This window comes from Corynebacterium sp. MSK012 (assembly GCF_030232435.1).
Lineage (GTDB): Bacteria > Actinomycetota > Actinomycetes > Mycobacteriales > Mycobacteriaceae > Corynebacterium > Corynebacterium jeikeium_D.
This window is the reverse complement of the sequence record NZ_JASPJU010000008.1, coordinates 56732-114402: the sequence shown is the minus strand read 5'-3', so window position 1 is coordinate 114402 and position 57671 is coordinate 56732. Positions and strand designations below refer to the sequence as shown.

The 57671-nt window shown below is 58.9% G+C and carries 51 protein-coding genes, 1 tRNA gene, 1 other RNA gene, 2 pseudogenes and 1 riboswitch (2 of these 56 running past the window's edge); of the genes and pseudogenes, 25 read left to right on the top strand and 30 right to left on the bottom strand.

Translation table 11 applies throughout. The features are described 5' to 3' along the window. Positions 1-146: the 3' portion of a MerR family transcriptional regulator gene (locus tag QP977_RS10995; RefSeq protein WP_502543266.1), read on the top strand. 79 nt of this gene lie to the left of the window's left edge; 146 of the gene's 225 nt are visible here — the last part of the coding sequence; the start codon falls outside the window, past its left edge; its stop codon occupies positions 144-146. Here QP977_RS10995 and QP977_RS06990 read toward each other — a convergent pair. Further along, positions 48-1353: pseudogene (locus tag QP977_RS06990) on the bottom strand (ISL3 family transposase). The gene QP977_RS10995 and the pseudogene QP977_RS06990 overlap by 99 nt on opposite strands. A gap of 11 nt (positions 1354-1364) precedes the next feature. On the opposite strand from QP977_RS06990, the gene QP977_RS06985 reads away from it, so the two are divergent. Further along, positions 1365-2075: an IS6 family transposase gene (locus QP977_RS06985; protein ID WP_147766728.1), complete on the top strand. Its 711-nt coding sequence runs from the start codon at positions 1365-1367 to the stop codon at positions 2073-2075. A gap of 79 nt (positions 2076-2154) precedes the next feature. After that, a pseudogene (locus QP977_RS06980) lies at positions 2155-2409 on the top strand (IS110 family transposase); the annotation flags it as partial. Between the two features lie 151 nt (positions 2410-2560). Here QP977_RS06980 and QP977_RS06975 read toward each other — a convergent pair. Both QP977_RS06975 and QP977_RS06970 read right to left on the bottom strand, forming a co-directional pair. Next, positions 2561-2800 (bottom strand): hypothetical protein, encoded by a 240-nt coding sequence (locus tag QP977_RS06975; RefSeq protein WP_147766726.1) that lies wholly within the window; start codon positions 2798-2800, stop codon positions 2561-2563. Between the two features lie 104 nt (positions 2801-2904). Beyond that, entirely contained in the window at positions 2905-4356 is a 1452-nt protein-coding gene (locus QP977_RS06970; RefSeq protein WP_147766724.1) for a glyceraldehyde-3-phosphate dehydrogenase, read from the bottom strand. Between the two features lie 183 nt (positions 4357-4539). On the opposite strand from QP977_RS06970, the gene QP977_RS06965 reads away from it, so the two are divergent. The 3 genes from QP977_RS06965 to QP977_RS06955 all read left to right on the top strand — a co-directional run bounded on the left by QP977_RS06965 (position 4540) and on the right by QP977_RS06955 (position 8903). After that, positions 4540-5433, top strand: a complete 894-nt coding sequence (locus QP977_RS06965) for a Cof-type HAD-IIB family hydrolase (protein ID WP_147766722.1) — start codon at positions 4540-4542, stop codon at positions 5431-5433. Positions 5434-5531: 98 nt separating this feature from the next. Next, positions 5532-7178, top strand: a complete 1647-nt coding sequence (locus QP977_RS06960; protein ID WP_284847220.1) for a peptide chain release factor 3 — start codon at positions 5532-5534, stop codon at positions 7176-7178. A gap of 24 nt (positions 7179-7202) precedes the next feature. Then, entirely contained in the window at positions 7203-8903 is a 1701-nt protein-coding gene (locus QP977_RS06955; RefSeq protein ID WP_070652791.1) for an FUSC family protein, read from the top strand. Here QP977_RS06955 and QP977_RS06950 read toward each other — a convergent pair. Together QP977_RS06950 and pnuC are read right to left on the bottom strand one after the other, a co-directional pair. Next, positions 8900-9559, bottom strand: coding sequence for a hypothetical protein (locus tag QP977_RS06950; protein ID WP_016423226.1), 660 nt, complete (start codon positions 9557-9559; stop codon positions 8900-8902). The genes QP977_RS06955 and QP977_RS06950 overlap by 4 nt on opposite strands. A 10-nt stretch (positions 9560-9569) precedes the next feature. Beyond that, positions 9570-10289 carry a nicotinamide riboside transporter PnuC gene (gene pnuC / locus QP977_RS06945; RefSeq protein ID WP_070652792.1) on the bottom strand — a complete coding sequence of 240 codons (720 nt, stop codon included), beginning with the start codon at positions 10287-10289 and terminating at the stop codon, positions 9570-9572. Positions 10290-10299: 10 nt separating this feature from the next. After that, positions 10300-10469: riboswitch (FMN riboswitch) on the bottom strand. A gap of 109 nt (positions 10470-10578) precedes the next feature. Here pnuC and QP977_RS06940 point away from each other — a divergent pair. Together QP977_RS06940 and QP977_RS06935 are read left to right on the top strand one after the other, a co-directional pair. Continuing rightward, on the top strand, positions 10579-11373 hold the full coding sequence (locus tag QP977_RS06940; protein ID WP_070652793.1) for a YwiC-like family protein: 795 nt from the start codon (positions 10579-10581) through the stop codon (positions 11371-11373). 51 nt (positions 11374-11424) lie between these two features. After that, positions 11425-12381, top strand: a complete 957-nt coding sequence (locus tag QP977_RS06935; RefSeq protein ID WP_016423229.1) for a MinD/ParA family ATP-binding protein — start codon at positions 11425-11427, stop codon at positions 12379-12381. 11 nt (positions 12382-12392) lie between these two features. Here the strand turns inward: QP977_RS06935 and QP977_RS06930 are convergent, their stop codons facing one another. The 4 genes from QP977_RS06930 to ftsE all read right to left on the bottom strand — a co-directional run bounded on the left by QP977_RS06930 (position 12393) and on the right by ftsE (position 16222). Continuing rightward, the gene (locus tag QP977_RS06930) at positions 12393-13520 is read right to left on the bottom strand and encodes a 3-hydroxyisobutyryl-CoA hydrolase (RefSeq protein ID WP_070652794.1); all 1128 of its coding nucleotides are present in this window, start codon (positions 13518-13520) and stop codon (positions 12393-12395) included. Positions 13521-13592: 72 nt separating this feature from the next. Beyond that, on the bottom strand, positions 13593-14498 hold the full coding sequence (ppk2, locus tag QP977_RS06925) for a polyphosphate kinase 2 (protein WP_070606543.1): 906 nt from the start codon (positions 14496-14498) through the stop codon (positions 13593-13595). Between the two features lie 83 nt (positions 14499-14581). Further along, positions 14582-15484 carry a permease-like cell division protein FtsX gene (gene ftsX / locus QP977_RS06920; RefSeq protein WP_016423232.1) on the bottom strand — a complete coding sequence of 301 codons (903 nt, stop codon included), beginning with the start codon at positions 15482-15484 and terminating at the stop codon, positions 14582-14584. A 48-nt stretch (positions 15485-15532) separates the two neighbouring features. Beyond that, positions 15533-16222 carry a cell division ATP-binding protein FtsE gene (gene ftsE, locus QP977_RS06915; RefSeq protein ID WP_016423233.1) on the bottom strand — a complete coding sequence of 230 codons (690 nt, stop codon included), beginning with the start codon at positions 16220-16222 and terminating at the stop codon, positions 15533-15535. 421 nt (positions 16223-16643) lie between these two features. On the opposite strand from ftsE, the gene QP977_RS06910 reads away from it, so the two are divergent. Next, complete coding sequence (locus QP977_RS06910) at positions 16644-18026, top strand: HNH endonuclease signature motif containing protein (protein ID WP_224783740.1); 1383 nt, start codon at positions 16644-16646, stop codon at positions 18024-18026. Here QP977_RS06910 and prfB read toward each other — a convergent pair. Then, a complete protein-coding gene (gene prfB / locus QP977_RS06905) occupies positions 18023-19141 on the bottom strand; it encodes a peptide chain release factor 2 (RefSeq protein WP_049189559.1) in 1119 nt (372 codons plus the stop codon). The two genes, QP977_RS06910 and prfB, sit on opposite strands and share 4 nt — an antisense overlap. Before the next feature lie 47 nt (positions 19142-19188). Here prfB and QP977_RS06900 point away from each other — a divergent pair, with 47 nt between their 5' ends. Together QP977_RS06900 and hisN are read left to right on the top strand one after the other, a co-directional pair. Beyond that, on the top strand, positions 19189-20049 hold the full coding sequence (locus tag QP977_RS06900) for an inositol monophosphatase family protein (protein WP_070549407.1): 861 nt from the start codon (positions 19189-19191) through the stop codon (positions 20047-20049). 10 nt (positions 20050-20059) lie between these two features. Further along, positions 20060-20860, top strand: a complete 801-nt coding sequence (hisN, locus tag QP977_RS06895) for a histidinol-phosphatase (protein WP_049172187.1) — start codon at positions 20060-20062, stop codon at positions 20858-20860. 42 nt (positions 20861-20902) lie between these two features. Here hisN and QP977_RS06890 read toward each other — a convergent pair whose 3' ends face one another. Beyond that, positions 20903-21241 carry an ArsR/SmtB family transcription factor gene (locus tag QP977_RS06890; protein WP_016423238.1) on the bottom strand — a complete coding sequence of 113 codons (339 nt, stop codon included), beginning with the start codon at positions 21239-21241 and terminating at the stop codon, positions 20903-20905. A 72-nt stretch (positions 21242-21313) separates the two neighbouring features. Between QP977_RS06890 and arsB the strand changes: the two genes are divergently transcribed. Then, positions 21314-22381, top strand: a complete 1068-nt coding sequence (gene arsB / locus QP977_RS06885) for an ACR3 family arsenite efflux transporter (RefSeq protein ID WP_049172185.1) — start codon at positions 21314-21316, stop codon at positions 22379-22381. A gap of 15 nt (positions 22382-22396) precedes the next feature. Next, entirely contained in the window at positions 22397-22825 is a 429-nt protein-coding gene (locus tag QP977_RS06880; RefSeq protein ID WP_048733886.1) for an arsenate-mycothiol transferase ArsC, read from the top strand. Here the strand turns inward: QP977_RS06880 and QP977_RS06875 are convergent. Continuing rightward, positions 22822-23328, bottom strand: coding sequence for a hypothetical protein (locus QP977_RS06875; RefSeq protein ID WP_070652795.1), 507 nt, complete (start codon positions 23326-23328; stop codon positions 22822-22824). The genes QP977_RS06880 and QP977_RS06875 overlap by 4 nt on opposite strands. Positions 23329-23539: 211 nt before the next feature. Between QP977_RS06875 and QP977_RS06870 the strand changes: the two genes are divergently transcribed. The 3 genes from QP977_RS06870 to QP977_RS06860 all read left to right on the top strand — a co-directional run bounded on the left by QP977_RS06870 (position 23540) and on the right by QP977_RS06860 (position 27165). Beyond that, a complete protein-coding gene (locus QP977_RS06870) occupies positions 23540-24496 on the top strand; it encodes a DUF418 domain-containing protein (RefSeq protein ID WP_070652796.1) in 957 nt (318 codons plus the stop codon). 2 nt (positions 24497-24498) lie between these two features. Continuing rightward, positions 24499-25602 (top strand): trypsin-like serine protease, encoded by a 1104-nt coding sequence (locus QP977_RS06865; RefSeq protein WP_284847219.1) that lies wholly within the window; start codon positions 24499-24501, stop codon positions 25600-25602. Between the two features lie 225 nt (positions 25603-25827). After that, positions 25828-27165 carry a sodium/glutamate symporter gene (locus QP977_RS06860; RefSeq protein WP_053087322.1) on the top strand — a complete coding sequence of 446 codons (1338 nt, stop codon included), beginning with the start codon at positions 25828-25830 and terminating at the stop codon, positions 27163-27165. A gap of 467 nt (positions 27166-27632) precedes the next feature. Here the strand turns inward: QP977_RS06860 and QP977_RS06855 are convergent. Both QP977_RS06855 and QP977_RS06850 read right to left on the bottom strand, forming a co-directional pair. Continuing rightward, positions 27633-27706, bottom strand: a tRNA-Met gene (locus QP977_RS06855). Positions 27707-27890: 184 nt separating this feature from the next. After that, a complete protein-coding gene (locus tag QP977_RS06850; protein ID WP_049189694.1) occupies positions 27891-30878 on the bottom strand; it encodes a UPF0182 family protein in 2988 nt (995 codons plus the stop codon). A 151-nt stretch (positions 30879-31029) separates the two neighbouring features. Here QP977_RS06850 and QP977_RS06845 point away from each other — a divergent pair, with 151 nt between their 5' ends. Together QP977_RS06845 and QP977_RS06840 are read left to right on the top strand one after the other, a co-directional pair. After that, entirely contained in the window at positions 31030-31611 is a 582-nt protein-coding gene (locus tag QP977_RS06845) for a PPA1309 family protein (RefSeq protein WP_016423245.1), read from the top strand. A 262-nt stretch (positions 31612-31873) separates the two neighbouring features. Next, complete coding sequence (locus tag QP977_RS06840; RefSeq protein WP_048733544.1) at positions 31874-32713, top strand: GDSL-type esterase/lipase family protein; 840 nt, start codon at positions 31874-31876, stop codon at positions 32711-32713. Positions 32714-32786: 73 nt separating this feature from the next. Here QP977_RS06840 and ssrA read toward each other — a convergent pair. Further along, positions 32787-33171, bottom strand: a transfer-messenger RNA (tmRNA) gene (ssrA, locus tag QP977_RS06835). 357 nt (positions 33172-33528) lie between these two features. On the opposite strand from ssrA, the gene QP977_RS06830 reads away from it, so the two are divergent. Further along, positions 33529-33924: a DUF3887 domain-containing protein gene (locus tag QP977_RS06830; RefSeq protein ID WP_016423247.1), complete on the top strand. Its 396-nt coding sequence runs from the start codon at positions 33529-33531 to the stop codon at positions 33922-33924. 28 nt (positions 33925-33952) lie between these two features. Here the strand turns inward: QP977_RS06830 and smpB are convergent, their stop codons facing one another. After that, the gene (gene smpB / locus QP977_RS06825; RefSeq protein ID WP_038626299.1) at positions 33953-34456 is read right to left on the bottom strand and encodes an SsrA-binding protein SmpB; all 504 of its coding nucleotides are present in this window, start codon (positions 34454-34456) and stop codon (positions 33953-33955) included. 178 nt (positions 34457-34634) lie between these two features. Between smpB and QP977_RS06820 the strand changes: the two genes are divergently transcribed. The 3 genes from QP977_RS06820 (at position 34635) to QP977_RS06810 (ending at position 38204) form a co-directional block, all read left to right on the top strand. Beyond that, a complete protein-coding gene (locus QP977_RS06820; RefSeq protein ID WP_083295722.1) occupies positions 34635-36278 on the top strand; it encodes an AbgT family transporter in 1644 nt (547 codons plus the stop codon). A 163-nt stretch (positions 36279-36441) separates the two neighbouring features. Next, positions 36442-37209: an alpha/beta hydrolase family protein gene (locus tag QP977_RS06815; RefSeq protein WP_049193066.1), complete on the top strand. Its 768-nt coding sequence runs from the start codon at positions 36442-36444 to the stop codon at positions 37207-37209. A gap of 20 nt (positions 37210-37229) precedes the next feature. Next, entirely contained in the window at positions 37230-38204 is a 975-nt protein-coding gene (locus QP977_RS06810) for a cation diffusion facilitator family transporter (RefSeq protein ID WP_070652977.1), read from the top strand. Between the two features lie 29 nt (positions 38205-38233). Here the strand turns inward: QP977_RS06810 and QP977_RS06805 are convergent, their stop codons facing one another. The 6 genes from QP977_RS06805 to metG all read right to left on the bottom strand — a co-directional run bounded on the left by QP977_RS06805 (position 38234) and on the right by metG (position 45551). Next, complete coding sequence (locus tag QP977_RS06805) at positions 38234-40063, bottom strand: ABC-F family ATP-binding cassette domain-containing protein (protein ID WP_049171263.1); 1830 nt, start codon at positions 40061-40063, stop codon at positions 38234-38236. Then, positions 40047-40562: an NUDIX hydrolase gene (locus QP977_RS06800; protein WP_070429942.1), complete on the bottom strand. Its 516-nt coding sequence runs from the start codon at positions 40560-40562 to the stop codon at positions 40047-40049. Before QP977_RS06800 ends, QP977_RS06805 begins: the two co-directional genes overlap by 17 nt. Positions 40563-40585: 23 nt before the next feature. Then, positions 40586-41500 carry a 16S rRNA (adenine(1518)-N(6)/adenine(1519)-N(6))-dimethyltransferase RsmA gene (gene rsmA, locus QP977_RS06795; RefSeq protein WP_049193062.1) on the bottom strand — a complete coding sequence of 305 codons (915 nt, stop codon included), beginning with the start codon at positions 41498-41500 and terminating at the stop codon, positions 40586-40588. Positions 41501-41565: 65 nt separating this feature from the next. Continuing rightward, entirely contained in the window at positions 41566-42705 is a 1140-nt protein-coding gene (locus QP977_RS06790; protein WP_049193061.1) for a resuscitation-promoting factor, read from the bottom strand. Positions 42706-42884: 179 nt separating this feature from the next. Then, the gene (locus QP977_RS06785; protein WP_049171274.1) at positions 42885-43709 is read right to left on the bottom strand and encodes a TatD family hydrolase; all 825 of its coding nucleotides are present in this window, start codon (positions 43707-43709) and stop codon (positions 42885-42887) included. A gap of 15 nt (positions 43710-43724) precedes the next feature. Then, on the bottom strand, positions 43725-45551 hold the full coding sequence (gene metG / locus QP977_RS06780; protein WP_070601717.1) for a methionine--tRNA ligase: 1827 nt from the start codon (positions 45549-45551) through the stop codon (positions 43725-43727). 115 nt (positions 45552-45666) lie between these two features. Between metG and QP977_RS06775 the strand changes: the two genes are divergently transcribed. Beyond that, positions 45667-46932: an aminodeoxychorismate synthase component I gene (locus tag QP977_RS06775; protein ID WP_016423257.1), complete on the top strand. Its 1266-nt coding sequence runs from the start codon at positions 45667-45669 to the stop codon at positions 46930-46932. On the opposite strand, the gene QP977_RS06770 is transcribed toward QP977_RS06775, so the two are convergent. Continuing rightward, complete coding sequence (locus QP977_RS06770) at positions 46929-48605, bottom strand: BCCT family transporter (protein ID WP_016423258.1); 1677 nt, start codon at positions 48603-48605, stop codon at positions 46929-46931. The two genes, QP977_RS06775 and QP977_RS06770, sit on opposite strands and share 4 nt — an antisense overlap. A 159-nt stretch (positions 48606-48764) precedes the next feature. Further along, positions 48765-49676 (bottom strand): 16S rRNA (cytidine(1402)-2'-O)-methyltransferase, encoded by a 912-nt coding sequence (rsmI, locus tag QP977_RS06765; RefSeq protein WP_016423259.1) that lies wholly within the window; start codon positions 49674-49676, stop codon positions 48765-48767. Positions 49677-49761: 85 nt separating this feature from the next. On the opposite strand from rsmI, the gene QP977_RS06760 reads away from it, so the two are divergent. Further along, the gene (locus QP977_RS06760) at positions 49762-51258 is read left to right on the top strand and encodes a dolichyl-phosphate-mannose--protein mannosyltransferase (protein WP_370551033.1); all 1497 of its coding nucleotides are present in this window, start codon (positions 49762-49764) and stop codon (positions 51256-51258) included. Here QP977_RS06760 and QP977_RS06755 read toward each other — a convergent pair. The 6 genes from QP977_RS06755 to QP977_RS06730 all read right to left on the bottom strand — a co-directional run bounded on the left by QP977_RS06755 (position 51255) and on the right by QP977_RS06730 (position 57162). Continuing rightward, positions 51255-52037 (bottom strand): zf-HC2 domain-containing protein, encoded by a 783-nt coding sequence (locus tag QP977_RS06755; protein WP_049189705.1) that lies wholly within the window; start codon positions 52035-52037, stop codon positions 51255-51257. The two genes, QP977_RS06760 and QP977_RS06755, sit on opposite strands and share 4 nt — an antisense overlap. Positions 52038-52088: 51 nt before the next feature. Then, a complete protein-coding gene (locus QP977_RS06750) occupies positions 52089-52493 on the bottom strand; it encodes a DoxX family protein (RefSeq protein WP_038629133.1) in 405 nt (134 codons plus the stop codon). A 236-nt stretch (positions 52494-52729) separates the two neighbouring features. Continuing rightward, positions 52730-54001 carry a divisome protein SepX/GlpR gene (sepX, locus tag QP977_RS06745; RefSeq protein ID WP_070652975.1) on the bottom strand — a complete coding sequence of 424 codons (1272 nt, stop codon included), beginning with the start codon at positions 53999-54001 and terminating at the stop codon, positions 52730-52732. 173 nt (positions 54002-54174) lie between these two features. Continuing rightward, positions 54175-54807 (bottom strand): GNAT family N-acetyltransferase, encoded by a 633-nt coding sequence (locus QP977_RS06740; RefSeq protein ID WP_049193056.1) that lies wholly within the window; start codon positions 54805-54807, stop codon positions 54175-54177. Between the two features lie 30 nt (positions 54808-54837). Further along, on the bottom strand, positions 54838-56109 hold the full coding sequence (gene glp / locus QP977_RS06735; RefSeq protein ID WP_005511382.1) for a molybdotransferase-like divisome protein Glp: 1272 nt from the start codon (positions 56107-56109) through the stop codon (positions 54838-54840). Between the two features lie 78 nt (positions 56110-56187). After that, positions 56188-57162, bottom strand: a complete 975-nt coding sequence (locus tag QP977_RS06730) for a UTP--glucose-1-phosphate uridylyltransferase (protein WP_016423265.1) — start codon at positions 57160-57162, stop codon at positions 56188-56190. 132 nt (positions 57163-57294) lie between these two features. Between QP977_RS06730 and QP977_RS06725 the strand changes: the two genes are divergently transcribed. Further along, a protein-coding gene (locus tag QP977_RS06725; RefSeq protein WP_049171297.1) for a 5-formyltetrahydrofolate cyclo-ligase crosses the window boundary here: on the top strand, positions 57295-57671 show its 5' portion. It continues 298 nt past the right edge of the window; the window shows 377 of its 675 coding nt (coding positions 1-377); the start codon lies at positions 57295-57297; its stop codon lies beyond the right edge, outside the window.

Genomic DNA, 57671 nt, shown 5'->3' with positions numbered 1-57671 from the left:
ACCGCGAGCGCCTCGAATTGATTTCCGCTTTACGGGTTCTTCACGATTTAGAGTGCGTTGATCCGGGTGTGCAGCTGCCCGGAGTGAATCAGGCACCGCAAGATGTAGTGGTCGAGGTTGCGGAACCCCAGGGCGATCCCCCGTAGATTCTCTAACCGGCCATTGATGGCCTCGACCGGCCCGTTGGACGCCCCGATGTCGAAGTAAGCCAGCACGTCCTCGCGCCGGCGCCACAACGTCCGACCCAGCTGGGCCAGCTCCTCCAGACCTTTCGGCACGCCCTTACGCAGGGTGTTGATGATCCTCAACTTCTTGCCCTCCGATGTCTTCGGGTGCCCGTAGGCCTGGATCATGTCCTGTGAGAGCCATCCACGTGACCTCGAGTGCCACGTATTCGTCATCGGTGGCCCACAACAGGTCCAGCCGCCTGTTCTGCCGCTCGGCGAGGTAGTTCCTCCTGGCCAGCAAGGTCCGCCGGTGCTTGTACAGCGGATCATCCTTGCGTCCACGCCGCCCCGTGGTCTCACGTTGGAGCCTCCGCCGGCAGCCAGTGAGCTTGTCCGCGGCCAGATGCACGACGTGAAACGGATCCATCACCTTCCTCGCCTGCGGCAGAACCTGGTCGACGGCGGTGGCGTAGCCGGTGAAGCCGTCCATGGTCACCACCTGCACCTGGCTGCGGAAACCAGGGTCGCGTTCCTGCAGCCACGTGCGCAGCACGTCCGCGCTGCGGCCAGGCCGGATATCCAGTAGTCGGGCCGGCCCACGGCCATCGGCCAGCGGGGTAAGGTCGACCAGGATCGTCACCAGGTTCGACGGCTGGCCTGGCTTTCGGGTGTGCTTCCACACGTGCTCATCCACCCCGAGGATGCGCACCCCGTCCAGATGGGAGGGGTTGTCGTAGACGAACTTGCGGCAGGCGTCCACAGCTACCTGATTGACCAGTTCCCACCCCACCCCGAGGGCCTTGGCGGTGGCGGCCACGCTCATCCAGTCGATGGCCAGTCGCTGGAGGATCCAGCCGGTCACCCGGTCGGTGAGCTTGGCCCCGTCATTGGCGCAGTTGAGGGAGGCTTGGAAGATTTTCCTCCGACATTGTTGATTGGTGCAGGTGAATCGGGGGACACGAACGTGCAGGCGGGTGGGAAACCCCACGACCGGCAGGTCAACCAGTCGGCGGACAGTGTGATCACGCAGTTTCCCGGGTTGGGTGCAGTCGGGGCAGTGCCCCTCGACAGCGACCGGGGCGGCGTCGATGATGGTGAAGGTTCCGGCGTCGGCGGCTCCGGTGATCGTCAAGCCGATTTCTGGGTGCTGTTGCAAAGTTGGGGCAGTAGGAAGAGCGACGTGAATTAATCACAGCCATGGGTATCTTCTCCGGTCGTCATTTCCCCCGTGACATCATTCTGTGGGCAGTGCGGTGGTACTGCCGCTACGGGGTGAGCTACCGCGATCTGGAGGAAATGATGACCGAGCGGGGCGTGCCGGTCGATCACACCACGATCTACCGCTGGGTCCAGAAATACGCCCCTGAGCTGGACAAGCAAACACGGTGGTACCGGCAGGTACCTGACTGGCAGGCCAGTTCCTGGCGGGTGGATGAGACCTATATCCGGGTCGGCGGGAAGTGGTGCTATCTCTATCGGGCGATCACCGCCGGTGGTCAGACCCTGGACTTTTACCTCTCTCCGAAGCGGAACGTGGCCGCAGCGAAGCGTTTCCTGGCCAAGGCCCTCAGATCCAATGCATCAGCCGGGTATCCCAGAGTGATCAACACCGATAAAGTACCCTCCCTAGCCAGGGCAATCGCCGAGTTGAAGTCAGAGGGAATCTGCCCGCCAACAGTGGAACACCGGCAGGTGAAATACCTCAACAACATCCTGGAAGGCGACCATGGTCGGCTGAAGCGGATCCTCGGGCCGAAAGGCGCGTTTAAGAACCGGACATCTGCATATCGGACGTTGAAAGGGATGGAGGCGATGCACTCATTGCGGAAAGGGCAAGGCACGATGTTTGCCCACGGGCAACCGAACCCGGACGCGGTGATCGTCAACCGGGTGTTCGAGACGGCCTGAGAACGCCCACACGCAGCGGCCATCAGGGAATGAGAAACTGAGTCTTCGCTGCTCTCCGCCCAACTTTGCAACAGCACCGTCGGTCCGCGGCGAGTTTCCCACCAGGGCCGGCAATAAACAGTTGAAAAACGCGATGTTTCAATCGGCGTGGATCGCGTCGAACTGCCATCCCGCATCGCGCGACTACTACCTGCGTAAACGGACTGAAGGACAGAAGCACAATGCCGCGGTGATGCGGCTTGCCCGGAGCCGCTGCAACGTCATCTATGCCCTGTTGACTCGGCGTGAGTTCTTCCGAGAAATCCCTGCTAGAACCATCGCCACGGCTGCGTAGGCCGCTGCGCTAATCACCGCCGGCCCGCACGATGCGGACCGGCGATCAGTCACGGCTACACCACCATACGATGTACGTGAAAGTCCCGCCTGACTATTGACAATCCACATAGGGACCCCCACGCGGATCGGGACCGAGTGGCGACCGTCACCTAGACGCCGAACAGGGCCACTTCCGCCGAGCCGTATTCGACGATCCCGAAATCACTTTGCCGGATCTTCATCCCCCGCCGGTGCTCGATGTCGCCGGAGGCCCGGAACTGGAGGCCGAAAACCAGATCCTCGTCGCCCAGTTCCGGCAGGACCACAATCCTCACCAACTCGAACGGCTCATACGCGGAATCCAGGTCGTCGTCGATGGACAGGAAAATCTCTCCGACCCCGTCCGGCACGTCGACGAGCGCCTCGAAGCCCTCCCCATCGCCTCAAACCCCGTGGTTTAGGAGGGGGAAGAGGGCGTTCGAGGGCTCAACAGCTCAAGCCCAGGACCGCCGACTTAGAGCTCGTCGATGTGCTTGCGCTTCGGGTAGACGCGCGGGCGAGCACCGGCAATCTCCTCAGCGATGCGAACGACCTGGTTGGAGTAACCGAACTCGTTGTCGTACCAGACGTAGAGCACCAGGTGCTTACCATTGGCGATGGTGGCCAAGCCATCAACGATGCCTGCGTGGGTGGAACCAACGAAGTCGGTGGAGACCACTTCTGGTGAGTGGATGTAGTCAATCTGCTGGCGCAGGACGGACTTCAGGGAAACTTCGCGCAGGTAGTTGTTAACCTCGTCGCGGTCGACCTCAGTGTCCAGAGTCAGGTTCAGCACCGCCATGGAAACGTCCGGGGTGGGAACGCGGATCGCGTTACCGGTCAGCTTGCCCTCGAACTCCGGCAGAGCCTTGGCGACGGCCTTTGCGGCACCAGTCTCAGTGAGAACCATGTTCAGGGTGGCTGCGCGACCACGGCGGGAACCCTTGTGGAAGTTGTCAATCAGGTTCTGGTCATTGGTGAAGGAGTGGACGGTCTCGACGTGACCGAACTCGACGCCCCACTTGTCATTGACGACCTTCAGCACCGGGGTGATGCCGTTGGTAGTACAGGAGGCTGCCGACAAAATGTTGTCAGAGTCCTCGATGATGCTGTGGTTAATTCCGTAGACGATGTTCTTCACATCGCCCTTGCCCGGCGCGGTAAGCAGAACCTTGGAAACACCCTTGGACTGAAGGTGCTGTGACAGTCCCTCGCGGTCACGCCAACGACCGGTGTTGTCGATGACAATCGCATCGTTAATGTCGTAGGCGGTGTAGTCAACAGTTGCCGGGTCATTGGAGTAAATGACCTGAATCGGGGTGCCATTTGCCCAAATAATGTTGTTTTCGCGGTCAACCGAGATGGTGCCGTCGAATGCACCGTGGACGGAGTCACGGCGCAGCAGCGAAGCACGCTTGACAATGTCGTCCTCACCATTCTGGCGAACCACAATAGCGCGCAGGCGCGGGCCGTTGAACAGTGCCTCACGAGCCAGCAGAATGCGAGCCAGCAGACGGCCGATGCGGCCGAAACCGTAGAGGACAATGTCGGTCTTCGGGGTCTGTGTCCCGGCACCGATGACGTCGGCAAGCTCACGCTCGAGGAATGCGCGCAGATCGCCGCCTTCCTCTTCGAAGCTGGTAGCCAGGGCGCCCAGGTCAATGGAGGCGGTGCCGAGATCCATCTTCACCAGTTCCTGCAGAATCGGCAGGGTCTGACTCAGGGGCAGCTCCTGCGAGGTGATGCGACGGGCGTAGCGGTGCGACTTAATGATGCCGGTCTCGGTAACGTTTTCCAGTCGGCGGCCGAAGATTGAAGTCACGACATCATTGTTGCGGCGCAGTTGTCCCAGGAGGGGGATCATCTGCTCTGCAAGGCTGATGCGCTCATTCCAGTCATTGCGCTTGATGGGGGCCGAATCCGACATAAATCCTCCTGGCTTAAATGAGTATGAGTTCCCCCTCAAAATACCCCGCACACGCTATTCACCGGCTATCGCCCTCAACTGGGTACCCCGTATTGTGGCCCAGCTTTCACCCAATCGGGGGAGACACCGGGAGACACCTCAAGGAAGAAAATTGAACCCTACTTACCCGTTAGAATAAGAGCCATGACGGAACCCCTGGATATCCAGCAGCAATCTCCCGCCCAGCCGCCATACCGCCTTGTAGTCACGGATATGGACGGGACTCTACTAAATGAAGACAAGGAAATCCCGGAGTCCTTTTGGCCGGTAGTCACGGAGCTGCTCGACCGCGGTGTCCACTTCGCTCCCGCGTCGGGCCGCCAGTACGCAACTCTGGCCGACCAGTTCGCCCCCATTGCACACCGCATCCCAATCATTGCGGAAAACGGCAACTATGTCGCGGATGCGGGCGAGGTGGTCTCGGTTACCAGTATCGACCACGACATCGTCACCCAGTTGGTACACGCGATCCGCCAGTTCAACGACAACCGCGTGGCAGCGGGGCGCACTCCTCTATCGGTTATCATCTGCGGCGCTGCCAGCGCATACGTGGAGTTTTTCCCGCCGCATTTCAATATTCCGGAGGAAGTTCAGCAGCTGCAATTCAACGAGGCCGCCAAGTACTATTTGAAGCTGCAGAAGGTCGATGATGTCATCGCCGCCGCCGCCGAGGACGGCATCGTCAAAATTGCCGCCTTTGATCCTTACTCCGTCGAAGACGAATCCGCCGATTACTTGCGTTCCCAGAGCCCGCACCTGCGCGCGGTAGTCTCCGGTGCACATTGGGTCGACCTCATCGACGCCAACACCAACAAGGGCACGGCACTCGCCGCCCTGCAGGAGGCCCTAGGTATCTCTCCTGCCGAAACTGTCTGCTTCGTTGACTACCTGAATGATCTCGAGCTCATCGACCACGCAGGCCGTTCGTTTGCCATGTCCAACGGTCACCCGGAAATCAAACGCCGCGCCACCGACATCGCACCGTCGAACGCGGAGGAAGGCGTCATCACGACGCTGCGCGAGCTGTTCAACCTCTAACTGCAATTGACCCCTTACCCCACTGGAGCGGTAAGTTAGAAAGGTTGAACCCGATTCCCTTATTCCGATTTTCTTTTTAAGGAAAGCGTAGTTTCCCTGTGACCACTCTCGCCGAAGAAGCCGCACGCCGCCGCACATTCGCCGTCATCGCACACCCGGATGCCGGTAAGTCCACGCTCACCGAGGCGCTGGCGCTGCATGCTCATGTCATTAACGAGGCCGGTGCTGTCCACGGCAAGGCCGGCCGTAAGTCGACTGTGTCCGACTGGATGGACATGGAGAAGGATCGCGGCATCTCGATTGCCTCTTCCGCGCTGCAGTTCGAGTACCAGCCAGAGGGGCACGACGGCGAGCCGTACATGATCAATCTCGTCGATACGCCTGGTCACGCTGATTTCTCCGAGGACACCTACCGTGTGCTCACCGCTGTCGACGCCGCTGTCATGCTTGTCGACGGTGCCAAGGGTCTCGAGCCTCAGACGTTGAAGCTGTTCCGGGTTTGTAAGTCCAACGGAATTCCCATCGTCACCGTCATCAACAAGTGGGACCGCCCGGGTAAGGCTCCCCTGGAGTTGATGGATGAGATTGTCGCGGAGATTGGACTGCAACCGACTCCGCTGTACTGGCCAGTTGGTGAGGCCGGCGACTTCCGCGGTCTGCTGGAGCGTGGTGAGGACGGCGAAGCCAAGCAGTTCATCGGCTTCGAGCGCACTGCCGGTGGCGCCACTATTGCCGCTGAGCGTCACCTCACCCCAGATGAGGCCGCCGCAGAGCAGGGCGACGCCTGGGAGACGGCAGCCGAGGAGTCCGAGCTGCTCTCCGCCGATAGCGCTGACCACGACCAGGAGATGTACCTCGCTGGCGATACCTCTCCGGTGATTTTCGCCTCCGCCATGCTGAACTGGGGTGTCCACCAGATCCTGGACACTCTCTGCGAGCTGGCTCCGGCACCTGGTGCCCGCGAGTCCGACCCGGCTGCCGTTGCCGCTGCGGCGGCTGGCGGCCAGGGGGCTATCGTCGAAAAGCGCGAGCCGACGGATGATTTTTCGGGCGTCGTGTTCAAGGTGCAGGCGGGTATGGATACGCACCACCGCGACAAGCTGGCATTCATGCGCGTTGTCTCTGGCGAGTTTGACCGCGGCATGCAGGTCACGCATGCGCAGTCGGGACGTAGTTTCTCCACAAAGTATGCTTTGACCGTTTTCGGCCGGACACGTTCGACCGTGGAGACGGCTTACCCGGGCGACATTGTCGGCCTGGTCAATGCGGGTTCACTGGCGCCGGGTGACACGATCTACGAGGGCCGCAAGGTTCAATTCAAGCCGATGCCGCAGTTCGCGCCCGAGCACTTCCGCACTCTGCGCGCCAAGAGCCTGGGCAAGTACAAGCAGTTCCGCAAAGCTGTCGATCAGCTCGATGCCGAGGGCGTGGTGCAGATTCTGCGCAACGATACCCGCGGCGATGCCGCCCCGGTGATGGCCGCGGTCGGCCCGATGCAGTTCGAGGTCATGATGGCACGCATGGAAAACGAGTACAACGTCGAGACCATCGCCGAGCCCATCCCCTACTCCGTCGCCCGCCGCACGGACGAAGAGACCGCGCCTGAGCTGGCAAAGCAGCGCGGCGTGGAGATCTTCACGCGTTCCGACGGCGCCCTCATCGCCCTCTTCGGCGACAAGTGGAAGCTGTCCTTCATTGAGAAGGAGCACCCGGAGTTCACGCTCGAGACGCTGGTCGCAGACTAGAGTTTTAAGGAGATTTCACCAACATTGAGCCAAACGGTTGAGCTTCCTCCACAACCAAGTGCATGGCAACTTTTTACTGCCTTCCACTCCCGTGCACAGAGATGGCCAGGCGCCCTCCGCGCAGCACTCGCGCTATTCCTGCCGGGTGCCGTGGCACTTCTCACCGGACATGGCTCGGAGATGCTCCTTATCGCCGCTGGTGGGTGCGTGGTCATCTATGGCGAAGGCCACCCCTACCGCAGTCGTCTGCGCGTGATGGCCATCGCCGGGCTATGCCTGATCGCCGGAGTTATGTCCGGCAGTTTTGTCGGATCAGTGGTCCACGGTGAGATCGCTTCCGGCGGCAGCAATCTATGGCTGCTGCTCATTGCGCTTTTTACGACGATACTGGCCACCATCGGCGCTTTTATTCAAAACGCACTGCGCCTGCCACCGCCGGGTTCATTTTTTATTGTGATGGTCTCCGGCGGCACAACAATGGTCGCCCGCCTTGGCTTCAACCCGGTGGAAACCGCCATGTGGGCTACCGTTGGCGTGCTTTCCGCGATAGTCATCGGCATGGCACCGCGGTTGTGGAATCCGCATGGCCCCGAGATGGCGGCTGTCGAATCCCTTGAATCAGCCATCGACGCGATGGAAAAGTCAGACTCGACATCGTTCGCCGTTCATCACCAGGCGCAAACTGCACTCACCGACGCATGGGAATCGCTTGCCGACGCAGGCATCATCCGTGGCAGCAAAATCGTTAAGCCCTCCCACACGGAACTGGTCAACCGTGTCATTGCTGCTCATCAGCGTCTGATTGCTATCCGCACACGCTTGGGCGTGCACGGCAGCGCTGTGGACATCGTGGACACGCCTAACCTCTTCGACGAGACGCAGACAACCATTCCACTCGCGCGACCAAGCGTGAGTTACCGGATCTTCCGCTCTTTCGATCGCTATTCCCATGCGTCGATGACTGCGGCAAAGGTTGCTATTACCGGTGGCTTAGCTGGTCTCATCAGCGTGCTTGTCGGTCTCGACCGGCCTGACTGGGCGGTGGTCAGCGCATTGATGACTCTGCAGTGGGGTCCCGACCGCACCGCTGGTTCGATCCGAGGGATTCACCGCATGGTCGGCTCGATTATCGGCATTTTCCTCTATGCGCTGCTCTTTTCCTTTGGCCTGGACAGCTGGACGCTACTTATCGCGCTTGCAGCCTGCCAATTCGGCGCGGAGATTCTCGTGGTGAAGAACTATGCGCTGACGACAATCGTCACCACTCCATTGGCGCTGCTGCTGGGCGGAAACGTCGCTGGCGAACTCGCACCGATTGTGACCGATCGTGTCTTGGAAGTCGGTATCGCCTGCGCGCTGGCTCTCGCTGTCCTGCACTTCTGGCCAACCGAGAGCATTGAAAAGCACTACCTGCGTCATATTCCGCGCTGCTATCGACAGATGGGCGCTCTTCTCGGCGCGCTGCTAACCGGTACTCCGAATCAGGCGCTCGATATTCGTCGAGATCTCCAGTACGAGCTGCTCAGTGAGCGCCAGGCCATCTCGTCTTTGGCCACCAACGACCCCGAAATCGCCACTCCACACTGGGATGGGCATCGTCGCATTCGCACAGCTGGCTATTTGTTGCTGGACTACTGTCGCACGCATCCAGATATCCGCCCCTCTCACGAGGAGATTTCCAAGCTCGCTGAGGTAGTCCAGGCAGCTAAAGCTGAGGAGCGCTAGTCCTCCGGCAGCGGGGGCTCCTTGCGCAGGTCGCGGGCTGTTGCCCGCCGTACCTCGCGCGGTTCCTCCTCCGAGCCCCGCGAACGGAACTTAGCCGCGATGTCCTTCAGCGAAGACGACAGCGGCGGCAGCTTCTCCAGCGCGTCACGGCCCGCGTCCCACGCGTCGGTAGCAATATTTTCCGCTTTCCGACGGAACTTGCGGACCTTCTCCTCACGCTGCCGCTTAGTCTCTGCCGCGTCATTTTGCCGCTCGCGCTCACGCTCAAAGGCGGCGACATCGCGGGCCTCCGCGTCGGAAAGCCTCTTCGAGGCGTGTGCCGCGGCGTCCCACGACTCCTCCAGCGATTCCGCGAGGTGCAACATGGCATCGATGCGCTTTTCAACTTCGCGCAACTTCTCGCGGTAGCCCCGCTGAATGTCATAGCGGCGCATGATGCGGCGGGCACGAGTGGCCTCATTGCGCCAGGTGATGATTGCGCCCTCAGAAATCGACTCATCGACGACGAAACGCATCGTCCACGGGTCGACATCAGCGCTGGCCAGATTGTTGCGTACCCGCTCCTCGCGGTCGAGGACGTCCTGCACGAGACTGCGGGCACGCTCTTCGGCTTGATGGGCGCGGTTGGTACGGGAGTTATCTGGTCGGAAGCTCACCTGGACTATCCTACCGCTCGGCTGCTGCCAAAGCCGGTACTTGGTCGGTCTCGGAGCTCTTCTGCTGGTCATTGTCGCTCTGGTGCTCGAGGCGAACCCAGGAGACAAAGCCCCAAATAACGAAGCATCCGTAGAAGAGGTACAGCGCCGCCGACGGGTAGTAGCCACCCTTGAGCAGCAACGGCACTCCCACGGCGTCAACGGCAATCCAAATTAGCCAGAATTCGTTCCACCCGCGGGCCATACCCCAGGTCGCCAACATCGAACCGACGAAAATCCAGGCATCGGCCCATGGCCCCCACGAGCCCAGCATCTCAAAGACATTGGCACAGATCACAGTGGCGAAGATAGCCACGGTAATCATCCCAATGCGTTCCGATGCCGTCGCCCACCGCGGCTCAATTGCGACCTCGTCACCGCTCTGATTGCGGCTCTTGACCCAGCTGAACCACCCGTAGAGACTGACGACGATAAACATGACCTGACGCCCCGCCTGGCCATAGAGATCAAGATTTTGCGGCGTGTGGAAAACTCCGCCGAGGAAGACGGTAAACAGCAAGGCATTTCCGATAATGCCGACCGGCCAAGCCCATACCTTCCGTTTCATACCTAGGAAGGCACACGCCAGGCCAAAGAGGTTACCGACAATTTCACGAATCAAGATTGGCGCTCCCGCCACACTGAGCTGTGCAGTGAGGAAACCCACCAAAAAACCCGACACGTATTCCACGAATTATTCAACTCCTTCTCTTTCATCCGGACTATGACCGTCGGTTTCGGATTCCAACCGAAATCTGCTTGTCCCCTACCTGACGACCCTTCTGGCCACAGGTAGGGCGCTCGTGGACTTGTCTGCGTCAGCCGCAGCATCACCACCGGTGAGGAATTTCACCTCGCCCTGAGAATGCGAGTTCAACGTTAGCACTGTCGCCTTGCGCGCATGTGCATTTTATTCAATGAGGTTTCAATATGAGGTTCTAATACAGCCCCGACATAATTACGCATCTACAATGCGTAGTATGAGCCAAAAGCCCCGCCAACCACGTCCTCCCCGCCCCGCCCGCCGCTCCCATCACAAGCGCTCCGCTGGCTGGGTTCCGGACCAGCACGGCGCCTGGTTCATGGTCACCATTCCCCCGCTGACCGCTCTCGCCCTCAACCCCACATGGACAGGCCTTGCCGTCACCGCAACCTGGCTGCTCGGCTACTTCGCATTCTTCGCCGTCAGCGTCTGGCTCCGCTCTCGTCGCCAACGCCGCCACCTCGCACCCGCCGCCACATACACCGCGCTCACCGCCGTCGCCGGCTGCATCACACTGCTTGCCGACGTTTCCCTCCTCACCTGGGTCGCCCTCATTGCCCCTCTTGCCGCTATCGCTATTTGGGAGACCTACCGCCGCCGACCGCGCTCACTTCTCTCTGGTGTCTCCACCGTTCTGGCCGCTAGCCTCATGGTGCCTATCATCGCCGGACCAACCCCGAAAGCTTGGGCAATTGCGGCTATCTACGCTGGATATTTCGTCGGCACCGTGCCCTATGTAAAAACTATGATTCGCAAGCGCGGCAACCGCCAGTGGCTCATTGGCTCGGTCACGTATCACGTTCTCATTACCGCCGTGGCCATCATCGGGTGGCTCGTCCTCCACGACCGGAACCTCATCAGCATCGGTGTGCCCATCGTCGCAATTGGGCTTCTCATCAGGTCTTTTACCATGCCAATCTCCGGCGCTCGCCGCGCTCGGCCGTGGACTCCGAAACAGGTCGGAATTCTCGATGCCTTCTTTGGAGTCGCCGTCGTTCTGGCTGCGTGGTAAAAACGACGGCGGGGACATACTTTGGGGATTTTTGGGGAGGGGATGAAGTCTATGACTTCCACCAAACACGCAGTCAATCACGCAGTTTCCGTCTCAGACTTGGCCGCTAGCCTGAACTCGCGGCAGGCACCACAGTCGGGCTGGCGCAGCTGGGTTCATAAGGCCACCTGGGGCGCAATTTCACCGCGGGAATCATCGTCGGCACGCAAGCAACGCGAGCTGATAGAGCGGGTGCGACAGCCTATCTACGGTGACTACAACATCGCTGTTATCAGCGTGAAGGGCGGCGTTGGCAAGACGTCGACAACCATGTGCCTGGGCGCCACGCTTGCAAGCCTGCGCAGTGACCGAATCGTCGCGATCGACGCGAATCCGGACTTTGGCACCCTCGGCGCACGCGTCACCGCAGCCAATCCCGCATCTATTCGCGATCTGCTCCGAGCCCCGGATACGGACAAATACGCGCAGGTCCGCGCATATACATCACACACGCCGTCACGGCTGGAGGTTGTCGGCAGCGACCAAAATCCGACATCGACGATCGCGCTTTCCGACGGCGAATACTGCGCGGCCCTCGACATCCTTCGGCGGCATTACAACGTGAGTCTGACAGACTGCGGTACCGGCCTGACGCAGCCCATCTCCGCTTCGATTCTGTCTGCGGCCAATTGTCTGGTGCTGGTCACCACGCCTGCACTGGACGGCGTGAAAAGTGCCTGGACGACATTGGATTGGCTTTCAGCGCACGGCTTCGAACGGCTGGTCTCTACCACTGTCGTGGTGGTCAACGAGCTAAATAAACAGGGACTGTCCACAGAGACCGTACACGAGTTATTTGCCCAGCGCTGCCGCGCAGTACAGGTCATCCCCTATGATCCGCATATCGCAAATGGTGCCAATATCGAGCTGGACAATCTCCAGCCTGCCACCACCCAGAGCTATCTCGAATTGGCGGCCATGATTGCCGATGATTTCGCGCCGACGACTGGCCGCCACAGCTTTGTCTAACGCATAGCCAGCTAACGAAGGTGCTGTCGAATCTCCTCGACGTCAACTTCCTGCACGGTAGCGGGCTTAAAGGCGGCGTCGCGGTCCTTATCCACCAACACTGCCCGCACGCCCTCGGCAAAATTGGGGTGCTGACGCATGTAAGCGCCAAGCTTCATTTCCCGGTCTAGCGCCTCCTGCAAGGTGACCTCGTGGGCCGAGTTAGCCGCATAGAGTTCCACGGCCGCTACGAGACTTTCCGGGTTGGCGGGTGCCAGCAGGTCGCGAAAAGTCTCCACTGTTGACGATGCACAGGAGCCCGCCTCAGCGGCTTCGTTGAGAGCTCGCTCAATCTCCGACCAGGTATCAGCCCCAAAGCAAGCCTCAATGCAGTCGCTCCACTCGGCCAACTGCGGATCCCCGAGCAGATCACGAGCCTCAGCTGAGTCCACATCGAGCGCATACTCCGCGAGCGCCGAATCAATTCCATCGCGGTCCAGAGCCGCAACAAACTCGTCCAGCTGCGCGGATGGCACCGCATGTGTCGCCCATCCAGACCACAGCATGTCCGCCGCAGTAAGGCGGTAACCGGTCAGCCCGGTAAACCTCGCGATTGCCGACGAGGGCCCTCCTAACCGCGTGTTCACATGCTGCGAAAAGTGGGTAATGCCGACGTCGGGAATAAAGCCGATTGCCATTTCTGGCATGGAAGCGCTGGCACGCTCGGTCACGATTCGGTGGGAGCCGTGCATAGAAACACCAAGGCCACCGCCCATAGCGATGCCATCAATAATCGCGATATATGGCTTGGACTGCGCGAATTCCGCAATCATCGCGTTCATCTCGTACTCATCCCGGAAAAACTCCTCCCCCTGCTCCGGAACGCCATCGAGCACAGCCTGCCGAACTGCGCGCACATCACCACCGGCACAAAACGCCTTGGGGTGACCGGATGAAACAACAATGTGGTCCACCGAGTCGTCGTCACGCCATGCGCGGAGCCCCTCGACGACCTCGGTGACCATATCCAAATCGAGCGAATTAAGTGCCTTCGGCCTATTCAGCCGAAGGTGACCAGATCGCCCGTGGACTTCTCGCAGCACCTTCGGCTCATCGACCTCGGTGCGTGCAGTGCCAGAACCGTTATCAGTAGCAGTCATGTCACCCAGTGTGACACAGATAACTAACCAGGGAAAGGTTCTGACGACCAGAACCTCACTGAGACTAAGGAGCTACTTCTTCTTGCTCTTCTTGTCCTTTTTGTCCTTCTTGTGCTTCTTGCCCTTCTTATCGGACTTGCCTGCGCCCTTTACGCGGTCAGCCTCGAGATTGGCGGCAACGTCCGGCACATAGCGGAACTCCGTGCGCGGCGGACGCTCGTAGCTTCCCTCCGACTCCGGACGCTCCGGGATTTCCGGAACATCGCGGTGAATGCGCTCGTACGGAATGGTCGTCAACAGGTGGTTGATGACATTGATACGCGAACGCTTCTTATCCTCAGACTCAACCGTGAACCACGGTGCGGACGGGATATCGGTGTGGATGAACATCTCATCCTTTGCACGGGAGTAATCCTCCCAGCGGGTGATGGACTCCAAATCCATCGGCGAGAGCTTCCAGCGGCGCAGCGGATCCTCACGGCGGGACTTGAAGCGGGCAACCTGCTCCTCGTCCGACACAGAGAACCAGTACTTACGCAGGATAATGCCGTCTTCGACCAGCAGACGCTCAAAAATCGGCGCCTGATGCAAGAAGCGACGGTACTCCTGGGAGGTGCAGAAGCCCATGACCCGCTCAACGCCGGCACGGTTGTACCAGGAGCGGTCGAAAATCACGATTTCACCAGCAGTCGGCAGCTTTTCGACGTACCGCTGGAAGTACCACTGACCCTGCTCACGGCTAGTTGGGGCCGGCAGAGCCTCAACACGGCAGGTACGGGGGTTCAGGTACTGCGTGATGCGCTTAATGGCCGACCCCTTGCCGGCAGCGTCACGCCCCTCCATCACGATGACAATTCGGGCACCGGTTTCTACTACCCACTGCTGCATTTCGACGAGCTCTGCCTGGAGCTTTTTAAGCTCGGCCTCATAAGCCTTCTTGTCGAGCTTCGGTGGGCGCTGGACGTCGTCATTATTCATAGTCCACAGTTTACCCGGCAGGGCGCGACGACCCTATTCGCCGGGTTTAACCGCGGGGCCTAATAGCTAACCTTTTTGCAACCCTAGTCGCGTGAGTAAAGACGCAGCGTGACCTGCGCAACAAGCCCAGCGAAGACCATGCCAATAACGACCACGATCGGCGCCACCACACCGATATCGCCGTTGGTCAGCGGCGCCAGGAGCTGTGCCTTGTACAGGTTACTCAGCGCCGGATCGATGACCGTCGCCTTGCCCAGGAACAGCGCACCAATGGCCAGCACACCACCAATCAGCGACGCAATCACAGCCTCGAGGACGAACGGCGCCTGCGTGAACCAACGGCTGGCACCGACCATGCGCATAATCTCAACTTCCTTACGACGCGAGAACGCCGCAATCTGCACCATGTTCGCAATCAGGAACACAGCGGCAACGGCCTGCACCGCAGCCAGCAGGAAGGTCGCATTTCGCACCGAATCCAAGTTCTGAGCTGCAGTACCGATCTCTTCATGCTGGTCAGTAACGTGGTCGACCTGTGGCAGCTCCCGAATCGGATCGAGCGGGCTGACATCGGTCGGATCGCTCAAACGCACCATCACGACAGCCGGCAGCGACTCCGGCGTCGCATTTTCCACGAGCACGGGGTCACTGTCCTTGAACATCTCCACGAAGTGGTCAAAGTTTTGCTGACGATTTCGGAAGGTCACCGAATCAATGCCGTCAGCCTCTTCAAGCTTGCCGACGACGTCAGCGCACTCCGGCGAGGAGCAAGTTTGGTCTTCGGCGGAGATTTGTTCATTCAGCTCAATCTGCACTTCTACTCGATCGAGATAGAGATCCTTCGTGCGGCTGGTCTGCTCAGTAACCAGGATGCCCGTCGCAAGCAGCGCCAACGACACCGCAGTCGTAATAATCATCGCGATGGTCATCGTGATGTTTCGGCCCAAGGAGGAGAAAGCCTCACCGAGGACAAAGCGAGTCTTCATAGGTCAGTAATACCTTTCGAATGAGTTCTTCTACCGATGGACTGTCTGCTAGTTGTTCAGGCCGTAAACACCCGTGGCGTCGTCACGCACGAGACGCCCCAGCTCCAGCTCCAGCACGCGGCGACGCATGGAGTCCACGGCATCGTTGTCGTGAGTCGACACAATAACGGTCGTGCCCATGCGATTGATGCGGTCAAGCAGGAGCATGATGTCACCGGAGGTGCTTGGGTCGAGGTTGCCGGTGGGCTCGTCGGCAAGCAAGATGAGCGGGCGGTTGACGAAGGCGCGAGCAATGGCGACGCGCTGCTGCTCACCACCAGACAACTCGTGCGGGTAGCGGTTTTCCTTGCCCGAGAGCCCGACCATTTCGAGCGTTTCCGGAACTGCCTTGTCGATTTTCGCCTTCGGCTTGCCAATTACCTGCAACGCGAACGCGACATTTTCGTACACCGTCTTCTTTGGCAGCAGGCGGAAGTCCTGGAAGACATACCCCACTTTTTGACGCAATTTAGGGATGTTGCGACGAGAAATCTTGGTTAGATCCTGGTCTGCAACCGTCAGTTTTCCTGAATCCACTTTCTCTTCACGCACCATAAGGCGCAGGAAGGTCGACTTACCAGAGCCCGACGGTCCAATGAGAAAGACAAACTCACCTTTATCTATGTGGACTGAAACGTCGTCGAGAGCTGGTCGGCTAGAAGTCGAGTAGGACTTGGTAACCCCGTCGAAAGTGATCATAAGTAGACACTCTAATCACTTAAGCCACTCAAGTCACTCTGGAATGCGTGGAATTGGTCGCCGTGACGGGATTGCGGGAACAGGCGGCGTCGAACGCTACCCCAGAGCGCGCGACTGCACGAAAGCTCACGCCATAGCGGCATTCGAAATTATTTTCCCCAAAAATCTTTAAATACCCCTTTAATTCGCTTGCCTGTTCGATTACAATGAGCCATGAAAGATTAAACACGAGGATTAAAAACACCGAATAGCATCGCCGAGCTGCTTGAAGCTCGGAAAGTTAACACTCAGAGCTAGTCGAAAATACTTTCCCTACCTCTTCCCTATTCCAACATTTCAACGTCCAGGCCTTATCTTTCAGGGGGATTCAACAATGGCCAGCGGGGAAAATATACCACGCAAACGCACTTACACTGCGGCGATGGAAGCAACAGCGCCACGCTTTCACCATGAGATTTCTCAAACAGCACCAGCACGTCTTGGAATTGACCGCAATCGAGCTGACTTGAAGCTTGCCCTTGCTTGTGTTCCCTGTTCTTCAACAAAAGATGTCGAAGATTACATCGCCAAAATCGCTCCAGCTCTTGGCATGTCACGTGGGAGAACACTCCAGTACATCGATGTCGGAATGCAACTAGAGCGACTCCCGCGGTTAAAAGAGCTTCTGCTCAAACGCGCACAGCTACCGCTTCCCCACATGCGGGTCATTGCCACGGCCATCCTCCCATTGGATGACCCCTCGGCTGTGAGATATTTCGAAGACCATCTCCTTGAGCTGATCACGCCGAGAGTCAATGGTGAAGTTCTTCGCGGAGTTCGGAGCCTTCAACAGAATATTCAGCGACTTATTGATGAAGTCAGCCCGCTATTGCGCCCGAAGAATGAGTACGACCCGCCGATCACTTCGTTTCAAAAAGGCATCGAACAAAAAGCTGGCGAATCTATAAAGTTCGAGTTAAAGGACACCCTCACTGAAGTCACCATGGAACTGATGCCTGAGCGGGCAATTGAGTTTCAGAAGGTCTTGGAAGAAATCACCGCTGATCAAGACTGCGACTTCGTCGAGGCTTTTTCACACCTTCTGCACGGGACTGCTCAGGTCACCGCCACACTGAATCTGTACTGCCCGCTTACCCAAGACAAGCCCCAAGAAGCCTGGATTGGCGGCCTAGGGTGGATCAACAAAATCGCCGCTGAATCCTGGCTCGATCGGGTCACTAGCATCCGGCTACTAGCGGACGAGAAAACGGAAAAGTACTCGCCAACAGAGCGACAGCGTACTTACATCCAAGGTAGAGACGGCACCTGTCGCTTTCCCGGATGTGATGTCGATGCGACGAAGTGCGACATCGACCACATTCAGCCGTATAACCACGAGAATCCCGACGAAGGTGGCCAAACCGAGACGCCCAACCTCCATTGCCTATGCCGTCGCCACCACAATCTAAAAACGGCCGGTCTTTGGAATGTCGTGCGCGATATCGACGGCGTGGAGTACTGGACCTCCGCCACTGATCAGAGCGCTGAAAAAGCTGCCCTAATCAGCACAGAATCAGGGCCGCTCTCCGGCCACGGTCGCTACTCCTTCGACCTGCGCAAGACAAAGAAAGCACAGACACTCAAGGAGTACAACGAGCAGAGGTTGGAAAACCTCCGCGAATCACAGGAGCTGACAAATCAGGCTCGCGAAGAACTGGGAATGAACAAAAACAAGAGAAAATCAGAAGCCGACGAGCCCACCACACCGGAAGCACCGGAAACTCCCGAGACACCGGAAGCACCCGAAGACGAACCGCCGTTCTAGCGCTGCTCCCCTTCGGACTGCTGAGCCATGCGCCAGCGAATACCGGCCTCAATGAAACCGTCGAGGTCACCGTCGAGGACCGACTGCGGGTTGTTGACTTCGTATTCGGTACGCAGATCCTTCACCATCTGGTACGGGTGCAGCACATAGGAGCGCATCTGGTTACCCCACGAGGCATTGCCGCCTGCGCCGAGAGCGTCCAGCTCCGCGCGCTCTTCCTGGCGCTTCTTCTCCAGCAACTTCGCCTGCAGAACACGCATGGCAGATGCCTTGTTCTGGTGCTGCGACTTCTCGTTCTGACAGGTCACCACGATGCCGGTTGGGACGTGCGTAAGTCGGACCGCGGAGTCCGTGGTGTTCACCGACTGCCCACCTGGGCCGGAGGAGCGGTAGACGTCGATACGCAAATCTGACTCGGGGATGTCGATGTGATCCGTTTCCTCCACAACCGGCAGCACCTCAACCTCAGCGAAGGAAGTCTGGCGGCGCCCCTGGTTGTCGAAAGGACTAATACGAACCAGACGGTGCGCACCCTGCTCGACCGAGAGGGTGCCGTACATGTACTCGCCATGGACGACGAAAGTAGCGGACTTAATACCGGCCTCTTCAGCGTAGGACGTGTCGTAAACCTCGACCTTATGCCCATGCTTGTCGGCCCAGCGCAGGTACATACGCATGAGCATCTCGGCCCAGTCAGCGGCATCCACGCCACCGGCACCGGAGCGGATGTTGATGACCGCCTCGCGCTCGTCGTAAGGCCCCGAAAGCATCGTAGTGACCTCGAGGGATTCGATGTCGGCACGCAGCTCAGCGCGTTCGGCATCGGCCATCTCGACGGCGTCGGGGTCGCCCTCCTCTTCCGCGAGTTCGTACATCACAGAGAGATCGTCGAGGCGCCCGCGCAGCGAGTCGATCTTTTTCTTCTTCGCCTGCGCCTGCGATAGTGCGCTGGTGACCTGCTGCGCGTGGTCGGGGTCATCCCACAGCGACGGGTCGGCGGCCTGGGCTTCCAACTCCCTGATCCGGTCGGAAAGCTCGTCGACATCGACCACCTTCTCAATGGTGGTCAGCGTCGCGTCGAGTTCTTTGAGGTCAGCATTCAGATCCGGGTTCACGGGTACTACCTTAGCTATACCGCCTGTTTCGGTGCACAATAGGACGTATGTCTGAATCCACCGCCAGCCAAGATTCCAGCCAAGACCTAGAACTCTTTCTCTCCCAAGTATCCGAGTCGATTGTGGCATCGGATACCAGCGTTGCGGTTGCCATCGTGAAGCGTGCCGCTACCATTGCCGCTCGTATGCGCGACGAAGGCCTGGTCACGGAGTACAAGACATCGATTTCCGACGTCGTCACCGCGGCCGACCGCGCAGCGGAGAAATTCGTCGTCGAGGCTTTGGCCGCGCTCCGCCCGGAGGACGGCATTCTTGGCGAGGAAGGGTCCGCGAAGGAGTCCCAGTCTGGTCGCACGTGGGTGATCGATCCTGTCGATGGCACCTACAACTTCACCACTGGTTCGGACTACTGGTGCAGCGCATTGGCGCTGGTTATGGGCGATGCGAACAATCCGGATGAGGTCGTCCTCGGCGCGGTGCACCGCCCGGCAACGGGCGAGAGCTGGATTGGTGGCCCCAATCTCCCGACCACTCGTATCAACCTCGATGGCACTGTTGATGACCTCCGGGTCACTGACCGCCCCCTCTCGGAAGTCTGCGCAGCGACCTACCTCCACACCACGGTGGTGAGCTCGAGCGAGGAATCCGAGGCCACGGCTACAAAGTCCTGGCTGGATGCGGTGTCCCGCAGCGCTACCTGGCGCATGCTGGGCTCAGCGTCGGTGGATATGGCAGGCGTTGCCGACGGCCGCATCGGCGTATGGTTCCAGCGCGACGTCGCAGCCTGGGACTGGCTGCCTGGGTATGCGCTTATCTCGGGCGCAGGCGGCGAATGTACGTCGGTGGGGCGCTGGAAGCTTGCGGGCTCGAGTGGCCAGGTCGCAGAGCTGAGTGAGGTTCTGCGCTAGAATTTCGGCCATGACCACCTCTTACTCCGAAGATCTCGCCCTCGCACTCTCGCTTGCCGACGCAGCCGACGACCTCACGATGTCCCGCTTCGAGGCGGCCAATCTAATCGTCGAGTCCAAGCCCGACCTGACTCCGGTCTCCGATGCCGATATCGCGTGCGAGAAGCTGCTCCGCGAGATTCTGTCGGACAAGCGCCCGAGCGATGAAGTTCTCGGCGAAGAATTCGGCGGCGAAGCTGTGTTTGAGGGCCGTCAGTGGGTCATCGACCCCATCGACGGCACCAAGAACTTCGTGCGCAATGTCCCGGTCTGGGCCACCTTGATTGCCCTGCTGGAGGACGGCAAGCCGGTTGTCGGCGTAGTCTCTGCCCCAGCACTGGGCCGTCGCTGGTGGGCATCCAAGGGCGACGGCGCATTCAAGCGCACCCACGTCGGTGGCCGGGAAGCCGCTCAGCGCCGCATTGAGGTCTCGAAGGTGGCAGACATCGCGGACTGCTCAATTTCCAACTCTTCGCTCACCGGCTGGGCCGAGCGCGACCTGCGCGACAACTTCATCGGTCTCACCGATGACGCCTGGCGCCTGCGTGGCTATGGCGACTTCTTCTCCTACTGCCTGGTAGCCGAGGGTGCGGTCGATGTCGCCGCAGAGCCGGAGGTTTCCCTGTGGGACCTGGCAGCGCTTGCGATCCTGGTGGAGGAAGCTGGCGGCCACTTCACTTCCCTAGTGGGAGTCGACGGGCCGCACGGCGGGGACGCAGTTGCGACGAATGGGGTGCTTCACGACGCCGTCGTCAAGCGCCTGGGCGGGTAAACAGGGTTTTCCAACCTATCGCAATTTGCGACGAGCGGCTCACTATCTCCCGTCCGCGTGACCGATATCCAGGATACGTCGCAGCTCAGCAAATACCTCAGGGCGTACCTCATGGGTTACCACCCGTCCACTCTTAGACCTAGTTAGCAGCCCGGCATCCGCCATGGTCTTTAAATGATGCGACACCGTCGGCTGACTAAGCCCAGAAACAGCGGCCAGCTCCCCTACGGTCATCGGACTACAGCCAGCGGCAGCGAGCTGAGACAAAATTTGCAGGCGCGCCGGTTGCGCCAGCGCTTTGAAGAGCGTTGCCGCAGCCTGCGCTTCCGCCGCGTCGAGAGGCCGACCGCCAAGTGCACAGCATTCTGAGATTTCGTCCATACCCGTTGAGGCTACACGGCCTCCCCTCTAAATATATTGACAATCATCGATATATTGATTACACCGGAAACTATGACACAGACTACAAAGTCACTCAGCTTCCTAGACCGCTTCTTGCCGCTATGGATTGCAGCTGCAATGGCAATTGGCCTCATTCTGGGCAAAATTGCACCGTCACTTGTGAACTGGCTGGCAGAGGCAAAAATTACGACAATTTCCGTACCAATCGCCATCGGATTGCTGGTCATGATGTACCCACCGCTCGCAAAGGTTCGATACGACAAAACGGGCAAAATTTTGACATCAAGGAAGCTGATGGGCATCACAGTCTTCCTCAATTGGATTCTCGGCCCCGCACTGATGTTCACCCTTGCCTGGATATTCCTCAGTGATAGTCCAGAACTGCGCACTGGCGTGATCATCGTCGGTCTCGCCCGCTGCATTGCAATGGTTTTGGTCTGGAACGACCTATCTTGCGGCGATACTGAAGTCGCTGCCGTATTGGTGGCCGTCAACTCGCTATTTCAAATTTTCATGTTCGGCGCTCTAGGGTGGTTCTACCTGCAGATTCTGCCCTCCTGGTTGGGACTGGAAACCACTTCCGCCACCTTTTCTTTTTGGGCAATCGCACTATCTGTAGTGGTATTCCTCGGTATTCCGCTTCTGGCTGGCGCGGCATCACGCATAATTGGTGAACGCACCCGTGGTCGCGACTGGTATGAAAATGAGTACTTGCCCAAAATCTCACCATTGGCACTTGCCGGCCTTCTATACACAATCGTGTTGCTCTTTGCGCTTCAGTCACAGCAGATTCTTGAGAATCCCTGGACCGTTGCGAAAGTGGCACTACCACTAGTGATCTACTTCCTCGCCATGTTCGCGATCGCTCTCACTTCGGCCAAGGCCGCGGGCATGAACTACGCAACCTCCGCATCGATTGCCTTTACGGCCGCCGGAAATAACTTCGAGTTGGCAATTGCGGTTGCGATTGGCACCTTCGGCCCATTGTCCCAGCAAGCACTTGCGGGAACGATTGGACCACTTATTGAAGTACCCGTACTCGTTGCACTTGTCTACGTCACCCGCTGGCTCGGGCCGCGCCTTTTCCCTAATGACCTTTCCGTACCGGACAAACTATAGAAAAAGGATTCTGAAATGAAGGAAATCCCGAAGGTACTTTTCATCTGCGTGGCAAATGCCGGTAAATCCCAGATGGCCGAGGCCATTGCGCGTGCAAAATATGCCACGCAGTTCATCGCCCTTTCAGCAGGAACGAACCCCAAAACTACTACCAATGCGCTTGCAGCCAAATCAGTTGCAGAAATCGGCGCCTCTATGGACAGTGCATCACCAAAGCCCATTGCCCCCACGATTCTCCGGACTGCAGATCGTGTTGTCATCATCGGCGATGCCGCTCATGTAGAGCTCCCCTCGGACGCTCAAGGCTCACTCGAGCGTTGGCTTACTGACGAGCCCTCAAAACGAGGCATCGACGGAAAAGAACGCATGGACCTGATTCGCGATGACCTCGAGCGCCGTATCGACGAGTTAGCTGTCGAACTCCGTTCCACTAAGAATCCCTAAGCGGCAGAATCCAACAAAAGCCGCCTTATCGCCAGCGTAAGCCACACGACTGCGCCGACGCCTGCGATGAGACCGAGGAGCAGGAACATCAGGCCGACTGCCCAGAGCCCGGTGGTGTCGTCGGTGCCGGCAATGATGCTCCAGCACAGGGCGTAGCCGGCGACGGCAGCCCACCAGGTGGGCAGCAGGTTCAGAGTTGGGGCGGGCACGCGCATCATGGCAGAGGCAGTGAGGATGACCATCGCAAAGCCGCTGCAGAAAACCTGCCACGGCGAGTAGTCGTATTCGCCCTCAAGTGTCCACGCGAGCGTACAAAAGCAGATTAGGAATGCTGCGACAAAGACGAAAATCGTGTGCCCAAATGCGATACGCTCGCCGTATTTTTTGGCCAACCATGCGGCACCCACCCATGCGAGAGCGATGGGGATGGCAATGATTAATAGGTACGCGAGGAAGACGCCTGGCACCTCTGCCCAGGTGAAACTCGTCAGCATCGATGTCATGCCACCAGGTTACGCCTGCCTCTTAGCTTTTTGAGCGCGCTAGTTTCCCAGTAAAAACACAGACGAAACACCATGATTTACACATAGTCACTTAATGTATTGTCAGGTTCGGTTGCTACAACTAGAAAGTCGTTTTCAATACGCCGTTTGTAGAGAGTGCTTTTTACCAAAGAGCACCTCCCTATAAGTTGTAGTAAAGGAGAAATCCGGGGTGAATAAACCTACCCGAATTGTGGGGCTCGATATAGCGCGCTCACTCGCCATCATCGGCATGATCATTGTCCATATGGCCTCACTACTTTGGAGCACAAAGGTTGTGCTCTCTGGCCTACCCTCATCACTGTTCGCCATTATCGCCGGCGCCACAATGATGATCATCGGCCGCAATTACAGCAGCACTACCTTCTTGCGCTTGATCACTCGCGGCGCCCTAATCATTCTCATCGGCCTGGCACTATTGCCGGTGGGTGGAGAAATTCAGGTGGTCCTCGTCATCATGGGCCTGGTAATGATGCTGGTTTCCTGGATGCCAGCGCTCGGAACCTGGTGGCGAGTCGGCTTCTTCATCGCCGCCACCATCGCCGCCACAATTAAGTACGCGCCTATGACGCTGCCGCAGATCTATCCGCTACTCGCGTGGATCGCATATTTCATCGGCGGCATGCTGCTTTACGACGTCTACCTACGCCGTCGCCTGCAAGACACTTCCACCTCTGAGAACAGCGCCAATGCTCGGTTGAGCTGGATTGTCACCGCTGTCAGCGTTGTCGTCACTGCCGTCGGCATGTACTTCCGATTTGATCCAGAGATTGCTGGCTGGCTCCGCTTTACCGGACACACTGGCGTCTTCGGCGAAATCATTCTCTCCGTCGCTGTTGCCGCTATTGTGTTGCACTTGTGCCTGTTCGTAGGCGATCGTTTCCCAGCTGTGGTTTACCCATTCGCGGCTATGGGAACAATGTCACTGACTATCTACATCCTGCACGTTCTCACCGCGTTTTATTGGCAGCAGAATGTTGTATTGCATTCCACGTTGTCCGCAGCCGGTTTCATCGTATTCTTCCTCGTCATTGCTAGCCTCTGGAAGAAATTTGTCGGACAGGGCCCTGCCGAAAAACTCGTTGCCACCGCAATCAAGGCCATTGTTCCTTCTGGGAAAGGGAAATAACCGTGAAGAAAACATCTTTTTCCATCGCAGCAATTGTTAGCAGCACCCTGCTTCTATCTGCAGCCCCAGCTCTTGCATTGGAAAACGGCGAACCCGCACCTGCGAATGCTGAAAGCAGTTCTGTGGCCGCGCTGAAGATTGGCAAAATCGGCAATTTCGGCGACTGCACAGGCACCCTGGTTGCCGATCAGTGGGTGCTCACCGCACGCCACTGCCTGGAGTCTGTGAACAACGAAGGGACCCAGGCCCGGATCGGCGGGAAGGTCTACGATGCCGATTCTTGGGCGCTTTCTCCAATGTCTGATGCGGGATTGCTTCACCTGACCCAAAAGGTCACCGACGCAACCCCGGCGAAGGTCTCCCGCGATATCCCCACACCTGGACAGACGGGAACTCTCTACGGCTGGAGCAGCAGCTCGTCCATGGCACGATCCGGGCAGCTTCCGATGACCAAGATGGTCGTCAATGAGCTGCTGGGCGGCGGGCCGACTGAAGGAACTCCAGGTGAGGCTGCGCCTGGTGGTGCTGTTCCGGGTGACGCTACTCCAGGCGAAGCTGTTCCGGGTGAGGCTATTCCGGGCGGCGCTGTTCCGGGTGAGGCTATTCCGGGCGGCGCTGTTCCGGGTGACGCTATGGAATCAATGGAGATGCAGCCAGGAGCTGCCATGCCAGATGACTCCAAAACCGAGTCGATCCCGGCAGGGACAGAAAGTATCCCAGCCGACGCTGCCATGATGCCAATGATTCGAAGCGCCATCCTGGACGCACATTCCGTTTCTGGCGCGGGTATGCAGGGAGGCGACTCCGGCGGCCCATTCTTCGTCGACGGAAAGCTCGCTGGTCTCGCTACCGCCGGAACCTCCAATGGCGACCCTGACCTGCCCTCCCCCAGCGCGGCTATAACTACCCTCGCTGGCACTGCTGACTGGATCGATGACATCACCTCCGGCCGTGACACAGAAAGTGTGCTGACTGCGGAGAACACTCCTGCTCCGCCAAAGACCATTCAGACCAGCGGTGATCACGTGTGGGCCTACCTCGCCATCGCATGCGCTGGCGTGGTTATCGCGGCGGCTTGGTCGCGCATTAGGAATGGGCGACAGTAAAACCGTCTGACCTCAACCAAAACCACCTCCCAGAAGGAACTGGGTAGGTGGTTTTTCTGCAAAGGAAGTGAGCTCAACTGGGGCCGAAGCCTCAAAATCTCGCGGTAGCTAACATACAATCGCAACGTATCCCTATGGTTCTAACCCTTTTCTTAGAATCCATGATGTGGTTCGCATAATTGTTAAATGGTGAAACCCCACCTACGAGAAAGGCAATAAGTTCACGTGGATGGCTACACACCCTTCGACGTCTTGATGGATATCGGTTGGATCTCGCTGCTGCTCATCATCGGTAATTTGATGCGACGGTTCATCCCCTGGTTCCAAAAGCTTCTCATCCCCGCACCGATTACTGCGGGCTTGCTCGGCTTGCTGCTAGGCCCCAACGCTTTGGGAATAATCCAGTTCAGCGAGCATTTCGGCGACTACGCGACCATTCTCATCGCGGCAGTCTTCGGTGCCCTGCCATTCACAATGGATTTCGATGCCAAGGTGCGCCAGCGCGCGCGAACGATGTGGTCCTATTCCGTAGGCATGTACCTGGCGCAGTGGGGATTCTTCGCGCTACTCGGCGTGATAATTTTCGCCCCACTGTTCAATACGCCGGACTGGTTCGGCATCATGCTTCCCGTTGGTTTCGTCGGTGGCTTCGGTGTGGCCGCCGCAGTTGGTGGCGCGCTGGACTCAGCAGGCATGACCGAGGCCACGAGTTTGGGTTTTACGGCCGCAGCGGTGGGCATGTTCTCCGCAATTATCGGTGGCGTGATTTTCGCCCGATGGGGCTCGAAGAAGGGCCATACCAACGAGCTGCCAGACTTGGATAAACTGCCGGAGGATATGCGGACAGGCATCATCTCCCTTCCTGGTCAGCGCCCAAGTGTGGGGCGGGCGACTACAAGCCCGTCCTCAATCGAACCAATCGCGCTGCACGTTGCAGCACTAGCGGTGACGCTCTTCCTGGCAAATATCCTGACCAACTGGGTCAATGACATCTTCCCTGCACTGAGCTTCCCACTATTCGCAATGGCATTCCTGGTCGGCCTGGCAGGTGTAGGCGTGCTGCACCTGATTAAGGCACCACACTACCTGGATGCAAAGTTGATGGGTTCGGTCTCCGGCGCGTCGACGGACTTCCTGGTTGCAGTCGGCATCGCGTCGATTGTGCCGGCAGTGGTGGCCACCTACATCGTCCCGCTAATTATCCTGTTCGTCGTGGGCCTGGCCTTCTGCCTGGTGTTGTTCTTCTACGTCGCACCACGCATCTTTGAACATGGCTGGTTCGAGCGCGCCGTATTCAGCTGGGGCTGGGCAACTGCCTCCGTGGCCACGGGCATCGCCGTACTGAAAATTGTGGACCCGGAGCAGAAATCCGGCACGCTCGAGGAATTTGGCATGGCCTATGTGGGATTCGCGCCCTTCGAGATCGCGGCAGCCATCCTCGCACCCATCGCAATCCTCGCCGGACTGGTGTGGCTATTCGGTGGAGTCGCGCTTATCGGCGGGCTAGCCCTGTTGATTCCGCCGATGATCATGCTGAAGAAATCGAAGACCAGGGCTTCGTAGAGTTCTTTATAGAGGGCGGGGACAGGAAAAGTTTTCTCCCGCCCTCTACTGTTGCGACCCCACCGTGGACTGACTAGGCCCGTCTGCCAGCTATTTTCTAGCGCTGCGCTCACTTATCGATGCATAATTCACCTATCGATGCGCTCCAGCGTATCCATAAGTGAATAACTCATCGATATGTGAAACCGAAAGCCAGCAGCGCGTACATGAGCTGAGGCAAATCGACCGGAATCAACCCAGCACCCCCTCAAGCTAAGTACCTTCAGGCCGACTAATCGAGCAGCGCCTCACACCGCATTTCTGATGGCCGCCCCTTTAATGCCCGGTTGTGCAGTGCGCGAGTTCGTCAGACCCAACGGCTACCCAACGACTTACCCCCCCCCAAAAAAAACGGTGAAAAACGGTGATTTGGCCCCAGAATAAAGAAGACCCCTACCGGCGTTGCACCGGTAGGGGTCTCTTCTTAGTGGCGGGGGCAGGATTCGAACCTACGACCTCTGGGTTATGAGCCCAGCGAGCTACCGAGCTGCTCCACCCCGCGTCAACTGTCCTGGCTTTTACAAGCACTCACAGCGGGCGCTGGTCTCTCTGACCAACGAGAAGTAACTGTAGCACGACGCTCCCAACAAAGACCAATCCCCAGGTCATAGCCAATTTCGCTACAACCTAGGGAGTCTTCGGACCATAGAAACCTATGATTCTCGGTTAACTACTCGTTGCACGTCTTACTGGCCGTTGGCCTTCTGGTAGTCAGCGGCAGCGCGGTCGAGCTCGGCAAGTGCCTGGCCCTGTGCCGCGTAGTCACCGTTCTTCTGAGCGTCGTTAAGCTTTTGCAGTGCGTCGGAGATACGGCGAGCGGCGTCGTCACGCGCGGCGACATCAACCTTGCGCTCTTCCTTCGGTGCCTCGTCGTCGGACTCAGCGTCGGCGGCATCCTTGTCCTTATCCGCCGACTGCTCCTCAGTCTCTTCCTCACCGCGGACCTTGGTCGCGGCGGAAGCATCGATACCGACCTGACTCAGAGCCTCAGTGACCGTGGCGCCATAGCCCACCTGACCGCGGTAAGCGACGAGAATACGCAGCAGCTTCGGGAATGCGGTCTCCTGGCCCTTGCGCTGGGTGTAGACCGGTTCGACGTAGAGAATCTCGCCATCGCCGACCGGCAGCGTCAGCAGGTTACCGTTGGTGACCACGTTCGTGCCCTCGAGCAGAGTACGGTCCTGGGCGACCTCATCTGCGGACATCATCGTGTCCTGCGCCTGCCGTGGACCCATGGTCTGGGTGTTGGTCGGCAGGGCACGGATGGTGATTTGACCGTACGTCTCCGGATCGGAGGAAGCGCTCATCTGGGCGGCGAGGAACTCGCGCTCCAGACCGCGGAAGGCGGAAATCAGCTGGAAGCTCGGCTTTCCGGTCTTCGGATCGGAAGCGACAACGTAGTACGGCGGCTGGGAGAGGTTCTGCTCTTCCGGCGCGGTCGGATCGGACGGGACGGACCAGAAGGAGTCATTGGCGAAGAACACGCCCGGATCGCTGACGTGGTACTTGGCCATCAGCTCACGCTGAACCTTAAACAAGTCCTCCGGGTAGCGCAGGTGCTCCTGCAGCTCCTCGGAAATCTCCGACTTTGGCTTCACCACATCCGGGAAGACACCCTCCCAGGCCTTGAGCACCGGATCCTTCTCATCGAACTCGTAGAGCTCAACGGTGCCATCGTAGGCATCGACGGTCGCCTTGACCGAGTTGCGGATGTAGCTGACCTCGCTGTTCGGCAGCGGGCGTGGAGTGCCATCCGGGTTAATGGAGTCCTGTGTGGTTTCCTGGAGGCTCATGCGCTGGGAGTACGGCATCTTGGCCAGCGTGGTGTAGCCGTCGACGATCCACTTCATACGGCCATCGACTACAGCCGGATAGGTCTTGGTGTCAGTGGTCAGCCACGGGGCGACCTTCTGAACACGGTCACGCGGATCGCGGTTGTAGATAATCTTGGAGTCCGGCCCAATGCGGTCGGACAGCAGGATGTTGAGTTCCTGGTAACGGGTGGCGAAAATCATGCGGCTGGCAAGCCCGCCTACGCCAACACCGCCCTCACCGTCGTAGGTGAAGTTACGGCCGTCGGCATCGTACTCATAGTCCTTGCCGTCACCGTTACCGCCAACAATCGCATAGTCGGCATCGCTGTTGGCGATAACCGGGCCGTAGTAGATACGCGGCTGCTTCAGGTTCAGGTTCATGCCGTTCGGGTCCTCGGACTCGAACAGGTCAGCCACGGTATACAGCGGGTAACCGCCGCGGGCGGAACCGGACTCGGAGGCAACCTCGTCGACCTTATTAGCCGGCGCAGCAACGAAACCATTGCCGTGGGTGTAGACCGTGTGACGGTTAATCCAGTCAGTCTGGTTACCCTGCAGCGTCTGCGGGTTCAGTTCACGAGCAGCGACGATGAAGTCACGGGACGCACCATCGATCTGGTAGCGGTCAATGGCAAGCGGATCGGAGAAACCATAGAAGTTCTTCAGCTGGCGCTGCTGCGTGAAGGTACGTGGCAGCACCTCCGGATCCAGAATTCGGATATTGGCCAGCGTCGCAGCATCGCGGGAAATCGAATCCGCACCTTCCTTCGCGGCTTCCTTATCGCCTTCCTTTTCAGCCGGAACACCCCAGTCGCGCTCAACCTTCACCTTGTCGTCAGTAAGCCCGTAGTGGTAGCGCGTCGATTCAATATTGCGCGCAATGTATTCGCGTTCCTTGGAAGCGCGGTTCGGGTTAACTGAGAACTGCTCAACTGCCATCGGCCAGGCCACGCCAATCAGACCTGCGGAAACCAACATCAGCACGGTGGCAAACGCCGGGATCGAAAGATTGCGCAGGAAAATGGCCGCGAAGAATGCAGCGGCCACGACGATTGCGATGACCAGCAGCGTAATCTTCGCCGGCAGCAGCGCATTGATATCGGTGTAGGAACCACCGGTGAAGGTCTTCTGCTTGTTATTCAGCAGCTCATAGCGGTCCAGCCAGTAAGACACAGCCTTGAGCAGCATGAAAACACCGGCCCAGCACGCCAACTGCGCACGAGCCGCATTGGAAACGCGGGTCTTCTCCCCTGTAGTCGGGTTACCTGGGCGGATGCCACCAAGGAAGTAATGCGTCACCAGCGACAGCAGGAACGCAATAACTACCAGGACAACCAGCGTCGAAATGATGTACGACCACAGCGGCAACTGGAATGCATAGAAGCCCAAGTCCTTGCCGTACTGCGGGTCAGTCTCACCGAAGGACTGCCGATTTAAGAACAGCTGCACCGTCTGCCAATTACCCTGCCCCACAAGGCCACCGAGTACGCCGAATACAACGGGCAGCGTGGTGAACATCGACTTCGAACCGGATTCAGCCATCCGTCGGTACACTGCCTGCGGGCTGCGTGGATCCGTCAGTCCGAGGTCGACGGGCCGCGAGCGCCACGCCAGCCACATAGATAGAAATGTCAGTGCGCCCGTTATCAGGCCTACAGTGATAAACAGGACGATACGAGTGAGCCACGTGGTGGCGAATACCCCTCGATACCCCACTTCACCGAACCACTGAAAGTCCGTATAAAAATTGACGGCGATTGGAATAACAAAGGTCAGCGCGGCAATCACCAACACGGTAATTGCCAGCCACCCCGGTCGGCCACCCGCCGATCGTCTCGGTCGAGTCTGGTTTAGAGACAACGTCTCTCCTGTTCGAGTTGAGCTTGACTTGCCAGCGAGCTGGTAAGTCGGTCGTACGCTTATCTGTCATCTACTCTAAATAAAGTTCCTAACATTTGACTAAGGATGCTGTTAATACAGCGTTGCCAGGAAAGGGGCGTCGTCAAGCGTCATGAGCGAAAACAACGGCACTCAGACTCATCTCAGCCAGCAGGCACTCAATCGCGCCGTGCGCGAAGCTGTCGAATACGTCCACACCGAAGGTTGGGACCGCGCTCCGAGCCTCTTCGCCCTCGTCCCCACCGCCGCGCTTGCCGACGTGCTTGCCGACGAGCTGATTGACAGCGCCCCATTGACTGTCGTTGCGCAGGAACCCCTCCCCGAGGGAATTGAAGGCGGTAGCCCTGAGTTGGCGGACTTTATCGCTCGGACATCGTGGCCGGCAGGTGTCGTCGGTGCCGTGTTAGCGCAGGAAATAATGGTCATCGCTCCGGAGCAGGCGGACAGCTTTGAGGGTGCATCCCTGGACGAGGTGCGGGCACAGGCGGATGGTGAGGCGGCTCGCCAGGCACGTCTTTTCAGTGGTGTTATCAGCGAAGGTCCACACCTAACACTGATCCAACCTCGCCCCACAGAGGCGGAACTGGATGAGCGTGGGCCCTTTGCTGAAGATGAGATTGAGCTAAAAGATGGTTCTGGGGTAGCCGATGGTGTCATCGCTGCGTTGTATTCCACGTTCGGAAGCGCCTCATAAATCCACCTACCAGCGATAAGAGACAAAAAGAGGTATTGAAAGCGCCGAATATACATATAACTAGCTGATTCCGGTTGACATCGGACTTAGAACCTAGTTGTATAACAAAGTGATAAAGGCGCGTCTCTAAGTATCCGCTCAGGGTTCTGTCGGACTTGGTTCTGTCGGACTTGGTTCTTCCAGGGACGGTCTGTGGCGAAGAAATCGCGAGTGTAGCGCGAGTTTTTCCTTCTATAGGTTTTCAACTAAGAGGTTTTTAATTATGAAGAACAACGTTGTTCGCCGTGCAGCAGCCTCGGCAGCTGCAGCTTCTGCGCTGGCAGCCTCCCTCCTGACCGGTGGTGTTGCCAACGCTCTTCCTACTGGTAACTACGTTGCCTTCGGCGATTCCTTCGCTGCTAACCCGGGTCAGTCCGATCCAGCCGTACCGGGCCGTGGTGGCTGCCCGATTTCGGTCTCGAACATCGGCTCTCACGTTGCTCGTGAGACTGGTCTTGAACTGCACGACTACTCCTGCAACGGCACTACCGCTTTCATGCCGACTCAGCCGCAGAAGTCCCTGATGGGCCAGGTTGACAACGCCATCGCTCAGGGCTCCCTCGGCCCGGCTACCCAGCTAGTAACCATCTACGTTGGCGCCAATGACGCGATGCAGGGCGCTGTGCTGCCAATGCCGGTTCAGGATGACCTGTACACCACCAACGTTGTGGCCGCTGTGGAGAAGATCAAGGCCGCTAACCCAACTGCTCGCGTCATGCTGATTGGTTACCCGGCTTTCACCTCTAATGACCCGACTCACTACGCTTGCCCGGTTAACGCCGCAGGTTTTGCACCGCACATTCCGGCTGCCGGTATGCACCACTTTGAGATGGCTCTGCAGAACCGCCAGATGCGTGCTGCCGCTGAATCCGGTATCGGTTTCGTCAACATGAAGGAGGTCACCAACATCGACGTCGCAATGTGCGGTCCGGACGGTGAGCGTCAGGTCTCCGCAATTCTGGATACCGATGTTGCTTCCTACAACATGACCAACCACCCGACCTTCCACGGTTCGGCAGTTGCTGGCACCACTATCGCCAACGTCTACAAGAGCACCTTCTAAGGTCTTTCGACGTCGCTCAGACGTCTTCAAGTACAACGAAAAATCCCCGGTCGTAATGACCGGGGATTTCCATTTGTGGAGCTGCCGAGAATTGAACTCGGGTCCACCGCCAACTCGCCAGGGCTTCTCCGTGCGCAGTTCGCACGATCGCCTCTACTCGACCCTTCGGCTCAGGCAAACATGTCCGAATGACGGGCCCAGCCGCAAGTAAGAAGATCCCCGATGAGCCTTACGGCACACCCATCGGGCGAGCCCTTTTAAGTCGATGCCAGGGTCCGGACCAAAGGGCAAGCCCGGTCTGACAGACACGCTAGTCGCTTAATTAGGCAGCGAGAGCGTAGTCGCGCTGAGTGTTCTCGGCGCTTAATCAGTTGCTACGACGCTTAAACGGTGGTCTCTAGCCTGCACCGGCACGCTTCCCCTGGCTCACTGTACGGTGTCGAAACCATGTCAGCCCCATACAATGCCTTCGAGCACGGGAAAGTGCGTAGCACTCAAAGGATGTTCAAGAATAACGCTTTACGACGGGAAAAGTCAACAAGCTTCGCCGCAAGGCCCACAGCCCCCCCCCCGAATGTCAACTCCGGGTTGACACTGACGTCAACCAATGGTTGACTGCAGTCATGGATCCATTGACGACAATCCGTCACCGACTGCAAGCAACGAACATTGCCGAACAAGAACTTGAAGATGCCGTGGCGCAGGCTCGCGCAGCGGGCCATTCATGGGCAGAGATTGGAAATGTACTCAATATCTCCCGGCAAGCGGCATTCAAGCGGTTCGGAAGTGTCCAAAACCCCGTTTCAGGAGAATTGATGACTGCCACAAAAACTACACATATCGCCGAGCTCGGCGAAAAATTCCTTCGCCACATCATCAACGGCGAAGAAGCAGAAACCGTAAGCATGATTTCCCCAAAGCTCCGGAAGGATCTCCCCTGGTCCACTATCTACTCTGTCTGGGAAGATGTTCTCACCGAGACTGGGGCGTTCGAATCTTTCGACGACACCCAAGTCACCAGCCTCGGGGGAACCAGGACTAAGGAACCGACCTCGCAGAAACTCCTGTCGAAGATTCTCGGCACAAGTCTCGTCATCACCACCCTCAAACATGAGGCTGGCGAATGGATGGCTCGAGTTGCCTTTGACCGTCACGAAAACGTCATTGGCCTACTCATCCTCCCAGTCGATGCGACTGAGTTCCCCTTCTAAAAAGGGTTTCTTCTAATGAAGACCTCTTTTACCCCTTGATGCCCTTCACACGACGGCCCAGCGCACGAGTAGCTTCGCGCTCCTCCGTGCGGCGCTTGATGTCCTGGCGCTTGTCATAATCCTGCTTACCGCGGGCGAGTGCGAGCTCGACCTTCAAGCGGCCGTCGGTGAAATACAGCTTCAGGGGTACAAGCGTGTTGTTGCCATCGCGGACCTTGCCCCACAGGGTGTCAATCTCCTTGCGGTGCAACAACAGCTTGCGCGAGCGACGCGGTGAGTGATTAGTCCACGAACCGTAGGAGTACTCCGGGATATGCAGCCCGCGGAGCCACACTTCGCCGTCGTCGATGGTCGCGAAGGCGTCATTAAGCGATGCTTTGCCCTCGCGCAGCGCCTTGACCTCAGTGCCCACGAGAACGACACCGCATTCGTAGGTGTCCAGAATGTTGTAGTCATGGCGGGCACGACGATTGGTGGCCACCACCGCGTTGTTGGCGCTGACCTTTTCTTTCTTCGACTTCTTCTTGCCCATAACCTGATTAACTCTAGTCGAAGAAGGTGCACTACAGCTATTCCCTAGCTATTCCCTTAACTTTCCCTTATGCGCCTGCTCGCACCCGACATACATATGCCTCTGGCCTTTTACGTTGTGACGCAACTTACTTTCCCCTAACCTTTTACCAACGTCTAACACAGAGGGATTTATATATATGGGACAGTCAAAAACGTTGGAACCGGACAAAGCGCCACCGAAGCCAAAGGGGTTCCTAGCAACACTGGAACGTATCGGCAACGCACTGCCAAATCCATTTTGGCTATTCGTGATTCTTGCCGGTGTAGTCATCGTTTCTTCGTGGCTCGGTGAGGCTGCGGGTATGCAGGCCAAGGATCCCGCGTCGGGTGACATCATCGAGGTGGAAAGCCTTGCTACCGCAGAGTACCTGCAAAAGATGGTCTCTGAGGCGGTAACGAACTTCACGGACTTCGCACCAGTTGGCCTGATTCTGGTGTGCATGCTCGGTGTCGCAATTGCGGAGTACTCCGGTTACATCGGCTCGGCAATCCGCGCGGCAATTTCCAAGGTGCACTCCCCTGTCCTGCTGACATTCATTGTTGCACTGGCCGGCGTGACTGGTTCAATCGCTTCTGATGCCGTCTACGTGATTCTCATTCCGCTGGGTGCCGCCTCATTCGCCGCAGTTGGTCGTAACCCTATTGTCGGTGCGATGGTCGCCTTTGCCGCCTCGTCGGCCGGGTTCAATTCGTCACTGGTGCTCAACATCACCGATGTGCTGCTGGCAGGTATCTCCACGCATGCAGCGCACTTCGTGGATCCGGAATACGTAGTTTCACCGCTGGCCAACTACTTCTTCACTATGGCCTCGTCGATTGTGCTGGCTCTGATTATTACCGCCGTTACTGAACTGTTTATTACCAAGCACGTGGAGAAGACCGTCCACGACGACCACATTGACCACGATGCCGCGGAATTCACCAAACCGGGCGCTTCGGAGGAAGCTGCCGAGGAAAACGCCAAGAAGGAGGAGCGGAACACCGCATCTAGCAGCTCCAGCAATGGCCGCGACAAGCTAATCCTCAACGATGCCGAACGACGTGGCCTCCGCTACGGCAACATCGCCGCTGTCATCTTCCTGGCGCTTTGGTTCGCTGCCCTGTTCATCCCGGGTTCGCCTCTGCGCGGCGAAGGCGACGGCATCTTGAATTCCGTGCTGCTTACCGACGTCGTGGCGTCCATCGCCCTCTTCTTCGCAGTGGTCGGCATTGCGTACGGCATCGGTGCCAAAACCATCACCTCCTCAGCAGACGTGCCCGCCTTCATGGAACGCGGCCTGGGCACACTGACCACAATGATGGTGCTCTTCTTCGCCGTCTCGCAGTTCACGGCCTACTTCAAGTGGTCCAATATCGGCCAGTGGACCGCTATCAAGGGCTCCGAATTCCTGACCAAGGCGGATCTGCCGCCGCTGTTGCTCTTTGCTGCCTTCGTCCTGATGGTGGCTGTTCTCAACCTGCTGATTACCTCTGGCTCCGCGCAGTGGGCACTGATGGCGCCGGTCGTGGTACCGATGCTGATGTACGTCAACGTCTCCCCAGAGGTCTCCCAGCAGCTATTCCGTATTGGTGACTCCCCGACCAACATCATTACACCGATGTCGCCATACTTTGCGCTGGCGCTGACCTTCCTGCAGAAGTACTACAAGCCGGCGGGTGTCGGCACGCTGATGTCACTGGCCATCCCGTACTCGCTGTGCATGATGGTGGGCTGGTTCCTATTCTTTGTCGTGTGGTACCTCGCGGGCATTCCGCTGGGGCCAGGGGTTCCGGTGCGTTAACTCACAGCCACTAGGAGATTGAGGGATTGGTCGAATTTTTCGCCCAATCCCTCACTTATTTGTGGCACCCGGGCTTAATATTGCGTACGGTCGCCACCACAATGGGCGTCGTAAAGCGAAAACGTACACACATTGAGCACACACTGAGACGCGGATATAACCTATGCCAACAAAGCACCTAAAATTTACGGGATCGACCGGCGAGACTCTGGCTGCATCAATTGATTTGCCGGACGGTCAGCCACGCGCGTGGGCGCTATTTGGTCATTGCTTCACGTGTAATCGGATGGTGCCCGGCGCGTCACGCACCTGTAAGGCGCTGGCGAAGAAGGGCATTGCGGCATTCCGGTTCGACTTCACTGGCCTCGGGCAGTCCACTGGTGATTTCGGTGAGACGACGTTCCAGACCAACATCGATGATCTTAAGGCCGCCTACGAGTTCATGGAGGCAGAATTTGAGGCCCCCGCGCTACTGATTGGGCACTCGCTCGGTGGTGCAGCGGCGCTGAACGCCGGCCACGATATGCCGAAGGTCAAGGCGGTTGCGACAATCGGTGCACCCTTCGATCCGGCACACTCGATTGTGCGCATCGCCGGTGACATTTCGACGGTCGATGAGCACGGCACGCAGGTTCTGCAGATTGAAGGTCGTGGCATTCCCATCTCCCGTGAGTTCTTGGAAGTGTTGGCGGACTACAACCCGGAGGTTTATCTCAGCCAGCTGCGCAAGCCGCTGCTTATTCTGCATTCCCCGACCGACCAGACTGTTGGTATCGATAGCGCCCAGAAGATTTTCCAGGTATCTCGCTATCCAAAATCTCTGATGAGCTTGGATCGCGCGGACCACTTGCTCACTCGCGCTAAGTCCGCCGCGCGCGCTGCTGACCTGATTTATGCGTGGGCGGATAGCTATCTTCCGGAGGCTGAATAACCCTGTTACCATTAGGGGTTATGGACACGACTGAACACTCTGGCCACTCGCACGGCCACGGTCATTCACACGGTCATTCACACGGCCATGACCACGCTCATTTTGACCCCGCGAATACTCCTGCCCGTCGCCTGCTCGTGGCTGCGGGTCTGACTCTTGTCGTATTTCTCGCCGAGCTCATCGGTGGCTTGGTTTCGGGTTCGCTGGCGTTGCTGGCAGATGCCGGCCATATGGTGACGGACTCCGCGGGCCTGCTTATGGCAGTTGCCGGTTTGGCTATCGCCCAGCGCGGTGCGAATCACCGCGCGACGTACGGGTACCGTCGTGTTGAGGTTCTGACTGCTCTTATCAACGGTCTGACAGTTTTCATCATTGCCGCTGTGATTCTCTGGGGCGCAATCCGGCGTTTTGGCTCCCCAGAACAATCGGAAATTCAGACCACGTCGATGCTCATCATCGCGGTCATCGGCCTGCTCACCAATGTTATTGCGGCCTTTCTGCTCGCGGGGGCTGCCAAGGAAAGCGTCAACGTCCGCGGTGCGTATCTGCATGTGCTTGTCGACGCCGCTGGTTCGGTTGCCGTCATTATCTCCGCTATCGCTATCGCATACACCGGCTGGACTGCCATCGACTCTGTGGTCTCCATCGTGATTGCGCTCTTCATCGTCCCCCGAGCCGCCGTTCTGGTGCGCGACTGTCTCCACGTGTTGCTGGAGTACACCCCGAAGGGCGTCGACACTGAGAAAATCACTGCTGACCTGTCCGGCCTAGAGGGAGTGGTCGATGTCCACGATCTCCACGTCTGGTCCCTCAACGGCAGCGACCTGCTGGCATCTGTTCACCTCGTGCGCTGTGACACGCTCCCCAACGGCGACGAGCACGCATTGCTCGACCGTGCGCAGGCACTGCTTCACGACGTCCACGGGATTGAACACGCCACGGTGCAAATTGAAAGAACCGGGCACGCTGACCACGAGTACCCGGCTCATACCTAAAATGTTCGGCTAGTAGCTGAAGTAAGATGCTAGCCCTCGAGCTGCTCCCCTAGCTCCAGCCACTCCATCTCCAGCTCTGCCTTCTGCTCAACCACCTCCGCAGCACGGCGATCGAGGTCCGCCAGCTTTTGTGTGTCCAAGTTGGCTACATCAGCACTCGCTTCCGCCATCTGCGCATGCAGTTCACTTTCTTGCTGGCTGAGCTTCGCCATCTTCCGCTCCAGAGCACTCATCTTCTTCTGGACAGCATGAGCTTCCGCAGCCGAGAGCTTCGAGGTATCCTCCTCTGAAGCTGCGCCACGGGTCTGCGGACTACCGGCATTTGCTTGAGAGGCACCACCACTAGCGGCCGAGTCAGCCAGCTGTGCGCGACGCTGGAGGTACTGACTAATCCCGCCTGGCAAGTTCGTCAGCTCGCCATCGCCGAAGAGGGCCCAGGTCGAGTCGGCAATACGCTCAATCAGGTAGCGGTCGTGCGAGATGACCACCAACGTGCCCGGCCAATTGTCCAGCAGATCTTCCAATTCCTGCAGCGTGTCAATATCCAGGTCATTCGTCGGCTCGTCGAGCAGCAGGAAGTTCGGCTCACTCATCAACACGCGTGTGAGTTGCAAGCGACGGCGCTCACCGCCGGAGAGGTCTGCGATTGGGGTGCGCTGCCGCTTCGGGGAAAAACCCAGTCGCTCCGCCAGTTGCGAGGCGCTAATCTGCTTCTTGCCCAGGTCAATGTAGGTCGCCACGTCCTCCACAGCGTCGAGCACACGCATATCCAGCGGCAGATCATCGAGCTCCTGTCGCAGCCAACCCAGGCGCACCGTCTTGCCCTCAATCCGCTTGCCATCGCTTAAGGGGTAGTCTCCCGCCAATGCGCGCAACAAAGTCGTCTTACCCGAGCCGTTGACACCGACCAGGCCAATGCGCTCGCCGGGGGCCAGACGCCACGTGACGTCGTTAAGCAATTCCCTACCATCGGGCGTTTCCAGGGACGCATGCTCTAGCTCTACGACCACCTTGCCCTGTCGACGCTGCGAAAACGCCATCAACTCCACGGAATCACGCGGCGCCGGGACATCGGCGATGAGAGCCTCAGCTGCTTCGATGCGGTAGCGAGGCTTCGAGGTGCGGGCCGGCGCACCCCGGCGCAACCACGCGAGTTCCTTACGCGCAAGGTTCTGGCGACGCTGCTCGGCGGCATCGGCTTGGCGCGCACGCTCGGCACGCGCGAACGTCCAGTCGTTGTAACCGCCATCGTAAAAATCGACGGTACCATCGTGGACTTCCCACGTCTTCGTGGCAACGGTATCCAGGAACCAACGATCGTGCGTGACGACGACCAGGGCTGCCCGGCGCGAAAGGACATGATCGGCCAACCACTGCACACCCTCAATATCGAGGTGGTTCGTTGGCTCATCGAGAATGAGCAGATCCAGATCTCGGACCAGTGCGGCCGCCAGGTTAACGCGACGGCGCTCACCACCGGAGAGATTGGCGACCTTGGTATCCATACCGAGGTCATTGATACCGATGCCATCGAGGACCTCGCGGATGGAAGCGTTACCCGCCCACTCGTGTTCAGCGAGTCCCAGCGGTGCAATGACGCACTCAAACACGGTGGAATTCGGGTCGAGCTCGGCGCCCTGGGTGACATGAGCCATGGCCATGTCGTTGGCTCGCGAGATACGTCCGGAGTCCGCCGGCTCCACGCCTGCCAGAATCTTCAGCAGTGTGGACTTGCCGCCACCGTTCAAACCGACAACGCCGATGCGGTCGCCCTCTTGAACACCGAGGCTGACGCCGTCGAGCAGAGTCTTGAGCCCGAAGGACTTAGAAATATTCTCGCAATTAATCAGATTCGCCATGATGAGTATTTATTGTGCCCCATTCGACGTTGCCAAGCACACGCCGGACATACCAGGCCACCGGCAGCTCCTCGAACTGCTCTCGGGTTACCCATTTAAATTCCGGATGCTCGCCGCTGAGCTGGACATTCTGCGTGTCGTCGGCCTCGCGTACTAGAAAGGTCACCGTGTGGAAGCGGAAATTCTCCCCGCCCAAGTCCGGATTGGAATAATGGGCAAATTCGCTGACCTCCGCTGCGCGCAAGCCGGCCTCTTCACGCAGTTCGCGCACAGCGGCCTCCACGGGCTCCTCCCCCGCGTCTAGCTTGCCACCGGGCAAATCCCACTGGCCCCCGAGGAAGCCCTCGTATTCACGCAGCAGAAGCAGCAAGCGGTCACCGCGGAAAACTATGCAGTTGCACACCCAGCCGTCGTCGTCAGGCCAGAACTTAGTCCAAGCCAGGCTGCGCGGTTCGCGCCGGCCGATCTCGGCCCTACTGGGGGTGTCATCACGGTGCATGGGGAAAGATTGCCTGTCCTTTATTAAAAGCGCTGGTCTCGTGAGACCTCAGCGAGGCGAACGAAATCGGCAATTTCGAGCTTCTCTCCTCGCTGCTTGGGGTCAATCCCCGCTGCCATAAGCGCTTCTTCGGCTGCGGCACCAGATCCGTAAATCCCCGATAGGGCCGCACGGAGGGTCTTGCGGCGTTGCGCAAAAGCAGCGTCGATAAGCGGGAAAAGGCGCGCGCGGAATTGCGGCGAAATCTCCCACGGAGCCTCGGGGGCATCGGCGGCATTGGAGTTCTCAGGAGCGTCGGAGCGGGCGTAGCAGTCAATGCGCACAAGCCCGGAATCAACCTTCGGGACCGGCCAAAAGACGTGCGGACCAATGGCACCGGCGCGACGCACTGTGCCGTAGTAGGCGGCCTTGACGCTGGGGACGCCGTAGATCTTGGAGCCCGGCTGAGCCGCCAGCCGGTCAGCGACCTCGGACTGCACCATCACGAGCACACGGCGGATGGTGGGGAGCTCGGCAAGCATGTGCAGCAGCACCGGTACCGAAACGTTGTATGGCAGATTGGCCACCAGCGCATCTGGGGCGGTCTGAAAGTCCTCGCGGCTGACCTTCAGCGCATCTTTCTCAATGAGCTCTAGCGCGCAGCCCTCAGCGCGCTCAGTGACTGTCTGGGGCAGACGCGCCGCCAGCCGCGAATCGATTTCAACAGCCGCCGCGCGGCCGCAGTGTTCGAGCAGCCCGAGGGTCAGCGAGCCCAAGCCGGGGCCAACCTCAACAGGGTAGGAATCCTCCGGCAAGTCCGCCGCAGCGACAATTCGACGCACGGTGTTGGCGTCGTGGACGAAGTTCTGCCCCAATTTCTTCGTCGGGACAATATCCAACTGCGCCGCCAAGTCGCGTACTTCGACCGGCCCCAAGAAAGAAACTTCTGCTTTAGTCACAGTTAGATACTACGGGGTCAACACAAAAAATAGGCTTAGCTCGTTATGGCTAGACGGAACTAGCTTTAACGAAGCCCCATGGAAGCGGTACAAGCGGGCCATGCGCCCCAACCCTGACCAGCCTGGACACGCTCAGCGACAGCAATCTGCTGCTCGCGGGAAGCCTGCGATGCACGCGGTGCATACTCAGTACCGCCGTAAGCTGCCCAAGTGGAATCGGTGAACTGCAGACCACCGGAGAAACCGTTACCGGTATCGATAGCCCAGTCGCCGCCGGACTCACACTGAGCCAGCTGATCCCACACGCCGTAGCCGGCAGCCGGAGCTGCAATGCGGGACTTAGTGCCCTGGCGAATAGTGGAGATACCCGGAGCCTTTAGCTCCTTTTCTTCCAGGACCTCGCGTCCGAGCTCTTCACCATCGCGAGAGGTGACCTTGACCTGACGCTCTACCTGGCCCGGTTCACCTTCCTGCTCAACGATGCGCTCATCTTCGAACATCGAATCATCTTCAATGATGTTCTCGTGAGCTGGAATCTCCTCAGTCTCGGTGATGGTCTTATCAATCAGACGAGACAGAGCGATGCGCATCCCCTCGGTGACCGGAGCATCCAGACCCGGCTCGACGGTGTCATCTTCACGCAGTTCAATGCCACGCTGAGCCAGCACATCTCCGACGGTCATAGCCGGGACGGTCAGGTCGATGTCCTTGGCATCGTCGTGAAGCACAATATTCTTGGCACGAACGACGTCGAGTTCGACTCCCTTAGCGGAAATCTCGCCCTTTTCGACCTCGACCTTGTCCTTATCGGAGATGAGCCCCTGCTTCTTCAGACCTTCAATCAGCTCATCGGTAGTGATGGCATTGGTCTTGTGCTCCTGCGGCTTGCCATCGACAATCATCGTGACTGGCTTGGCAGAGCGGTAGACCAGCTTGCCGCCGTCCGTGAGATCGCCCTGACGCTGAACCAGGTCGCCACCGGTGGTTTCGACACCAGCCTTCTGCAGAATGGCCTTGTCATCCTTGGACCAGGTTGCGATTTGCTCAACCTTACCGTCGATTTCGACGGTGATGGTGTCATAGTTGGATGCTGCGACAGTACCACCCAGAGCAACAGCAGCGACCAGACCGCCTGCGGCAATCTTGGACGAAGTGGAGACTCCGTCATTAGCACGATTGAGATGACGCTTCTTCGCAGCACTCACGGGGTTCGTCACAGCCTTTCGGAGGATGGGGCAGCTAGCAAATGAAAGAAATACAGTTTGTAACAGTACGGTAAAGATTCAGTGTTGTCTAAAATATATCGATAAAAGTGACGGGAAATACAACAAACCGCCCCGGCTGCATTTCCACAGCTCAGGGGCGGCAATACGCCAGCACGTGCTTAAATGCCGTACACCCGACGTGCATTATCCGTCAAAATCTGTGCCATCTCCTCCGCCCCGATTTCTCGGGCTGCGGCCATCGCACGCGCCTGATGACCGATAAAAGTGGACTCGTTGCGCGCACCTCGGAAAGGCTCCGCGGTCATGTACGGGGCATCGGTTTCCACCAGCAGCTGCTCCGCCGGCGCCTCAGCCACAGCCTGCCGCAGGTAATCATTGCGTTTGAAGGTCACGTTGCCGGTAAAACTCAGCAGGTAACCGCGTGCAATGGCTTCGCGGGCAACCTCGATGGGCGAAGAGAAACAGTGCAAAATGACCGTATTGTCGTAGCCGTCCAACGCCGCCATCAGGTCTTCATCGGCGTCGCGGTTATGAATCATCAACGGCTTGCCGACGGTTGCTGCGAGCTCCATATGCCACTGCAACGCAGCCAGCTGTTCGCTCTTCGACGCGCAGCCGTCGAGGGAATCCAGCCAGTACCAATCCAATCCCGTCTCCCCCACGGCCACAACCCTGGGGTCGGCAGCCATTTCGGTTAAGCGGGCCTTGGCGTCGTCGTCAAGCTCGTGCGCGCGCGTCGGATGGATGGCGGCGGCGGCCCAGACGTTGGGGTGCGCGTGCGCAGCGGCAAAGGCCAGTTCGGTTTCCGGCATGCCATCGCCGACCGTGCAGACTCCGACGACGCCCGCTGCGGCGGCCCGGTCCATGAGCGCCGCAATCTCTTCCGGAGTTTGCGCCCCACAGGACGCGAGATGCGTGTGGGCGTCAAACAGCGGAGTGAGATACTCCGCGGGTTCTGCAATCTTGCGTTTGCGCTTTCCCATACCTCTACTGAGCCCCTACTTCACCTGTGCCCACTCGGGGCCGTGCTCAGCCAACTCAGAGTCGAGCTTGGTGAAAATCGGCTTCGGCTTGGCAAGCTGCGTACCCGGCTCAATGTCGAAGCGACGCCAGGCGGCCTTCTGATTGACGTAGTCACCGGTGATGATTGGGTAGCTCCTACCCTCTGCCGGCAGGTCAGCGCCGACCGGTTCGACCGGCATGTCGTCCTGGACTTCCTGGACTTCTGGCATTGCGGCCCAGATCCCCTCGCCGCCCAGGGTCTCGAAGACCTTCTGCGAGCTTTCCGGCAGGTACGGGGTCAGCAGCACATTGGCGTCGCTGACTACCTGCAGTGCTGTCCACAGCACGGTGGCGAGACGCTCGCGCTGGGACTCGTCCTTCGCCAGCTTCCACGGCTCCTGCGCAGCAATGTAGGCGTTGGCCTCTCCGACCAAGTGCATGGCGGCGGTGATACCGGCGCGGAAGCGGGACAGCGCAAGCGCGTCGCCGACCTCGGCGAAGGAACGCTCAGCCAGGTCGAGCAGTTCACGGTCAGCGTCAGTGAGTTCGCCCGGAGTTGGCACCTCACCGAAGTTCTTGAAAGCCATGGACACGGTGCGGTTGACCAGGTTGCCCCAGGAGTTGGCCAGCTCGTTATTCACGCGGCGGACGAACTCATCCCAGGTGAAGTCGGTGTCCTGGTTCTCCGGGCCTGCCATCGCGATGAAGTAGCGCAGCGGATCCGGACCAAACTCCGCCAGGAAGTCCTTCACATAGATGACAACGCCCTTGGAAGAGGAGAACTTCGAGCCCGACATGGTCAGGTACTCCGAGGAGACGACCTCCGTCGGCAGGTTCAACTCACCGAGCTCCCCGACCTCGCCCCCGCGGGAGCCCTCGCCACGGTAGCCCAGCAGCTCAGCCGGCCAAATCTGGGAGTGGAAGGTGATGTTGTCCTTGCCCATGAAATAGTAGGACAGCGCCTCCGGGTCATTCCACCACTTGCGCCACGCTTCCGGGTCACCAATGCGCCAGGCCCACTCGATGGAAGCGGATAGGTAACCGACGACGGCGTCGAACCAAACGTAGAGTTTCTTCGTCCCGTTTTCCGACCAGCCCTCCAGCGGAATCGGCACACCCCAGTCAATATCACGGCTCATTGCACGCGGACGGATGTCCTTCAGGATGTTCAGGGAGAACTTCAGCACGTTCGGGCGCCAGTCCTTGCGCTCCTGCAGCCACTCGGTCAAGGCCTCTGCCAGAGCCGGCAGGTCTAGCAGGAAGTGCTCAGTTTCAACGAACTTCGGGGTCTCGCCGTTGATTTTCGACACCGGATCAATCAGATCGGCCGGGTCAAGCTGGTTACCGCAGTTGTCGCACTGGTCGCCGCGGGCACCGGAAGCGCCACAAATTGGGCAGGTACCTTCGATGTAACGGTCCGGCAGGGTGCGACCGGTCGACGGGGAAATCGCACCCATCGTGGTCTGCTTGACCATATAGCCGTTTTCGTAGAGCCCACGGAAGAGCTCCTGGACAACGGCGTAGTGGTTGCGCGTGGTTGTGCGCGTAAACAGGTCGTAGGAAAGCCCCAGACCCGCGAGGTCCTGCACAATCTGGCGGTTGTAACGGTCGGCCAATTCCTGGACAGAAACGCCTTCCTTCTCCGCCTGCACAAGCAGTGGCGTGCCATGCTCATCAGTACCGGAGACCATCAGCACGTCATTGCCAATCATTCGCTGGTAGCGAGCGAAAACGTCCGAGGGGACACCGAAACCTGCAACATGGCCGATATGTCGCGGACCGTTAGCGTACGGCCACGCAACTGCTGTGAAAATGCGAGACATATCTAACAGGGTAATAGATGACCTACCATCACGATGAACTGTGCCCTCATGAAGTCTTCCAAGAACTGTCCCCTAGCGTCATCGCGCGCTCGCGCAGTCACTACGCTTATGTCCTATGTCCACTCGGTCCACCTCCTCCGACTCGGCCGCTGACTTCACTTCGCGCGCGACCACTGCGCTAGCTCGTCTTATCGCCGCCGGTCATCGCCCCGCCGCACTCGTCGGCTCCTGGTTCGGTTATCGCGCGGTTCTCGCCGCTAACGTCGAGCTCACCGCCTGCGATTCGACAGCGCTTTTCACCAGCCCCGACCCCAATGCGTGGCTATTTGGGTTCCGCCCCTACTCCGGCACCAGCGCGCATGGGATCGCTGCCTGCGTCGCATTGCTTGCCGACGACGGCACGTGGCATTTCGACGGCCCCGGCACCGGTGACCCCTCAAATCCGGATTTCCAAGCCCTTCAGGAGACCATCAAATACTCGCACGAAAACACGCGTGACGACGCGCTCCCCGCGGCCACACCACTGGAGTGGGATCAGGGCGACCGAGAACGCCACCAGCTTGCAGTGGAGAACTGTAAGGAAGCAATTGCCGCGGGCGAGGTGTACCAAACCTGCATCTCTACACGCTTTCACGCGGAGCTGAATGCGGGATCGGGCACGAACGTCGATGTGGACAATGCTGCACTAGCCCACGCCGGCGCGTGGTTTTCCTCCCGCGTGGCGCGGTATCAGCCGGCTCGAGCGGCATTCTTGCCCGGCAACCTCGATGCTGGAATTCCAATTCTGGCCTCGCTGAGTCCTGAGGAGTTCCTCATCCGCGCTGGCACAAGCGTGACTGAAACTCCTATCAAAGGCACGATTCCCGCTGACCGGCCCCCGCATGAGCTGTTGCGCAGCGATAAGGATGTCGCCGAGAACATCATGATTGTCGACCTGGTGCGCCACGACCTCGGCCAGGTGGCCAAAACTGGCACTGTGAAGGTCACGGATCTGCTCAGTGTGCGTCCGGCACCGGGCGTGTGGCACCTGTTTTCCACAGTTTCCGCGGAACTTCCCGATCAGCTCAGCCACGCTGAGCTGATCGATGCCTGCTTCCCACCGGCCTCAGTCACCGGTACACCGAAGCTGCGAGCAATTGAGCTTCTGCGCGAGTGGGAACCCGAGCCCCGTGGCGCTCACTGTGGCGCGATTGGTGCGGCCCACGGGGATGCACTTGAGCTCAATGTCGCCATTCGTACCGCTGAGTATGCAAAAGACCCGAACTCGGGGAGAGTTCGGGTCGAAGCTGGCATCGGCGGTGGCATCACCATCGGGTCTACGCCCGAGGGCGAATGGGCCGAGATTGAGGCCAAGGCCGCACCGCTGCTGTTGGAAAGCTAGTTGCGCAATTTACGAGCACGGCGGCGTTCGCGCTGTTCGGCCGCTTCCGCCAAGCGGCGCTCGCGAGCCATGCGCAGGGCAAACTGACGCTGTTCCTTGTCATCGAGGTACATCGGATCGTCGGAAAGCCCCTTAACCAGCGCCACCATCAGCGCCAAGATAACAATGACGAACGGGCTTGCCGCCAAAATGGTGATGTTCTGCAGGTTGGACAGGGCATCGCTGCCGCCGGTGACCAATAGGACAATCGCAATCAGAGCGGTGAAAATACCCCACATAGCAGTGACCGTGCGCGATGCTGTGAGTCGACCGAACTGGCTCATGGTGCCCATCACCGTGGAGGCGGAGTCCGCCGAGGTAATGAAGAAGGTAGCCAGCAGAACCATTGCGATGACGGAAGTAATCGCGCCACCCGGCAGGGATTCCAGCAGGTTGAACAGCTGGCTCTCAGCCGAGCCGTCGCCATAGATGGAAGCACCCTGCTGCTCACGAGTAATGGCGGTGCCGCCAAAGATGGAGAACCATACGGCAGAGACAATCGACGGAACTGCGACGACGGTGAAGACGAACTCACGGATAGTACGGCCGCGAGAAATGCGCGCGATGAACATACCGACAAACGGCGACCAGGAGATCCACCAGGCCCAGTAGAAGATTGTCCACGACGAGAGCCATTCGCCGGCGGTACCGTCAGCGGAAGCGCTGGAGCGGGCGGCCATCTCAAAGAAGGAATTCAGGTAGCTACCAATAGAAGTCGGAATCAGGTTCAGAATCACCACGGTAGGGCCGAGGACCAACACCAGCAGAGCCAGCAGGCCAGCGGCAACCATGTTGAAGTTCGAAATGTACTGAATGCCCTTGCCCACACCCGACAGCGCAGAAGCCAAAAAGGCACAACCCAGAATGAGGATAAGACCAATCCACAAACTTGTGCCCTTGATGGCAGTGAAACCGTTGATCTCCAAACCAGCGGAAATCTGCAGCACACCAACACCGAGAGAGGCTGCCGTACCGAAGACGGTGGCAAAAATCGCAAGTGCGTCGATAAGCTTGCCCAACCATCCCTCAGCGCGACGTGCACCGATAAGCGGGATGAACGCCGCGGAAATCAGCTGCTTACGACCAAGACGGTAGGTCGAGTAAGCAATGGCAAGGCCGACGATGGCGTAGAGCGACCACGGGTGCAGAGTCCAGTGGAACATCGTCGATGCCATGGCGGTACCGACTTCCTTTGGCTGGTGACCCGGCACACCTTCGCGGTAGAAGGTCAGTGGCTCAGCAACGCCGTAGAACATCAGACCGATGCCCATACCGGCGGCGAACATCATGGCAATCCAGCTAGGTGTGGAAAACTCTGGTTTCTCGGCGTCCTTGCCCAGGCGGATGTGACCGAACTTGGAAATCGCGATGGACACAATAAAGAAGACAAAGACGGTACTAGCCAAGATAAACAGCCAGCCGGTGTTCTCCACGACCCAGTTCAGAGAACTAGATGCAAACGTGGAGAAACTGTCCGGCCACACCAGTCCCCAGACGATAATTGCCAGAATTGCGGCAATGGCGGGGACGGTAACCCCGAGGTTCACGGGAGCGTGAGAATCGTCGGCCCTGACTTCGCCAACGACCGACTCCCCTACTTCTTGTTGTATTTCATGTTCTGGTGGATTCGTCATTCCTCCACCATGTCCACCATTGACCTGGGATTTCAACTTAGAATGCGGGTTTTCTCAGGTTTTCTTCATTTTTTCCCAGCTTGCAAAAACTGCCAATAATGGCGTTTACCCTGTTCACTGTCGTGCGCTGGGCATTTCCTGGCACAAAGTAACAATCGCCTAACGATTTTCCTCGCGAGCAGCCAAAACCGCCTGATAGAGATCACGGTGCTTTGTCATTCCAGCCTCCGCCGCAGCCTGCTTCGCGGCATCCTTCAACCGCATGCCATCAGCCACGAGCTCCTCCACGCGGTCAACTAGGTCCTCCGTGGATACCTCCGTCGCCTGCTGCCCCGCGCCCTCAATCACCACCGTAATTTCTCCGCGGACACCTTCTTCCGCCCACGCAGCCAGTTCTCCCAGCGTCGCGCGGCGAGTCTCTTCAAAGCGCTTGGTCAACTCACGGCTTACCGACGCGCGCCGCTCCTCACCTAAAATCTCCGCGGCATCCGCCAACGTGGCAGCCAATCGATGCGGCGACTCAAAGAAACAACAGGCTCGCTTCTCTGTCTTCAGTGATTCCAACCAGGCCCGGCGCGCCCCCTGTTTACGAGGTGCAAAGCCATCGAAGCAGAAGTGGCCGACACCCAAGCCGCTGAGAGCCAATGCGGTAGTCACCGCGCTCGGTCCCGGTACGCAGGACACCGGCACACCCGCGTCGTGAGCAGCCGCCACCACAGCCAGGCCGGGGTCTGACACCACCGGCATCCCCGCATCGGTCACCACAATGACTTTCTGTCCCGCCTTCGCCGCCTGAATCAGCGACTCAGTGCGGCTCTCTTCGTTGTGATCGAAGTTCGAAACAAACTTCCCCTTGGGGGAAATGCCCAGCGCTGTGGCTAGGTTGCGCGCCCGCCTGGTGTCTTCCGCGGCGATGATATCGGCGTCGATAAGCGCACCGCGCAAGCGGTCGGAGGCATCGGCTATATTGCCCAGCGGCGTTGCCACCAGAGTGATGCCGGGAGCCAGCGTCGTAGCCTCACTGAGGGGCTCGTTCTCGTGCGGTTGGAAGTTCGATGCCGAATGCGTCATGATTCCATAGCTTAAACTGACATTCGTGACCGATGCCGCTTTAACCCCACCACCGGAAACCGAGCGCCGCGCGAAAAAACGTTTCCTGCGCCCGATTCCCCCGGTTCCCCCGCTGCCGCCACTGCGGCGGTGGGACAAATGGGATACCGCCACTTTTGTGGTTCTCGGAATCGTCGCAGCGCTAACGCGTTTCATCGGGCTTGCTGCCAAGACCGACAATGGCACCCCGCTCTTCGACGAAAAGCACTATGTGCCACAGGCCTGGCAGATTCTGGAGTCCACGCGCGACCCCATCTCATCTGGCATTGAGGACAATCCCGGCTACGGTCTGATTGTGCATCCGCCAGTGGCCAAGCAGGTCATCGCCTTGGGCGAGTGGATTTTCGGTTATTCACCAATGGGCTGGCGGTCTATGTCGGCGGTGTGTGGCACGCTGGTCATCCTGCTGCTCATGGACATCGTCCGACGTATCTCTCGCGGCTCGCGGTTGGCAGTGGGTATTGCTGGTCTCTACGCGCTTGCCGACGGAGTGCTGTTTGTCTCCTCTCGGGTCGGCATGCTGGATATGATTCAGACCTTTTTCATCATCGCGGCCGCGTGGGCACTTCTCATTGACCAGGCCGATGCCCGCAAGCGCCTGGAATCCGCCACGGAACTCGGTAGTTTCGGCCCCTATCTCAGCTATCGCTGGTGGCGACTGCTCGCCGGCATCATGCTGGGGCTTGCCACCGGGGTGAAGTGGTCCGGTCTGTACTACATGGCCGCATTCGGCCTGTGGTCCGTTTTCACGGATTTGGTGTCACGCAAGAATGCCGGTGCGGACAAGCCCGTGCTCGGCGCACTCGCCCGCGATACCGCCCCGGCGTTGCGTGATCTGGTGGTGGTTCCGCTGGGCGTTTACTTCTTAAGTTGGCGTTCTTGGTTCGCCGAAGAAACGTCGGTCTATCGCCATGTCTCGCCCGAAGACCGCGATACGGGACTCCCCGGCACCGGCTGGCTTCCCGAGGCCGTGCAGAACTACCTGCACTACCAGAACAGCGTGCTGAAGTTCCACGCCGAGCTGACCACCTCTAATGGCCACAAACACCCTTGGGAGTCCAAGCCCTGGGAGTGGCTGGTCAGCTGGCGGCCAATGCTCTACTACTCCACCGAAACCACCTGCAGTGGCGGCCAAGAGTGCAAGGGCTGGATGATGCTCTTTGGCACCCCGCCCATCTGGTGGTTGCTGGTCCCCGTGGTCCTGTGGGCCACATGGCGCTGGCTCGGCCGCCGCGACGGCCGCTACGCGCTGCCAGTCATCGGTTTCCTCGCCTCGTGGCTGCCGTGGGTCATCGGCTACGACCGTCAGATGTACTTCTTCTACGCCACCGCGCTGATTCCATTCGTACTCATCGCCTTTGCTCTGCTTGCCGACGATCTCTCACACTGGCGGCCCCGCGATAAGCCGGTGGGGTTGGTAATCGTTGGCACGCACGCCGCACTAGTGGTGGCCGCGTTTGTGTTCTGGCTGCCGATTTTGACCGGCTACCCGCTGCCTCTCAACCACTTTGAATGGCGGTTCTGGTTGCCGTCTTGGAGCTAGTCCCGCTGTGGTGGCACGCCTGTGACCGGCAACCCCGAGGCGGCCCGCCATGCCTGTGCGATTGCCGTCGGCGTATAGCCACCCAGCCACACAACGGCCAGCGTCAAAGCGGAGACAAACATCAAGGCCAGACCAGCGATCTCTGATGCTCCCTGGGCACCGATGAGAATGTCACGAATACCAAAACCGATGCTGAACGTGGCGACGGCACCGTAGACCGGCGCCATGCCCATGGCAGCGCGTGGCCGCCAAGCAGCCCAGAACAATCCCACTGCCAATGCAAGCCGAATTGCCGCGAGTTGGATGGCAAGGCGTGCTCCGAGCTCCATTGGGTCAACGGTGGCAGTGGAACCGTCGATAGGCGCTCCCGTGCTTGTTGCGATTCCTGCACCGTCCTGCGGCTGCGCCGAGGAAAGTCCGAGCGTCATCATGCCGGAGGCGTCGACCAGTGTCGCAATCCCCCAGACCGCCCAGCAAAGGCCCAGCGCAATGAGCACCCCGCGGGCGGTGCCGGCCATGAGCAGCCATGCGCGCTCACGCCGCCGGCGCTCCGGTTCGATGGAGACCAAAATGCGCTCCGAGAGATCATCCGTGGAAATCTCCGGCATACCATCGGCAGGCCCAACCGTAAGGGCGCGGTTCAGCCGCACCGCTCGCTCGTACCAAGCTCGGCACTCCTCGCAGGCCCCAAGATGGGCATCGATGACTTCATCGGCAATGCTTGCCTGCTCGCCATCGAGGCGAGCTGACAATGCTGCGCGAATTTCCTCGCACTCCACGGGGAATCTCCTCCGCTTTTAACTCTTAAGGGGGTTGTACCTAATGAGGTCTTACCTGATGAATTGCCTGTCCAAACTGAAACGGCCGGCTCCGAAAACGAAAATCATCACCAGACCACCGATGAGTGACATCACGAGCTCCGCACCGTTGTCGCGGATAAACAGGCCATTGCCCAGGTGCATCGACCACCAGGCACCAATCATCTCAATGATGAAGACCATCGCCACCGTCGGTGCCAAGAGTCCCAGAATCAGCAACGCGCCTCCGACCAGTTCGACTAGAGCGACAACCCAGACCGTCAAGTGCGCCTGCGGGATATTCGCGGCGACAAAGTAACCGGTCGTCTTGTCGATACCGGTGATAAAAATCTTGTCCCAGCCATGGCAGATGAAGATAATTCCGAGTATTAGGCGGAGAATCACGAGCGCGATATCGCGCATTACCGGTCGATCCATGAGGGACATGCTACCCGACGGCACGGTCAAAGCACGGTAGCACTGCGGCTGCGAGAGGCCAGCGACTTTAACATGCAAAAAGGCTTCTCCCAACCCCTCGGGAGAAGCCTTCCGCCAAACACACCCGGTGTGTCATGTCTTAGGTAGTGACATCGTAACAGGCCGAGTTTCTAACAAAAAATCGCGCTGACGTGCTCAGACAACTTTAAGGTTGTTCTACGGCTCAGTTCACAGGACTAGCTCACACGAGCCTGTGGCATTTCGTCATAATCGTCGTCATCAAAGCGGTGGTCAGTGTAGGCCAGATCTGCGAAATCCGGGTCCTCATCATCAAGCTCGACCACTACCGCGCCCGGACGGCGCAGTCGCTGTGGAATTCCCAGCTCATCATCCTCGCGGTTACGCACGCCGAGGCGGGCCATCTTCATCCGGCGAATTCGGCGAGCTCGCAGTTCCTGCTCTGCACGCACGGTGCGGCGCAGGTTGACCAGATACAGGGTCATCAAGCCGACACCGACCAGTGGAATCCACCAGGTCCAACCACCGGCGAAAGCAGCGATGATGACCGTGACCGCGATGAACGCTGCCAGCCCAGCAACCGAACGGCGGCGGCGGGCAAAGCGAGTCTCAGCGTACTGGGCATCCGAAATCGGATCGAACCCACCACGACCACGGCGCTTCTCAGCGAACGCGTAATCATCTTCGGTCAAGGTGTCATCGACAGCGACTGCGTCATCGTTGGACTCGACACTGTGGTCGCTGTCGTCCTCGCCGGTCTCGTCGGGTTCCGCCTGCTCGTCTACGGTGTCTGCTGCCTCTTCAGTCTCAGAGAGCGCCTCAGCGTCCGCGTGCTCAGCGTCAGCCGCGGCACCGGAATCAGCGTCAGATTCAACGGCATCTTCGAACATCAAGTCATCGGCGTCGACAAACTGACGGCGAACGTCAACGCTCACATCGGAAGAGGACTCATCTGCACGAACCACGTCACCTTCGGCGGAGGCAACGGCGGAGTCAGATTCAGCATCCTCGTCATTAACGACAGCCTGCAGCGACTGGTCTGCAGACTCATCATCGGACACGTCCATGTCAGAGCGGTCAGAAGACTCAGCAGTGGCTTCCTCGGTAGCGGAATCATCCGCCTGCGGGGTCTCCTCCTCTGCATCTGCCGCTTCCAGCTCGTAGACGATATCGCCGTCAACGACGGCCGGGTCGGCCGCCTCGTCCACGGTGTCGTCGATAAGCACGTCGCTGACATCGAAGTCATCGTCGACCTGCGCGTCAACGGTTTCGAGAGAATCGTCGACTTCTTCGGCTACGCGCACGTCCGACTCCTTAAAAGACGGACGGCGGCGCGTCGTGGCCAACTCCTCGCCACCACGATGCAGCACGCGGGTCTTACCTAGCGCATCGGAAGTACGACGAATCGGCTTGCGCGTATTGACCACCAGCGGGGCCAGCACAAACAGCCACAGTACAACGATGAGTATCAGCAACAGTGAAGTTGACATATTTTGTGTCTCCTTGCGATTTCGCCCGGGGTTTCGCCGTCTCTCCCCGGCCCAAATACGCCACCCACATGCCCTTCCACAGAGGCATTTGCGAAGGCAGTCAGCGTATCTAGAGCGAATTCGCCCAATAGTAGAGTTGTCATCACCCTATCGGCGTGTGTTACTCAGACTACTCAGGCGCGCCGTTGCGGTGGGTATTTCTCCGCCTCTTCATATTGCGCGCGACCACTCGCCACGATGAGGTCCACTGCACTGTCCTCCCCCACCCGCGCATAAGTCAGATGATCGCGCCACGCGCCATCCATATGGAAGGCTTCCCGCGCCACGCCTTCGTACTCGAACCCACAGTTTTCCAGCACGCGTATCGACGGGACATTGCTGTCCAACACAGTCGCTTCAATTCGGTGGACGCCAACTCTCTTGGCATAATCCGACGCCAACGCCACTGCCGCAGTGGCGACCCCTCCACATGTAAAGCCGCTGCCGACCCAGTAGCCAATCCATGCGTGAGCGACGGGGAAAGGTGTAATACCGCCGAGTGTGAGCATGCCAGCGAACTGGCCGTCTACTTCAATGGTGGAGACAATCATGTCTCCCGCAGCCTCTGAACGACGCCAACTGCGCAGGTTACGGCGGAAAACAGAAGCCTTGTGGGCGTTATCCCAGTCGTCCTCGAGGGTTGGCTCCACGGGGCGCAAAATGGGCTCGTCGCGCAGCCGCAGTGTCCGCCATGCAGAGGCATCAGAGCGCTCTGGCACACGCAGGCGGACTCGGCCGCCACTGGTTACTAGACGAGAAGTACGCACAGCAACAATACTCGCGGTAGTGGAGTGAGGTTAGGCCTGGCGCGCCATGAACAGCACGTCAACTACATCTCCCGGACGCACGTGCAGCACGTCTTCCGGAATCACGATGAGGCTGTTGGCTTCCGACATACCGGCCAAAAGATGGGCTTGCGCACCGCCGGAACCTCCCAGCGGCTGCACCATGTATTCGCCGGTCTCGCGGTCACGCATGAGCTGGCCACGGATGTAGCCACGGCGCTTCTCCGCCGACTCGATCGGGCCGACAGCACGAGCGGTGACAGCGCGGCGGCGGGGATTGCGCTTCCCCAACGCCAGTCGGATGAGGGGACGAACCATGACCTCAAAAACGACCAATGCGCCGACCGGATTCGACGGCAGGAGGAACGTTGGAATCTTGTCATCTCCCAGCAGACCAAAGCCCTGGACTGAACCAGGATGCATAGCGATGCGGGAAACATCAACCTCGCCCAATTCAGCCAGCACACGGCGAATCTGCTCACCCGCGGCACCGCCGACAGCCCCCGTGATGACCAAGAGCTCACTGCGAATGAGCTGGCCTTCGATGATTTCCCGGATGCGGCGGGGCTCACCGGTGGCAATACCCACTCGGTGTACCTCAGCCCCAGCATCGCGGCCGGCTGCAGCCAGCGCGTAGGAGTTGACGTCGTAGACCTGACCGAGCCCCGGTGTGCGGTCAACATCGACCAACTCATTACCAATGGAAATCACGGACATACGTGGCTTGGGGTGCACCAAAACCTTCGAACGCCCCACCGCTGCCAGCAATCCAACCTGTGACGGCGAAATCACCGAGTCCAAGGACACCGCCACGTCACCCGGCTGCACGTCGTCACCGACCTTGCGCACAAAGTCACCGGAGTAGACCGGATGGAGAACATTAACTCGACGGCCACCGCGGTCGGTCCAGTTTAGGGGCACGACGGCGTCGGCAAGCGATGGCAGCGGCGCACCAGTTTGTACGCGCACGGCCTGCTTCGGCTGGAGACGCATCGGGTGGTGAGAGCCGGCTGTCACCTCACCGACAACAGGCAGCTCGACCTCGCGAAAATCAACATCACTCTGACGCGCATCCGGAGGTAAAGAACCAGATTCGCCGACGATATCGACAGCGCGCACCGCATAACCATCAATCGCTGACTGCACGAATCCCGGCAACGGCTGCTCTGCGATGACATCTTCAGCGCACAGCATGCCGAGGGATTCCGAAATAGCAACGCGCACAGGATCAGGCATCACAGCGTGTGCGGTGATTGCCGCCAACTGTTCTTCCACAGAACGCATGTTTTACCTTCCTCGGCACCAACCCGCGGTGCGCTTTATGCTATTCAGCTTCTCAGTACAAGCCTCTATAAAAAGGCTTTAAGCCTGTTCATCCTGCGCCAGACGCTGCTGCATGTAGTCGCGCAGCCCCTCGCCGTAGTCCGGATGCCTGAGTCCAAAGTCTACGCAAGCACGAATGAAGCCACCAGGATTTCCCAGGTCATGGCGGAACCCCTTGTGAACGACCACATGAACCGGATGCCCCTCTTGAATCAGCAGCTCAATTGCATCGGTGAGCTGGTATTCGCCGCCCTTACCGCGCGGGATGCGGCGCAGCGCATCGAAGATGGCGCGATCGAGCAAGTAACGTCCGACTGCAACGAAGTTGGATGGAGCATCCGCAGGGTCCGGCTTTTCCACCATGCCCTTGACTCGCTTCACATCGTCCCAGGCATCAGCGTCGGCCGCGTCAGCACCGAGCTCACCAGACTCCGCCGGGGTGGCGTCCTCAATATCGAAGACACCGTAGTTGTAGACCTCTTCATGAGGAATTTCCAGCGCACACAGCACCGAACCACCAAAGCGCTCGCGCACTTCCGTCATCCGATCCATCACGCCCACTGGGAGCACGAGATCGTCGGGAAGCATGACAGCAACGCTGTCCTCATCGTCTTCGAGCAGCGGCTCTGCGACCAACACCGCATGCCCCAGGCCCAGCGGTCGATCTTGAACAACGGATTCCACGCGAATGACCTCGGTGGCGCGGCGTACCTTCGCTGCAATCTTGTCCTTGCCACGCTCGGCGAGAGTCTGCTCAAGGTCCGGGCGCGGGTCGAAGTGCCCAAGCACGCCATCCTTACTCGGCGCTGTGACAATAGCCAGGCGTTGCGCACCAGTGGCGGCGGCCTCTTCAGCAATCATCTCGATGCCCGGCGTATCAACTACGGGCAGCAATTCTTTCGGCACTGTCTTGGTGGCAGGCAAGAATCGCGTACCCATGCCCGCGGCAGGAACGATGACAGTTCGAACCGGAGTAGTCATGTCCGAACCAGACTCTTTAGACGATGAGACCATAATGGCAACGATACCTATATAACTTCCATTTGCTCGGAGGCTGACCCCGCTTTTTCAACGCATTAATCAGAAATTTTCTCCTGCGCTGACGACAGAGGTCGCTCCCCTACCTGACAGAGTAGGTTTGCAGGTATGGCTCCGCTTCCCGAAACCACGTCTGATTTCAAAGCCCGCACACGGCACGAGGTACTCGCCGCACGCGCCGCCAAGGGGCAGCGTGAGCGCATGCTTGACGACGAAGCACTGGTACAGCGGTTGCAAGAATGGTTATCCAACACCGTCGGCGACCTCGCAAAACCTGTCATTGCCGCTTATGTCCCCGCTGGTGACGAACCCGGCGCAAGCGTTTCTAGTTCGACTGGCGGTAAGCCCGGCCAGGGCTTTGTGGAGGCTCTGGCAAACGCGGTTTCCGGAGCACGAATTCTGCTTCCCGTCTGCCCGCCCGGTCCACCACAACCGCTGCACTGGGGTTACTACAACGGCAGCTTCCACAAGGGCCGATTTGGACT

Bases quoted from the DNA above. Each gene is read 5' to 3' on its own strand.
- QP977_RS06890 (WP_016423238.1), bottom strand. From the start codon at position 21,241: ATGGACGAAATCTCAGAATGCTGTGCACTTGGCGGTCGGCCTCTCGAC.
- QP977_RS06970 (WP_147766724.1), bottom strand. From the start codon at position 4,356: ATGTCGGATTCGGCCCCCATCAAGCGCAATGACTGGAATGAGCGCATC.
- QP977_RS06930 (WP_070652794.1), bottom strand. From the start codon at position 13,520: ATGACTGCTACTGATAACGGTTCTGGCACTGCACGCACCGAGGTCGAT.
- QP977_RS06875 (WP_070652795.1), bottom strand. From the start codon at position 23,328: ATGACATCGATGCTGACGAGTTTCACCTGGGCAGAGGTGCCAGGCGTC.
- QP977_RS06750 (WP_038629133.1), bottom strand. From the start codon at position 52,493: ATGGATCGACCGGTAATGCGCGATATCGCGCTCGTGATTCTCCGCCTA.
- arsB (WP_049172185.1), top strand. From the start codon at position 21,314: ATGACACAGACTACAAAGTCACTCAGCTTCCTAGACCGCTTCTTGCCG.
- QP977_RS06770 (WP_016423258.1), bottom strand. From the start codon at position 48,605: ATGACGAATCCACCAGAACATGAAATACAACAAGAAGTAGGGGAGTCG.
- metG (WP_070601717.1), bottom strand. From the start codon at position 45,551: ATGTCTCGCATTTTCACAGCAGTTGCGTGGCCGTACGCTAACGGTCCG.
- QP977_RS06935 (WP_016423229.1), top strand. From the start codon at position 11,425: ATGACTTCCACCAAACACGCAGTCAATCACGCAGTTTCCGTCTCAGAC.
- QP977_RS06910 (WP_224783740.1), top strand. From the start codon at position 16,644: ATGGAAGCAACAGCGCCACGCTTTCACCATGAGATTTCTCAAACAGCA.
- QP977_RS06785 (WP_049171274.1), bottom strand. From the start codon at position 43,709: ATGGGAAAGCGCAAACGCAAGATTGCAGAACCCGCGGAGTATCTCACT.
- QP977_RS06985 (WP_147766728.1), top strand. From the start codon at position 1,365: ATGGGTATCTTCTCCGGTCGTCATTTCCCCCGTGACATCATTCTGTGG.
- QP977_RS06940 (WP_070652793.1), top strand. From the start codon at position 10,579: ATGAGCCAAAAGCCCCGCCAACCACGTCCTCCCCGCCCCGCCCGCCGC.
- QP977_RS06965 (WP_147766722.1), top strand. From the start codon at position 4,540: ATGACGGAACCCCTGGATATCCAGCAGCAATCTCCCGCCCAGCCGCCA.
- QP977_RS06900 (WP_070549407.1), top strand. From the start codon at position 19,189: ATGTCTGAATCCACCGCCAGCCAAGATTCCAGCCAAGACCTAGAACTC.
- ppk2 (WP_070606543.1), bottom strand. From the start codon at position 14,498: ATGAATAATGACGACGTCCAGCGCCCACCGAAGCTCGACAAGAAGGCT.
- QP977_RS06775 (WP_016423257.1), top strand. From the start codon at position 45,667: ATGTCCACTCGGTCCACCTCCTCCGACTCGGCCGCTGACTTCACTTCG.
- QP977_RS06840 (WP_048733544.1), top strand. From the start codon at position 31,874: ATGAAGAACAACGTTGTTCGCCGTGCAGCAGCCTCGGCAGCTGCAGCT.
- QP977_RS06810 (WP_070652977.1), top strand. From the start codon at position 37,230: ATGGACACGACTGAACACTCTGGCCACTCGCACGGCCACGGTCATTCA.
- rsmI (WP_016423259.1), bottom strand. From the start codon at position 49,676: ATGACGCATTCGGCATCGAACTTCCAACCGCACGAGAACGAGCCCCTC.
- QP977_RS06805 (WP_049171263.1), bottom strand. From the start codon at position 40,063: ATGGCGAATCTGATTAATTGCGAGAATATTTCTAAGTCCTTCGGGCTC.
- QP977_RS06815 (WP_049193066.1), top strand. From the start codon at position 36,442: ATGCCAACAAAGCACCTAAAATTTACGGGATCGACCGGCGAGACTCTG.
- QP977_RS06820 (WP_083295722.1), top strand. From the start codon at position 34,635: ATGGGACAGTCAAAAACGTTGGAACCGGACAAAGCGCCACCGAAGCCA.
- QP977_RS06730 (WP_016423265.1), bottom strand. From the start codon at position 57,162: ATGGTCTCATCGTCTAAAGAGTCTGGTTCGGACATGACTACTCCGGTT.
- ftsE (WP_016423233.1), bottom strand. From the start codon at position 16,222: ATGATCACTTTCGACGGGGTTACCAAGTCCTACTCGACTTCTAGCCGA.
- smpB (WP_038626299.1), bottom strand. From the start codon at position 34,456: ATGGGCAAGAAGAAGTCGAAGAAAGAAAAGGTCAGCGCCAACAACGCG.
- QP977_RS06845 (WP_016423245.1), top strand. From the start codon at position 31,030: ATGAGCGAAAACAACGGCACTCAGACTCATCTCAGCCAGCAGGCACTC.
- hisN (WP_049172187.1), top strand. From the start codon at position 20,060: ATGACCACCTCTTACTCCGAAGATCTCGCCCTCGCACTCTCGCTTGCC.
- QP977_RS06800 (WP_070429942.1), bottom strand. From the start codon at position 40,562: ATGCACCGTGATGACACCCCCAGTAGGGCCGAGATCGGCCGGCGCGAA.
- QP977_RS06830 (WP_016423247.1), top strand. From the start codon at position 33,529: ATGACTGCCACAAAAACTACACATATCGCCGAGCTCGGCGAAAAATTC.
- sepX (WP_070652975.1), bottom strand. From the start codon at position 54,001: ATGTCAACTTCACTGTTGCTGATACTCATCGTTGTACTGTGGCTGTTT.
- glp (WP_005511382.1), bottom strand. From the start codon at position 56,109: ATGCGTTCTGTGGAAGAACAGTTGGCGGCAATCACCGCACACGCTGTG.
- ftsX (WP_016423232.1), bottom strand. From the start codon at position 15,484: ATGAAGACTCGCTTTGTCCTCGGTGAGGCTTTCTCCTCCTTGGGCCGA.
- QP977_RS06880 (WP_048733886.1), top strand. From the start codon at position 22,397: ATGAAGGAAATCCCGAAGGTACTTTTCATCTGCGTGGCAAATGCCGGT.